The organism is Micromonospora sp. NPDC049102 (assembly GCF_043197485.1).
Classification (GTDB): Bacteria; Actinomycetota; Actinomycetes; order Mycobacteriales; family Micromonosporaceae; genus Micromonospora.
The window spans coordinates 57,216-104,063 of the sequence record NZ_JBICTE010000023.1 but is presented as its reverse complement, the minus strand read 5'-3'; the positions used below and the strand labels follow the sequence as shown (position 1 = coordinate 104,063).

Below are 46,848 nucleotides of genomic sequence, written 5' to 3'. Positions count from 1 at the left end.
CGGAAGTGCCTCAGTATGCGCAGCCATGACCTCACGCCCGGACGGATGATCGGCGTCACCTTCGATCATGGCGAGGACTTCTTCACCGCCCTCGCTGACGCCTGCCGCGCCAACGGCATCCGGCACGGCTACATCCCCGTCTTCATCGCCGGGTTCAGCACGGTCGAGATCGTCGGCACCTGCCAGCGTCTGGACGACCCCCAGGCCCCGGTCTGTTAGGGGTGCTGCGTTCGCAGGCACGGGATGCCACGTACGGTCGTTCCCGGCGGGGCTTATCGCTCGCGAGTCTGGCACCTCCGACCTATTACCTCGTCTCGTCGGTGCGCCGGATGACAGCCTTGGCCACGGGCTTGAGTGGACGCCAGTCCACGCCGCTACCTCGCCAGTAGCGGTCGCAATCGGCTTCAATCTCGGACTTGAGTTCGTCAAGATGGGCATAGAACGCTTGCTCAGCCTGGCTGAGGCCTCTGCCCTTCATCTGCTCCCTCAAGTCATCGAGCCTCTTCTGGATTTGCCGCAGCGCGATGCCGACGGCCGCACTGAACCCGCGCTCGAAATGTGCGTCACCGTGGTCGTTCATCGTCTCTTGAACTGAGTCGCGGACGGCGTCCATGATGAATCGGCCTGCTTTCGGGATCCGCCCTGCGCGCGCCTCCGTACACACGAACCCGATCCGGGTCAGTACGCGTTGCGCCTCCATGGTTGTGAACGTTGTGCGGTCCCATCCAGTCACGTGCCCGAGGACCTGCTTGGGCGGGAACATCTGCCCGTTGACCTCGACCATGTGCTTCTGGATCAGTTCAGGATCCTCACCCATCATGCGGGCCTCCACCTCCTGCTTCGTGAGGTCGAAGTCCCGGCCACCTACCTTCATCCACACTCCTTCGTTCGCTTACAGTAACTTACTGTAAGTAGATAGTAAGTTCTACCCTTCACTTCATCAAGCAGGAGCGTCGGATCGGCTTCTGGTGGCCGCCCACCGTCCGCGTGAGGCAGTCGTGAAGCAGCGGGGGCCAAGCCCGCATAACTCGGCCGTGGGCGGACACCTGGTGGGGCCGTCGCCGTAGGCATCAGGGTGGGGCATCGTCTTCACAGGTCGGACGCCAGCAAGCCCATGAACCAAGCGTCCGCCGACGTGCTCGGCGGGCCTCGCCGTCGGCGTGGGTGAGGTCGAGGGCTGACAGCGCGTCGGTCACCGCCGTCCGGTGCCCGGTGTACGGGCCAGCGGGTCTTGGGCCCGGGGAAGCCCATCATGACCTTCGATGATGTGCGCGGTGTGTGCTCTCCAGCGGATGCCAACCCGGGCGAACCGGTGTCAACGCGGGTCACCCCGGCCGACCGCCGGTCGCAAACCGGGGTTCGTGTGCTCCGCGTGTGGTCCTGGGCTGGAACAACGGCGATCCAGGGAACGTGGGTGAACGTGCGCCACTCCCTGCCACCCCAGGTGAACCCCAGGTCGCTAGACTGTGCCCTCGCGCCCCCGTAGCTCAGGGGATAGAGCATCGGTTTCCTAAACCGTGTGTCGCAGGTTCGAATCCTGCCGGGGGCACCAGTTGTTGATGGCTCGCCCGATCTCGTCGCCGGCTGCGTCGATCGTTTGCGCGAGGACCTCGCAGTGGGCCGAGGCGGCGCTTGAACAGGCAGAACTCGTTGCCTTCGGGGTCGGCGAGGACATGCCAGGAGGCGTCCGCAGGCTGGCCGATGCCGATCGGCCTGGCCCCGGCGGCCAGGAGGCGTTCGAGCTCGGCGACCTGGTCGCGGTCGGTGGGATTGACGTCGATGTGCAGCCGGGCACGCCCGTTCTCCAGCAAGGGATCTGCCGGAACGGCCGCCCGTGGATCTCATAGGCTCCCAGCAGGGCGAACAGGCTCGCGGTCGTATCGGGAGGCGCTTCGACGATCACCAGTGGTAGGCCGCGTTCACGATCAGCGCGGCCAGCACCGTGACGAAGAAGACCGCCCATCCGACGAGCTTGCGTGACCCCGCGCGCAGGTGTGCGATCAGCGCCCCGACGAAGTACAACACCAGTCCCGCTGCCGCGAGTGTCCCCAGCAGCGGTACGGCGAATCCGGCCAGCAGTCCCACCGATCCGGCCGCCAGCAGCGTGCCCAGCACGGGCAGCCAGGAGTGTGGCACCCGCTTCATGTCGGCCTGGGCCTTCGGGTAGTCGTGGCCGATCAGGTAGGTGACTGCGGCGATGGCGGTGAACACCGAGGCGATGATGGTGACTGTCACGTATGTGGCGAACATGGACCCTCCCTGTGGTTGTCACCTCAGGGACGGGGCAGCGCCGCGAAACGTTACGCACGCGGAACACCCAGCCGAAAGGGCCAGTAAAAGGCGGTGCCCTCCGGGTCGTTCCGGAGGGCACCGTGCTGTGGCAGGGGTCAGAGGAACTTGTACATCTCGGCGGAGGCCGCCTCGGTGTCGGCGGCCGGCGGGGCGGTCACGGTGACCTTCTCGCCGAAGCCGCTCATCTTCATGTCGGTGACGAGGTCGCCGACGCTCTTCGTGGCCACCGTGTACGACAGCGCGGTGAGCCGGCCGTCGGCGTCGACGGTCGCCTCGAAGGGGATCGTCTTCGGGTCCTTCGCCAGCTTGGCGGTGGACTCGAGGCCCTCGCGCATGCCGCCGTCGCTGCTGGCGGCCGAGGCGGCCTTGTTCAGGTCGGCGGTGCCGCTGTAGCGGCCGGGGCTCACCTCCTGGGCGGTCACGATGCCGCCGATGATGCCGGTCTGTGCCTTGAGGTCGAACGACTGGCGCAGCGAGCTGGCCGGACGGAGCTTGTTGAGGTCGATCTTCATCCAGGGCTTGTCGCCGTCGAGCTCGTCCGACTTGATGTAGGCGGCGTCGCCGATGAGGCGGGCCTCGATCGGCTCCGGGGCGGTGCCGGTGACGTGGATCGCCTTGGCGGCGGGGTCCACCTTGCCGGTCAGGGTGATCGACTGGGTGCCGGCCTTGACCGAGGCGTCCATGGTGACCGTGCCGGCCAGGCTGCGGTCCATGGCCTGTCGGACGGCGGCGACCGGTTCGAGTTTGGGTGTGGTGGGGGCGGCGGAGGGGCCGGACCCTCCGCTGTCGCCGGACGTGGTGCCGCAGCCGGCCACGAGGGCGGCGGCGAGGGCAATCGAAAGGGCAGGGATCAGTCGGCGCATAGACGCGACCCTAACCAACGAGATCCACTCTCGGGGGGACAGCCATCGCCGGGGGTCAGTCTGTCGGCAGTTGTTCGGCGCGGCTGAGCACCCGGTCGACGAGCCCGTACTCCCTGGCCTGTTCGGCGGTGAACCAGCGGTCCCGGTCCCAGTCGCGCTGGATCTCGTCGAGCGTGCGTCCACTGTGCTGGGCGATCAGCTCCTGCATGGTGCGCTTGACGTGCAGCATGTTCTCGGCCTGGATGGTGATGTCCGCGGCGGTGCCGCCCATCCCGCCCGACGGTTGGTGCATCATGATCCGGGAGTGCGGCAGCGCGTACCGCTTGCCGGCAGCGCCGGCGCAGAGCAGGAACTGCCCCATCGACCCGGCGAACCCGAGCGCGAGCGTGGCCACGTCGTTGCGGACGTAGCGCATCGTGTCGTAGACCGCCATTCCGGCGCTCACCGAGCCGCCCGGCGAGTTGATGTAGAGGTAGATGTCCCGGTCGGCGTCCTCGGCCGCGAGCAGCAGGATCTGCGCGCAGATCTGGTTGGCCGACTCCTCGGTCACCTCGGTGCCGAGGAAGACGATCCGCTCGCGCAGCAACCGCTCGAACACCTGGTCGCCGAAGGTCGGCTGCCCGCCGTCCAGCATCCGTACGCCGTACCCGATCATCTGTCGCCACCCTCCGCCGTGCCGGCGGGCGGCGGGACCGCCCGGTGGACCGGCATCTCCAAGGGTGCGCGCGGCGGCGGTCGCGGCCCAGGGATTCTGCCGGCGGCAGATCCGCCCAGGGCAGAACCCCGGCCGGCCTACACCAGGGTCAGCTGCCGCCGGCCCGCTCGGGCCCGGCGGCAGGCCAGCATCTTCACGGTACGCGGACCGGGGCGCCCGGCCGGCGCGGAGGCGATCAGCCGGACCCGCAGCCCCGCTCCTCCGACGGTCGACCCGACGGGCGAGGCTGGACCGCCGAGGTGCAGGATCGGCCCGCCGAGGTGCAGGATCGGTCCGCCGAGTCGCAGCACCGGCCCGGCCGGCTGCTGAACGGGGGCCGGGGCGGCGGCCACGGGTGGTGTCGCCCCACCCGGCTGGAATCCGATCCGGAACGCCGCGCCGGTCTCGTTGCGCGGCGAGGGCACCCGCTCCAGCCGGGCCAGAGCGGCTCGGGGAGCGGCGGGGATCCGACGCTCGACCCGGCGCAGGTCGTCGCGCGCCGCTTCGAGCAGATCGGAGAGTTGGATGCCGAGCGCCCGGCAGATCGCCGCCAGGATCTCCGACGAGGCCTCCTTGCGCCCGCGCTCGACCTCGGACAGGTAGGGCACGGAGACCCCGGCGGCCTCGGCCACCTCGCGCAGCGTTCTGCCCTGGCTCTGGCGCAGCCGGCGCAGCACCCCGCCGATCACTCGTCGCAGCAACGACATGGGGGGCCTCACTCTCGCGGTCGTCCCGGTCCAACACCCCCATCATGCCCTCTGTCACCCGCGCCGGTCGTCCCGTCCAGGCGCGCCGGCCACCCCGACGTGCGATGTGCGACGTACCCGCTATGTTGTGGGCGTGCAGGCGACGGCGGCGGAGCAGGTTCGACGGTGATCCATTTTCCCGCGCAGCGCCGGGGCCCACTGAGCGCGCTGAGCCTCCGGCTCGCGGCCGCCCTGGGCCTGGTCTTCGCCGTGGTGGCGGCGGTCTACCTGGACCGGGACGGCTACCGCGACGTCAACGAGGACGGCCTCACCCTGCTCGACTGCTTCTACTACGCGGTCGTCTCGCTCTCCACCACCGGCTACGGGGACATCACCCCGGCCGCGCAGTCGGCCCGGCTGGTCAACGTCCTGTTCGTCACGCCGGCTCGGGTGCTCTTCCTGATCATCCTGGTCGGCACCACCCTGGAAGTCCTGACCGAGCAGTACCGGACCGGCCGTCGCCTGTCGCGGTGGAGGAGAGTCGTGAAGGACCACGTCATCATCTGCGGCTACGGCACCAAGGGTCGCAGCGCGGTCAACGCGCTGTTGGAGAACGGTCTGGACCGGTCGCGGATCGTGGTGGTGGAGCGCAGCAGCGTCGCACTGCGGCAGGCCACGTCGGCCGGGTTGGTGGCGATCGAGGGGTCGGCGACCCGGTCGTCGGTGCTCAACGAGGCGCACGTCAAGAACGCCAAGGCAGTGATCATCGCGACCGACAGCGACGACGCGTCGGTACTGGTGGCGCTGACCGTCCGGCAGCTCACCGCCGGGCAGGTCCGGATCATCGCGGCGGCGCGGGAGGCGGAGAACGCTCCGCTGCTCAAGCAGAGCGGCGCGCACCACGTGATCGTCTCCTCGGCGACGGCCGGCCGTCTGCTCGGTCTCTCGACCTCGGCGCCGCCGCTGATCGACGTGGTGGAGGATCTGCTCACGCCGGGGCAGGGCATGGCGTTGGCGATGCGCTCGGCGGAGCGGGACGAGGTGGGTCGCTCACCGCGCGAGCTGGACTCACTGGTGATCGCCCTGGTGCGGCGCGGCAAGGTGGTCACCCTGGCCGACAAGGCCGGTGCGGTGATCGAGACCGGCGACATGCTGGTGCATGTCCGGGACGACCGTCCGCAGTCCACGGCCACGGTCTGACGTACGTACGTCAGCAGGCGCTCGGATCAGGGGCGCTCAGTGCCTCGGTGCAGCTGATCGGTGTCGTGGTGGCGGCCCGCCGTAGCAACTCGTAGAGCGTCTCCCGCTCGGCCGGCTCCAACGCTCCCAACACCTCGTCCTCGGCACCTGCGAGAGCGCATTCTGCCTCTTTGAGGCGTTTTGTGCCGTCTTCGGTCAGTTCAACGACGTGGCGTCGCCGGTCCTGGGGTGACCGCCTGCGCTCGACGAGGTCCTTCGCTTCGAGGTCGTTGAGCAGCCCGACGATGTTGGTGCTGTCCATTTCCAGGGTGCTCGCGAGGGCCTGCTGGCTGATGCCGCCGCCCGCGCGCAGCACCGTGAGCGCGACCAGGTGACGCGGTCGCAGCCCCAGTGGCGCCAGCACCGACTCGGCCCGTAGCCGCATCCGCCGCGCCAGGTGGTCCAGCAGGGCACCTGAGCGGTGCTCCGAGGGATCCAGCGGCAGGGCGGACATGTGACCCAGTCTACCGACGCGTCGGAACATCTGCCTGCTATAAATAGTTGGTGCTACACAGACGATCATTGGAGGAGGAATCATGAACCTGCTGCATATCGATTCGAGTATCCGGGGCGACTGGTCGGTCAGCCGACAGCTCACCGCCCGGGCCGCCGCCACCTGGCGTGCGGCGCACCCCGACGGCACGGTGACCTACCGCGACCTGGGTGCCGAGCCGCTGCCGCACCTGGACTCCGACGGCGGGCTGGCGCGGATGACGCCGCCGGACCAGCACACCCCGGCCCAGCGCGAGTCCTGGCAGCTCAGCGAGCGCCTGGTCGACGAGGTGAAGCGGGCCGACGTGGTCCTGCTCGGTTTGCCGCTCTACAACTTCGGAGCCCCCAGCAGCGTCAAGTCCTGGGTCGACCACCTGATCGTCGTCGGCCTCAGCTACGACCCGACGACCCAGGAGGGCCTGCTCAGCGGTCGTGAGTTCGTGGTGGTGGCCACCCGGGGTGGCGGCTACGGCTCGGGCACCCCGCGGCACGGCTGGGACCACGCGGAGCAGTGGCTCCCGCACGGCCTCTCGATGACCGGCCTGCAGCCGCGCTTCATCAGCGCGGAGCTGACCCTGGCGCCCACGGTGCCGGCGATGGCCGAGCTGATCCCGCTGCACGAGGCCAGCCTCGCGGCCGCGCAGAAGGAGATCGACAACCTGTGGACGCCGGCCTCGGCCCAGCGCTGAGACGACACCGGTACGACGAAAGCGGCCGCCCCGGGTGGGGACGGCCGCTTTCGTTCAGATCGGTCAGGTCAGACGATCGTCCAGGTGTCGCCGCTGCCCAGCAGGCCGGCGAGCTGCTGCTCCGGAGTCTCGGTGACAGTGGCCTTGGCCGTCGCCAACTGCTCCTGCACCACGCTGTCGTAGGACGGCCGGTCCACCGAACGGAACACCCCGATCGGGGTGTTGCGCAGGTCCAGGCCGGGCAGCCGGGACAGCGCGAACGCGTACGCCGGGTCGGCCACCGTCGCGTCGTGCACGACGATCTCCTCGGGGCGTACGGAGCTGGTCTCCCGAACCTCCAGGCCGAACGCGCCCGGCGGGTGCACCACGCAGAACCGCCCGTCCGCGCCACCGGGCTGGCCGTTCGGCTCGCGAGCAGCGCCGAAGGTGATCGGCTGGCCGTGCTCCAGGCGAATCAGGTAGTCGTCCCGGGTCGACGGGTCCTTGAGCTGGTCGAACGCCCCGTCGTTGAAGATGTTGCAGTTCTGGTAGATCTCCACGAACGCGGAGCCCTCGTGCTCGGCGGCGGCCCGCAGCACCGACTGGAGGTGCTTGCGGTCGGAGTCGATGGTCCGGCCGACGAAGCTGGCCTCCGCGCCGAGGGCGAGCGAGAGCGGGTTGAACGGGGCGTCCGCCGAGCCGGCGGGCGTCGACTTGGTGACCTTGCCGACCTCGGACGTGGGCGAGTACTGCCCCTTCGTCAACCCGTAGATCCGGTTGTTGAACAGCAGGATCTTGAGGTTGACGTTGCGCCGCAGCGCGTGGATCAGGTGGTTGCCGCCGATGGAGAGCGCGTCGCCGTCGCCGGTGACCACCCAGACCGACAGGTCCGGCCGGGACACCGAGAGGCCGGTCGCGATCGCCGGGGCCCGACCGTGGATCGAGTGCATGCCGTACGTGTTCATGTAGTACGGGAACCGCGACGAGCAGCCGATCCCGGAGACGAACACGGTCCGCTCGCGGGGGATGTTCAGCTCCGGCATGAACTGCTGGATGGCCGCCAGGATGGCGTAGTCACCGCAGCCGGGGCACCAGCGCACCTCCTGGTCGGACTTGAAGTCCTTGGCGGTGAGCTTGAGGGCGACGGGCTCAGACATTCTTCAGGACCTCTTCCAGCGTCGTCTCCAGCTCGGCGGCCGTGAACGGCAGGCCGCGGACCTGGTTGTAGCTGATCGCGTCGACCAGGTAGCGGGCCCGGATGACGTGGGCGAGCTGGCCCAGGTTCATCTCCGGGATGACCACCCTGTCGTAGGAGCGCAGAACCTCGCCGAGGTTCGCCGGCATCGGGGCCAGGTGCCGCAGGTGCGCCTGGGCGATGGACAGGCCGCGCTGGCGTACCCCGCGGCAGGCCGCGCCGATCGGCCCGTACGTCGAGCCCCAGCCCAGCACCAGCACCCGGGCGTCGCCGTCCGGGTCCTCCACCTCGATGTCCGGAACGGGGATCGTCTCTATGCGGGCGGCCCGGGTGCGGACCATGAAGTCGTGGTTCGCCGGGTCGTACGAGATGTCGCCGGTCTTGTCGGCCTTCTCCAGGCCGCCGATCCGGTGCTCCAGCCCGGCGGTGCCGGGGATGGCCCACGGACGGGCCAGGGTCTCCGGATCACGCAGATAGGGCAGGAAGGTGGTGCCGTCGTCGCCGTTGGGCTCGGTGGCGAAGTCGACCCGCAGGTCGGGAAGCGACTCCACGTCGGGCAGCAGCCACGGCTCGGAACCGTTGGCGACGTAGTTGTCGGACAGCAGGATCACCGGCGTGCGGTAGGTAAGCGCGATCCGGGCCGCCTCCAGCGCCGCGAAGAAGCAGTCCGACGGTGACCGGGGCGCGATCACCGCGACGGGCGCCTCGCCGTGCCGGCCGTACAGCGCCATGTTCAGGTCGGCCTGCTCGGTCTTGGTCGGCATGCCGGTCGACGGGCCGGCCCGCTGCACGTCCACGATCACCAGGGGCAGCTCCAGCGCCACCGCGAGGGAGATCGTCTCGCTCTTGAGCGCCACACCCGGGCCGCTGGTGGTGGTCACGCCGAGCGACCCGCCGTAGGAGGCGCCCAGCGCCGCGCCCACCGCGGCGATCTCGTCCTCGGCCTGCATGGTCAGCACGCCGAACCGCTTGTGCTTGCTCAGCTCGTGCAGGATGTCCGAAGCCGGCGTGATCGGGTACGCGCCGAGGAAGACCGGCAGCCCGGAGCGGACCCCGGCGGCGACCAGCCCCAGCGACAGCGCCGCGTTGCCGGTGATGTTGCGGTAGGTGCCCGGCTGCATCTTGGCCGGCTTGACCTCGTAGCGGACCGAGAAGTCCTCGGTCGTCTCGCCGAAGTTCCAACCCGCCTTGAACGCGGCGACGTTCGCGGCGACCAGCTCCGGTCGCTTCGCGAACTTGCGCTCCAGGAAGCGCAGGGTCGACTCGTACGGCCGGGAGTACATCCACGAGAGCAGGCCGAGGGCGAACATGTTCTTGGACCGCTCGGCGTCCTTCTTGGACACCTGGTGCTCGGCCAACGCGCCGACCGTCATCGAGGTCAGCGCCACCGGGTGCACCACGTAGCCGGCCAGCGAGTCGTCGTCCAGCGGGCTGCTCTGGTAGCCGACCTTCGCCAGGTTGCGCCTGGTGAACTCGTCGGTGTTGACGATGATGTCCGCGCCGCGCGGCAGATCGGCCAGGTTGGCCTTGAGGGCCGCCGGGTTCATCGCCACGAGCACGTTGGGCGCGTCGCCCGGGGTCAGGATGTCGTAGTCGGCGAAGTGCACCTGGAAGCTCGACACACCCGGCAGCGTCCCGGCGGGGGCCCGGATCTCGGCGGGAAAGTTCGGCAGCGTGGAGATGTCGTTGCCGAGCTGCGCCGTCTCGGAGGTGAACCGGTCGCCGGTCAACTGCATGCCGTCGCCGGAGTCACCGGCGAACCGGATGACCACCCGGTCGAGTTGACGGATCTGCTTGGTCACTGTGCCACCTTCGTTCGCGACTGCGGGCTCGCAAGCGCTGTCGTCCCTCACCAAGAGCCTACGTCGAATGGACCCCCGCCCCTCCCCGGAGGTCCGCCGACTGAGACCCGATCAACGCAAGAATTGCGGCGGTATGCGGTGTTTGGTCCCGGCCGCCGTAATCCAGATCACCGTAGGTGAGCCGGCGACGACCCGGCCGGCGGCGGTCAGGATCATCGATCGGTCAGTCGGTAGGCGGGGTCGTGGGCGGGGTCGTGGACCTGGCCGTCGGCCCGGCGAGCCGGCGACGCAACGAGGTGGTCGCCAGCGTGAGAGCCAGCACCACCAGCAGCGCGGAGACCACGACCAGGATGACCGCGGTGCGCTGGACAGAGGTCATGCCGTCGTCGGTGGTGGCACCCGCCGGGAGTACGCCCTGGGAGCCGGTCGGCGCGGGCGGCGAGACGACCGGCGTGGCCAGCGCCGCCGCCGCGGTGATGCGGAAACTCATCTGCATCCGCCGCGTCGCGCCGTTGCGCGGGTCGAGCTGACCGACCACCGCCCCGGACAGGGGTGCCTCCCGCTGGGCCTGTGGTGTCGCCTCCACCGGCAGCCGCAGCTCCCGGGTCTCACCCGCCGACAGCAGACCCGCGTCGCACCGGGTGCGGGACGTGTCGAGGGCGACGCAACCCGGCGGCGGGGTCGCCATGCTCACTCCCGCCGGCAGGACCACCTCCACCAGGCCGGCGGCGTCCACCGTGCCGGTGTTGCCCAGCCGCACCGCGAGGGCGCTCTGCGCGCCACTGATGTCGAACGCGACCTCGTCGGCCGCCAGCGAGATGCCGGGCACCGGCGGGCCGGGCGGGAACAGCACCGCGAAGCCCTGGTCGTCGGCCACCTCGCCGGGCATCCCCGGCACGTCCGCGACGACCCGCACCGAGCCGCTGAGCGGCATCCGCTTCCAGGCGTCACCGGTGACGCGCAGCTGGATCAGGCTGCTGAACCGGGTGCCCGCCTCGGTCGTCCAGGCCCCGCAGCCGTACGCGCCGCCGCCCTCGGCGACGCACCCGTTCGTGCCGGCGTCCATCAGCCCGGCCGGCAGGGTGTACGACAGCCGGACCCGCTGCGCCGAGGTGCCGGTGTTCGCCACGGTGACCCGCAGCGTGGTGGTCGTGCTGGACGCGTTCCAGTACGACCCCGGGAGGGTGACGTCCTCGGTGGTCACCTGCACGCCGAGCGGGCTCGGCGGTGGCGCCTGCGTGCCGCCCTGCGCGGGCGGGGGGATCGGCGGTGCCGGCGGCGCGAGCGTCGGGGGCCGGCTGGAATTGCCGGGGGCGGGGGCGGCGCTGGTGGCCGGTGGCGGCGGCACGGTCGTCGGCGGGGGCGCCGGCGGTGTCGTCTCCGGTGGCGGCGCGGTGGTCGGCGGGGCCGGGTCGGTGGGAGCCGGATCGCCCGGGTCGTCCACGGTCGGGGTGGGCTCCGGCGGCGCGGAGCTCTCCGGGTCCGGGTCGAGGTCGGGTGCCGACTCCGTCACGGCGGCGACCGGATCGGTACGCGGCGCCGCGGCGCCGGCGAGCGCCGGTGCGACGGCGAGAGCCGTGAGCAGACCGAGCACGAGCGACGTCGCCAGCAGGTGCGTGGAACGCCGCCCCGTGGCCCAGCGATCGGGCGAGACCTTCACGCGGGCCATCTGTCCTCCGGTGACATGGGTAGGCGTCCAATTTTGTTAATAGTTGCCCAGGCGCACTAGTCCCACCCGGAAACAAATTTGTAACGTGTTGGGGGCGGTCCCTGTGGGGCTGGCGGTAGGCTCCGGACGTGACCGGTTACCTGGGCTCGTACGCGACGCTCGGGCTCTTGCTGCTCGTCAGTGTCCTGTTCTTTGTGACGGCGTTCTCGGCCAACCGGGTGTTACGTCCGGCCCGTCCGGCCGACCCGTTCGGCAAGCGGACCAGCTACGAGTGCGGGCTCGATCCGGTCGGCGCGGACTGGGCGCAGATGCAGATCCGCTACTACGTCTACGCCTACCTGTACGTGCTGTTCGCGGTCGAGGCGGTGTTCCTCTTCCCCTGGGCGGTGGTCTTCGACCGGCCGGGCTTCGGCCTGGTCACGGTGGTGGAGATGGCGGTGTTCGTCGCGGTGCTCGCCCTCGGCATCCTCTACGCCTGGCGCAGGAACATCCTCCGCTGGACCTGACCTCCCACCCATTTCCCGGGTGGGGTCAGGCCAAGCCTCGTCTGGTGGCCACGGGTGGGCGGTCGCCGCGGATCGAGGCGACCATGTCCAGCACCCGACGGGTCGGCCCGACCTGATGGGCCCGGAACACCCGGGCACCCAGCCAGGCGGAGACCGCCGTGGAGGCGAGCGTGCCCTCCAGCCGTTCGGCCACCGGCAGGTCGAGCGTCTCGCCGATGAAGTCCTTGTTGGAGAGCGCCACCAGCACCGGCCACCCGGTCGCGGTCAGCTCGTCCAGCCGGCGGGTGATCTCCAACGAGTGCCGGGTGTTCTTGCCGAAGTCGTGCGCCGGGTCGATGAGGATTCCGTCGGGGCGTACCCCCGCCGCCACCGCGCGCTCGGCGAGCCCGGTCACCGTCGTGACCACGTCGGCGACCACGTCGTCGAACGCGGCGCGGTGCGGTCGGGTCCGGGGGACGAGCCCGCCGGCGTGTGAGCAGACCAGCCCGGCGCCCGTGCTCGCCGCGACCTGGGCGAGCGTCGGGTCGGCGCCCGACCAGGTGTCGTTGAGCAGGTCGGCGCCGGCCGCCACGGCCTCCGTCGCCACCTCGGCGCGCCAGGTGTCGATCGAGATCACGACCTGCGGGAAGGCTGCCCGTACGGCGGCGATGGTGTCCACCGTGCGGCGGATCTCCTCGGCCACGTCCACCTCGGTGCCCGGCCCGGCCTTGACCCCACCGATGTCGATGATCTCGGCGCCCTCGGCGACCGCCCGCTCGACGGCCCGCAGCGCGCTGTCAGCGGCGAAGGTGGCGCCCCGATCGAAGAACGAGTCCGGTGTGCGGTTGACGATGGCCATCACCACCAACTCACCCGGCGCGAACGTCCGCGAACCAAGCCGAAGTGCCCCGGCCATGACGCCTCCCGCCTCTTGCGCGCCGTTACCGCTGCTCCGGCCGCCACCGACGCTAGCCGGTCCGTCCCGGGCGCGCGCGGGGCGGGCGTGGGCGTCGACGGGTGATCGGGGTGGTGGGGTCGCTACCGGCCGGCTGTCGTGCCACGATCAGTGCATGGGTCAGCTTCTGCTCCTCCTGGTCGTGGCGTTGACCGTCGCGGCGGTCGTCTTCGGCGTGACGGTGCTGGTCGGTGGCCGCGATCCCGGCCTCGCTCCGACGGAAGCGGATTCGCAGGCAGTCCCGCTGCCGGGCACCCGGCCGCTGCGCGAATCCGACGTGGGCGCGGTCCGGTTCGACACCGGGTTGCGCGGCTACCGGATGTCCCAGGTCGACCAGGCGATGCGCCGTGCCGCCTACGACATCGGCTACAAGTCCGAACTGATCGGCGTGTTGGAGGCCGAGGTCATCGCGCTGCGCGAGGGCCGGACCGACGACGCGGAGGTGCTGCGCCGGGCGCGCGAGCAGGCCGCCGTCGCGTCGCCGGACGCCGCCGCCACCGAGCGGGACGCGTCACTCGCCGACGACGAGGCGACGCCGGTCGGCGTGAGCGGCTCCCCGTCAGCCACCTCCTCGGCGGCGGACGCCGACGGTGTGGCACCGGCCGCCGACGAGGCGGGCGTGCGCACCTCCGGCGACGACGAGTCGACCGATGCCGCCGAGGCCGAGGTCGAGCCGGCCGGGGGTGTCGGACCGCACGGCGCGGTGGTCCGGTCGGAGTCGGCGTGACCGGCCCGGAGGGCGTTGATGATCTTCAGGAGGCGGCCCAGCCCGGCGCCGGTGAGGTGACCGCCACGGTCATCGTGAACGCCCCGGCGCCCCTTGTCTTCGCCGCGCTGCTCGCCTGGGAACGGCAGTCGGACTGGATTCCGTTCACCCGGGTCCGGGTCGTCGAGGGCGACGGGCGCGAGGGCAGCCGGATCGAGGCGGTGACCGCGCTCGGCCGGGCGACGCTCCGCGACGAGATGCGGGTGGTCCGGGTGGACGAGCCGTACGAGATCGGCGTGGTGCACCACGGCCAGGTGCTGCGCGGCCCCGGCGTCCTGCGCTGCACCGAGCTCGGCCAGGCCCGCACCCAGGTCGTCTGGCACGAGTGGTTCCACCTGCCGGGCGGTCGGGCCGGTCGACTGGCGTGGCCGGTGCTCTGGCCCGGCTCCAAGTTCGGCCTCACCCAGGCACTGAAGAGGTTCGCGCGGCTGGTCGAGCAGGGCCGCCTGCCCTGACCGCTTGCCGCCGGTGAGTCCGGCTGTCGGTCCGATGGCCTAGCGTGTGCGACGTGAGTGACCTGGTGATCGGCGCCGACGGGCTGGCCCGCTGCGCCTGGGGGACGAGCACCCCGGACTACGCCGTCTACCACGACACGGAGTGGGGGCGGCCGCTGCACGGCGACGACGCGCTCTACGAGCGGATGACCCTGGAGGCATTCCAGTCCGGGCTGTCGTGGCTGACCATCCTGCGCAAGCGACCGGCGTTCCGGCTGGCCTTCGACGAGTTCCACATCCCCACCGTGGCCGGTTACGACGACACCGACGTGGTCCGGCTGCTCGCCGACGCCGGCATCGTCCGCAACCGGGCCAAGATCGAGGCGGCGATCGCCAACGCCCGCGCCGCCCTGGACCTGCCCGACGGACTGTCCGCGCTGCTCTGGTCGTATGCGCCGGAACGGCGGCCGGCCCGTCCCGCCTCGTTCGCCGAGCTGGCGCCGATCACCGCCGAGTCGACGGCGATGGCCAAGGCGCTCAAGAAGCGCGGCTTCCGCTTCGTCGGCCCCACCACGGCGTACGCCCTCATGCAGGCCACCGGGATGGTCGACGATCACATCGTCGGCTGTCACGTCACCCGCTGACGTACGGCGTGATGGGATGACAGGCATGACGACCGAGACCGCGTACCGGGCCGACGGGTCCGGCCACGCAGACGGGCCGGGCACCTGGGCGGTGCTGCTGCCCGCCGAACGTTACGAGGCCGAGCGGCTCGTGCACCACGACTCGCTGAGGCTGACCGGCCTGACCGAGACCGGGCGGCCGGGCCCCGGTGACCGGGTGGCCGTGCTGGCCGACGCACCGCCGCGCCTGGTGGCCCTCGGCCGGGTCAGCGCGCCGACCCAGCGTCACCGCGATGACCCGGACGATCCGCAGTCGCCGGTCGAGCCGGAGACGCTCGTCGTGACGTACACCCGGCGGGCCTTCGACGAGCCGGTGCCGGCCGACCTGCTGACCCTCGACGGGCCGGTCACCGCCCTGGACCCGGCCGCCTTCCGGGCGCTGGCCGACCAGCTCGGCCCGCCCCCGGCCCGGCGTACCTGGCTGGTCAGCCTGGACCTGCCGATCGAGGCCGGCACGCCGGCCGAGGCGGTACGCCTGTTCTGGTCGTACGTGCAGGAGCTGGGGCCGCGTGAGCTGCCCGCCTTCGTCGCGCCGTCCGGCGACGAGCTGGCCATGCAGGCGTTCGTGCTCGGCGCGGAGGCCAACCAGGACCCGGAAGAGGACGATTAGAACAACTTGTCGAGGCGTCCGCGCCAGTCGGCGAGCACCGGGCCCGGATCGGCGCCCAGCACACGTTCCAGCAGCGTGGCGTAGACGTCCCGGAAGTCGGTCGTGAATTTCAGGTCCCCGTCGTCGAGGTCGGTGAGGCTGGGCGCGTCCCCGTGCCAGCCTCCGCGCACTCCCGCGCCGAGCAGCAGCATGTCCGAGGCGGTGCCGTGGTCGGTGCCGTCGGAGGCGTTGGCCCGGACCCGCCGGCCGAACTCGGAGTAGACGGCCACCACCACCTTGCGGCCCGCCTCGGTGCGGCTCATCCGGTCGGCGAACCCGGTCAACGCCCGGTCGAGCTGGCCCAGCAGCACGGCCTGCAACTGCTTCTCGTCGGCGTGGGTGTCGAAGCCGCCCAGGGACACGGAGAAGACCCGGGTCGACACCCCGGCCTCCACGCACTGCGCGACCAGGTCGAGTTGCGCGTCGAGAGGCGTACGCGCCCCGCCCGTGGCGGTGGCCGGGGCCTGCTCGCCGTCCGGGTCCGCCGTGTCCGGGTCGCCGGAGTCGCGGACCTCGCGGATCATCTCGTCCACCGAGCGCATGTCGGCGAAGCAGGCGGCGGCACGGGCGCGGGCCGACGACTCGCCAGCCTCGGCGGCGGAGAACGCCTTCAACGTCTCCACCGACAGCCCCTTGGCGGCCTTGCGGTCGGTGACCGGCACGGCCGCGCCCGCGCTGCGCTCACCGGCCAACAGCGGCGGCAGCGCCGGCTCGAACGAGACCGCGAGCCGAGGGTCCCCGCCCGCCCGGTCCAGCCAGCGACCGAGCCAACCCGTGGTGCCCGGCCGGTCCGGTTGCGCCGTGTGCCAGATGTCCATCGAACGGAAGTGGCTGCGGTCCGGCTTCGGGTAGCCGATCCCGCGCACGATCGCCAGTCCGCCGTTGGACCACCGCTTGTGCAGGCCCTCCATCGCCGGGTTGAGGCCGAAGTCGTCGTCGAGGCGGCGCACCTCGCCGTCGGGGTAGGCCAGCTCGGGGCGGGCCGCCCGGTAGGCCGGGTCGCCGTACGGGATGACGGTGTTCAGGCCGTCGTTTCCGCCGTAGAGCGTGACCAGGACCAGCGTCTGCGACTGCGGATCGCGGTCACCGGCGGTGTCCAGCAGGTCCCGCAGGCTGTACGCGCCAGCACCGGCGGCCAGCGCACCGGCGCCGACCACCCCGCTGGTGAGCAGGAACTTACGTCGGGTCAGGGCGTCCATCTTCGCGACTCCTCCGCTCAGCTGACGGTGTACTCGGGGCTGACCAGGCCGGCGGCCAGCAGCTTGCGGGGTTCGCCGGCCAGTGGTGTGAGGGCGGCCCGGGTGCGGGCGCCCCAGCCATCGACGACCAGCAGCCGGGCGAGGGCGTCCGCCCGGCCGGCGGCGGGCGCGGCGGTCAGCCGGCCCAGCACCGCCGGGGCGGCTGCGGCGGCGAGCATCCCGGCCAGCCGCAGTCGACCCTGCAACGACGAGGTGGTCAGCCAGGCCGCGCCGGCCGGCCAGCCGCCGACGCTCGGCGGTCGCAGCGGCACCTGGTCCAGCGCGTTCAGGCCGCTCAGCAGTTGCTTGCGCTGCTGCTCGGGCAACTCCTTGGGGCGGATGCCGAACTGCCGCAGCGCGCCGACCATCCACTCCACGGGCTGTTTGACCAGGGTGCCGCGGGTCTGGGCGAAGGCCGGCGACGAGAACACCGCCCGCAGCGTGGCGACGGTGTCCGCGCCGGCCAGGCCGTCCGGCGTCGGGACGTCGGTGCCGGCGTACCGGAACCAGAGCCGTCGGGCCACGAACGTCGCCGCCGCCGGCTGGGCGGTCAGTAGTTTGGCGTACGCCTCGGCGTCGAAGCGGCCGGTCTGTCCGAGGATCGTCTTCTCCCCGGGGTCGTGTCGTTTGGCCTCGAAGCTGGCGGCTCCGGTACGGCGGTCGACCGTCCAGCCGGTCAGCGCCCGCGCGCCGGCCTTCACGTCGGCCTCGGTGTAACCGCCGATGCCGAGGGTGAACAGCTCCATCAGTTCGCGCGCCAGGTTCTCGTTCGGCGCCTTACGGGTGTTCTTCTGCCCGTCCAGCCAGATGATCAGTGCCGGGTCGCGCACCATCGCGGCGACCAAAGGCGCCAACGGCCCGCGTCCGTGCCGGCGCAGCGTCTCCAACTGGCCCAGCATCATCCGCGCCGACTTGACCTTCTGGGCGCTCGTCGCCCAGTGCCCGTGCCAGAAGAAGAGCAACTTCTCGGTGAGCCCGTCCTCGGCGGCGACCATCCGGTCAAGCCACCACAGGGTCACCTGCTGAAGCTGCTCCTTGCGCTGGGCGTTGGCCTTCTGCCGCTGCTCGCGGGTGGACTCCTTGGTCAGCGCGGCGTACGGGTCGGCGGGCAGGGCCGGCGGTGGCGTGGCCGCCGCGCCCCGGTCGGCTCGCCCGGGGGCGAGTAGGGTGTCCAGGGTCGCCGCCGCACCGGCCCGCTCGGCCGCGTCCACCTCGTCGGCGGTCGGCCCGAAGGTGGCCCGACGCAGCAGGTGCGCCACCGCTTCACGATCGCTCATGGACGTCGACGCTAGGCGGCCCGCGTACGAGGACGGTAAGGACGGGGTGCGAATCGCGTTCAGTGTCCCTCGAAGACCGGTTTCTGCTTGGCGACGAACGCGAGGGTGGCGGCCTTGTGGTCGGCGGTGGCGCCGCAGATGGCCTGGGCCTGGGCCTCGGCCGAGAGCGCGTCGGCGAGCGTGCCGGCGTCGGCGATCGAGAGCTGCCGCTTGATCGCCCCGTACGCGACGGTGGGGCCGGCGGCGAGCCGAGCGGCCAGTTCCTGTGCGGCCGGCAGCACCTGCTCGTCGTCGTCCTCCAGTCGGGTGAGCAGCCCCAGCCGACAGGCCTCCTCGGCGCGGACCGGTTCGGCCAGCATCAGCAGCTCCACCGCCTTGGCGTGGCCGACCAGCCGGGGCAGGGTCCAGGAGGCGCCGGTGTCGGCGGCCAGGCCGACCTTGGCGAAAGCCATCAGGAAGCTGGTGCTCGGCCCGCCGATGCGGATGTCGGCCAGGAAGGCCAGCGACGCGCCCGCCCCGGCGGCCATGCCGCGTACCGCGGCCACGACCGGCTTGGGCAGGTTGGCCAGCCGGGCGGCGATCGGGTTGTAGTGCACCCGGACGGTGCCCAGCGGGTCGTTCGAGCCGTTCTCGAGCGTCGAGACGTGCTCGCGCAGGTCCTGGCCGGCGCTGAACGACCCGCCCGCCCCGGCCAGCACGACCGCCCGGCACGACCGGTCCGTCTCCAGCTCCGCCAGGGTGTCCCGCAGCGCCTCCTTCAACGCGACGTCGAGCGCGTTCATCGCCTGCGGCCGGTTCAGCGTGAGGGTGACGACGGCGTCGGTCCGGTCGACGAGCAACGGCTCGGTCACGTGTCTAACGCCCCTTCTGTCGAACGATGCGGTTGCCGGCGTCGAGGCACTGTTCGACGTACCGGTCGGCGGCCGGACGCAGGCGGGCCGCGTGCCGGTCGAAGAAGCTGGCCGCGGCGGTGCCGGGCCAGCGCTCGGGCAGCAGCGCCGGGGGCAGCTGCGGGTCCCGGAACAGGAAGGTACGCCACGCGTGCACGAGCCGGAACCGGACCGCGTACGCCTCCTCGTCGCTGCTGCGCACGGTGACCGCGCTCAGGAGCGAGCGCTGGTCGGCGACGAACCGCTCGTACGCCCGGCCGATCTCGGCCAGGTCCCACGCGCGGCGGACGACGCCCATCGCGCCGGGGGTGCCGGAGAAGTGTGCGGCCGTGAACCGCTCGAACCGGATGCCGGCCTCGGCCAGCAGCAGGTCGACGTCCTCGCCGGGCCGGGTCGCCACCCACGTCTGTTCGTCGAGGGTGCCGTACCCGAGGAAGCTGAGGGTGGCGGCGAGTCGCTGCCGGTCCCGCCGGGAGCCCGGCGCGTCGAGTACGAGCAGATCGAACCGGCCGTCCCAGGTGACCCGGCCGGTTCGGTAGATCCGGGCCGCCGCCTCGTCGAGTCGTCGAGCGGCTTTTGGTGTGATCGAATATCCCGGTCCGGAGGCCAGCCGGAGCGGGTCGAGCCAGCCTTGACGCACCATCCGGGACACGGCGGTGCGAACGGCGGGCGGCGCGATTCCCAACGGCGCCAGTAGCTTGACCAGGGCGGCGACCGGTGCGCGGCCACCCCTCGGCCGGAGGTGGTCGCCGTACAGGTCGAAGAGTGCCGACCGTGCCTGCATGACCGCACATTGTGACAGGCCTTCTCAAGATAAGCTAGATGCTGTTACATCAATGCTGCTCCGGTTTGGGTCCGGCGGTGTTCATCAGGGAAAATCGTCTGTCGACACCCCCGCGAGCGTTGCGGGTGGTCGTGACGAAGTGGCTGTGGGGCAACCCACCGACCCTGGTGTAGGTCTGAGGGGAGACAACATGGCGGCGATGAAGCCGCGGACGGGCGACGGTCCGCTGGAGGTCACCAAGGAGGGTCGGGGCATCGTCATGCGGGTCCCGCTGGAGGGCGGTGGCCGGCTCGTCGTCGAGATGACTCCCGACGAGGCCAACGCGCTCGGTGACGCGTTGAAGGCAGCCGCCGGCTGAGTGAGGGACGACCCGGACGGCGTACGCCGGTCGGAGCGTTTCTTGGACCCTGAGCCACCGGGATCGCCGGTGGCTCAGGGTCTTCATATCTGTGCACGGGCAGTGGCCCGATCCACTCTGTGGAAATTCCTGGAGGTGCGGTTCCGCGTGCTCGCCATCCGTCCGCTCGCCGAGCCCGAACGGCTCGACGTCCTCGTCCTGCCCGTGCGTCCCATCGACCCGGCGGCGGGAGGTGACGCTTCGGCGGAGCTGGTGCCCGCTGCCGTGACGCCGCCGGACGGCACCACCGAGGAGGCGGCCGCGCTGGTGCCGGCCGCACGACTGAGCGGGCGGGCCGGCGAGATCACCACCCAGCTGCGTCCCGGTCTCAGCCCTGGTCGGCTGGTGCTGCTCGGTGTCGGCGACGGCGGAGAATCCTCCTGGCGGGCCGCTGGCGCCGTCCTGGCCCGCTCTGCGGTAGATGAGACGCACATCACTATCGCGCTGCCGGCTGAGGTGCCCCCGGCCGTGATTCGCGGGCTGACCGAGGGGTTGCTGCTCGCCTCGTACCGGTTCCGGCTGACCGACGCCGACGGGCCGCCCGCGCTCGGTAGCGTCGATCTGCTGGTCGCCGACCCCGCGGCCCACGAGGACACCATCGCCACCGCGCGGACCACCGCGGCGATGACCCGCTTCGCGCGCGACCTGACCAACACCCCCTCCTCGGTGAAGACCCCACAGTGGTTCGCCGACCAGGTGACCACTGCCGCCGCCGACCTGCCGGGCCTGCGCCTGACGGTCCGTGGCCCGGCCGAGCTGGCCGCCGAGGGCTTCGGCGGGATCCTCGCCGTGGGCGGTGGCTCGGCCAGCGGTCCACGTCTGCTGGAGATGGAGTGGCATCCCGCGGACGCGCGTACCCACGTGGTGCTGATCGGCAAGGGGATCACCTTCGACACCGGCGGCATCTCGATCAAGCCGGTGCCCGCGATGAAGCTGATGCGCAAGGACATGGCCGGTGCCGCGGCGGTCGTCGCCGCCACCCTCGGCGCGGCGGCGCTGCGCCTGCCGGTGCGCGTCACCACCCTGACCCCGCTCGCCGAGAACATGGTCAGCGGCTCGGCGTTCCGTCCGGGCGACGTCATCCGGCACTACGGCGGTACGACCAGCGAGACGACCAACTCCGACGCCGAGGGCCGTCTCGTCCTCGCCGACGCGCTGACCTACGCGGTACGGCAGCTCAGGCCCGACCTGATCGTCGACCTCGCCACCCTCACCGGCGCCAACGCCGTTGCGCTGGGCAAGCGGACCGCCGCCCTCTACAGCGAGAACGACGACCTCGCGGCCGACGTGCTGGCGGCGGTCGAGGCGGCCGGCGAGGCGGCCTGGCGGATGCCGTTGCACAGCGACTACGTCGAGTACCTGGGCAGCGAGATCGCCGACCTCTACAGTGCGCCGACCCAGGGTGCCGGCTCGGTGACGGCCGCGCTCTACCTGCGGGAGTTCACCGGCGACCTCCGGGACCGCTGGCTGCACCTGGACATGTCCGCCCCGTCCTGGGCGGACGGCGACCAGGCGGAGTTGAGCCGCGGCGCGACGGGCTGGGGCGTCCGCTCGCTGCTGCGCTGGCTGGCCGCCGTCGACTGACCGTCAGCGACGTATGGCGGCGGGCACCCGTCAGCACTTCACGGCGGCGAGGACCCCGTGCCCGACCGGGAGCAGCGCGGGAATCCAGTGCTCCGACTCCCGCAGTGCCTTGAGCGTTTCGCGGACCGTCACCGTCTCCGCGTCCCGGGCGGCCGGGTCGGCGATCCGGCCGCCGGCCAGCATCCCGTTGAGCGCGAGCACGCCACCCGGACGCAGCAACCGCAGCGCCGCTTCCACGAAGGCGTGGAACCCGGTCGCCTCGGCATCGACGAAGACGAGGTCGTACGCCCCGTCGGCGAGCCGGGGCAGCACGTCCAGCGCTCGGCCGGTGATGATGCGCGTACGGCCGGCGGGGAAGCCCGCCTCGGTGAAGATCCGGCGGGCGATCCGCTGGTGCTCCACCTCCAGGTCGATAGTGGTGAGCACGCCGTCGACACGCATGCCGCGCAGCAGCCAGACACCGCTCACGCCCGTGCCGGTGCCGATCTCCACGACCGCGCGGGCGTTGCCGGCAGCGGCCAGCAGCCGCAGCGCCGCCCCCGCTCCGGGGGTGACCGCGTCGAGGCCCACCTCGTGGGCCAGGCTGCGGGCGGTGCGGAGCACGAGATCCTCGGTCACGTACGACTCGGCGAACTGCTGAGCCTGCGTCGTCGAACTGCCGGAACCGGCGACCGTGGCGATGGGGCACCTCCGGGCGGCGCGTGGTGCGGGGGGCGGGTTGGCACTGTGAGCGTAGAGGCGACCGGCGCGGGGCGCAGCCGCGCCTCCGTCCCTCCACGATCACCAGAGGCAACCGCTGACTCCACCGCGCGCATCCGTGCAATCCTGGAAGCGGTATTCCGTCAGCCTCGACCGCGCCGAACCGTGGCCGGGCGACGCCGTACGGAATCCGGGGGACGGACTGGGAGGCACCGACGTGACCGACGGCTGGGAATGGCGCCGGGACGGTGAGACTCCGGCTCCGGCGCGCCCGCCGGAGGCAGGAGCCCCGTCGGCGGGTCCGCCGGCCGCGCCGGGGAGCGGCACCGCGCCGGTGCCCTCGGCGGGCGACACCGTGGCCGGGCCGTCGCCCGCGCCCACCGGGCCGTACGCTGGCGCGCCCCGGCCGACCGCGATTGGGTCCGCCGCAGCCGACGCGTCGCCGTGGTGGTCCGACGCGCTCGGCGATCCGTGGCGTGACCCGGCGGCTCCCGCTGCGGTGGTGGTGCCACAGGTGGTGGCCGCCGGCACCGAGCCCGAGCCGGTCACCGACCCGGACGCGCCGGGCCGGCCGACGTTGCGGCACCTCCTGCTCATTCCGGTGATCACCGCCCTGCTGGCGGGCACCCTCGGCGGCGCGTTGGGCTACGCGTTCGCGGTGCGGGGCGGCGCGGCCGGCACGGTGCTCGGGGCGCAGGCCGCCGAGCCGCCGGCGCTGGCCCAGCGCAGGCCCGAGTCGCTGGCCGGGGTCGCCGAACGCGTCCTGCCCAGCGTGGTCACCATCCGCGTCAGCAGCCTCGGCGGGATCAGCGAGGGCTCGGGGTTCATCGCCAGCGCGGACGGGCACGTCATCACCAACGACCACGTGGTGGCCAACAGCAGCGGCAAGGCATCGGTGGTCTTCAACGACGGCAGCTCCGCTCCGGCGACAGTCGTGGGCCAGGATCCGGAGTCCGACATCGCGGTGATCAAGGTGAACCGGACGGGGTTGCGCCCGGTGGAGTTCGGCGATTCCGACGCGCTGGCCGTCGGTGACCCGGTCCTCGCGGTGGGCTCACCGCTGTCCTTGGCCAACACGGTCACCGCCGGCATCGTGAGCGCACTGGACCGGACGATGCAGGCCGGTGAGCCGGGCGGTCCGGTGCGCTACTACGCGGCGATCCAGACCGACGCCGCCGTCAACCACGGCAACTCGGGCGGCCCGCTCGTCGACGGCGCCGGGCGGGTCGTCGGCGTCAACTCCACGATCAAGTCGTTGGTGGCCGAGGGGCAGGAGGCCGGCAACATCGGGCTCGCCTTCGCCATCCCGATCAACCAGGCCAAGCGGGTGACCCAGGAGATCATCGGCACCGGCAAGGCCCGGCGTACGGTCATCGGCGCCCAGGTCGGTGGCCCGGGCGCGGGTGCCGGCGGCGGCGTACGACTGGCTGCCGTGGAGCCGTCCGGCCCGGCGGCCGGAGCCGGGCTCAAGGTCGGGGACGTGATCCTGAAGCTCGACGGTCGACCGACGACCGAACCGACCGACCTGATCGCGCTGGTCCGCAAGTTCGCCCCGGGGTCGGTGGTGACCGTCGAGTTCCGGCGGGGCAGCGCGCGCCGGAACACGTCGGTGACGCTCGCGGCGGATGCGAAGTGAACAGCGGGTCACCCCCTGCCGGAAAGCCGCCCGACGTGCGTAGTCTTGCTGCTGACGCCGAGAGGAGGCCCGCGGGATGCTCGACAACCTGAACTGGTGGGAAATCGGGGCGCTGCTGCTCCTGGCGCTGTTGATCTTCGGTGACCGGCTGCCTGCCGTGATCAACGACGGCCTGCGGCTGGTGCGCAACCTGCGCAACATGGCCCGCAACGCCACCGGCGACCTCAGTCGCGAGCTGGGCACCGACATCCAGCTCGAAGATCTGCATCCGAAGGCCTTCATCCGCAAGCACCTCCTCAGCGAGGAGGACGAGGCGGCGATCCGCAAGCCGTTGCAGGGCGTCTACGACAACCTGCGCGCGGACGTCAACGGCGTGCACAACGACCTGAAGGACGTGGCCAACGCCGCTGACCTGCGGTCGAACGGGACGCGATCCAGCACGGCCACCGGCACGCCCTCGACGCCGGCGCCTCGGGTCAGCTACGACGACGCCACCTGACCGACCCGCCTCCGGGGCCCGCGCTTTCCTTGATCAACTCGGTTTCGGAAAGTCGGCCCGTCAACGGCGCGGGATGCCCCGATTTCCAGAAACCCGAGTTGACCATGGCGGCCGACGGGCTGACATGTTCCGGGTGGTCAGCGACCGGCGGGCTTGAGACCGAGCGGCTTGCCGAGCAGTGATTCGCGGCGCAGGGCGAGCCGGTCGGCGACCGTGCCGAGCGCCTGAGCGGCCGGGGAATCCGGCTCGGCCAGCACGATCGGGTTGCCGGCGTCGCCGGCCTCGCGGACCCGGGTGTCCAGTGGGATCTGACCGAGCAGCGGCACCTGCGCGCCGATGGTCCGGCTCAGCGACTCGGCCACCGCCTCACCACCGCCAGCGCCGAAGATCTCCATCCGGGAGCCGTCCGGCAGCTCCAGCCAGGACATGTTCTCGATGACGCCGACCACCCGCTGGTGGGTCTGCAGGGCGATCGCCCCGGCCCGTTCCGCGACCTCGGCGGCGGCGGTCTGCGGGGTGGTGACGATCAGGATCTCCGAGTTGGGCAGCAACTGGGCCAGCGAGATGGCCACGTCACCGGTGCCCGGCGGCAGGTCGAGCAGGAGCACGTCCAGGTCGCCCCAGTAGACGTCGGCCAGGAACTGCTGCAATGCCCGGTGCAACATCGGGCCGCGCCACACGACTGCGGCGTTGCCGGACGTGAACATGCCAATGGAGATCACCTTCACGCCGTGCGACTGCGGCGGCATGATCATGTCTTCGACCCGGGTGGGCCGCGCCTCCGTGCCGAGCATCCGGGGCACCGAGTGGCCGTAGATGTCGGCGTCGACGACCCCGACGGAGAGCCCACGGGCGGCGAGCGCCGCCGCCAGGTTGACGGTGACGCTGGACTTGCCGACGCCACCCTTGCCGCTGGCCACCGCGTACACGCGGGTGCGCGAGCCGGGCTGGGCGAACGGGATGACGGGCTCCTCGGTGGCGCCGCCGCCGCGCAGCTGCGACTGCAACGACTGCCGCTGCTCGGGGGTCATCACCCCGAAGTCGATCTCAACGCCGGTGACTCCGGGTACCGAGGCGACGGCGGCGGTGATGTCCGTACGCAGCTTGTCCTTCAGCGGGCAGCCGGCGACGGTGAGCAGCAGCTCGACGCGGACCACACCGCTGGCACCGATCGTGGCGGAGCGGACCATGCCCAGCTCGGTGATGGGCCGGCGGATCTCCGGGTCGTTGACGGTGGCCAGGGCGGCCTGGATCGCGTCCTCGACGGTGCTCACGGGTGCTGACATGCCCGCAATGCTACGTCGCGGGGCATCCGTTGCCGCCGCTGCCTGGGGCGGTGTGAGCCAATCGATGACCCGTCGGTCAGCCCTCCGACCGGCGCGGGCCGGTGCCGTCCGGACGGGCGTTGCGGGTGAAGTCGCCGTCCAGGTCGTCGCGGGGTTCGTCCAGGCCGACGCCGTCGGTCGGCCGCTGGCCACGTCGCTCCTGCCGGTTGTCCTTCTCCTGCTGCCGGCGCTCCAGGCGTTGCCGGCGCTGCCCCGCCTCGTCCAGCTCCTCGGCCAGGCGGGTCAGCTCGGAGCGGAGGAAGTCACGCGTGGCCAACTCGCCGAGCGCGATCCGCAGCGCGGCGATCTCCCGTGCCAGGTACTCGGTGTCCGCCTTCTGGGCCGTGGCGCGCCGCCGGTCCTCCTCCAACGCCAACCGATCCCGGTCGGCCTGCCGGTTCTGGGCCAGCAGGATCAGCGGCGCAGCGTAGCTGGCCTGCAACGACAGCACCAGCGTGAGGAACGTGAAGGTGTACGGGTCGAAGCGCAGGTTGGCCGGTGCGAGGGTGTTCCAGCCGAACCAGATCGCGATCACCACCGTCATGACGACGATGAAGTTCGCGGTGCCCATGCCCCGGGCGATGCCCTCCGACCAGCGGCCGAACGCCTCCGCGTCGAACCGGGGGAGTGTGATGCCCCGGGGCTCGCGGGGCTGGTCGAGTCGTTCCGTCCGCCGCTGCTCAGCCACCGTCGCCGTCCATCACCGAGTCGGAGGCGCCCGGCGCGCCCACGGCGTCGCGGTCGCGCCAGTCCCGCGGCAGCGAGTGGTCCAGGACGTCGTCGACCGTGACGGCGCCGACCAGCCGGCTGTTGCGGTCGATCACCGGCATGGCGACCAGGTCGTAGGTGGCCATACGGCGGGTGATCTCCGGCAGTGGTGTGGTGGGACGCAGCGGGTCGATGTCGTTGACCACCACCTTGCCGAGCAGGTCGGCAGGCGGTTCGCGCAGCAACGCCTGGAAGTGCACCATGCCCAGGTAGCGGCCGGTCGGGGTGTTCTGCGGCGCCCGGGTCACGAAGACCTGCGCGGCGACGGCGGGTGACAGTTGCGGCTCCCGGATGCGCGCCAGCGCCTCGGCGACGGTGGCGTCCGGCGGCAGGATGACCGGCTCCGAGGTCATCACGCTGCCCGCCGTTCCCGGCGTGTACTTGAGCAGTTGGCGTACCGGGTCCGCCTCGTCGGGCTCCATCAGGTCCAGCAGGACGTCCTGCTCCGGCGGGGGCAGCTCGTTGAGCAGGTCCGCGGCGTCGTCCGGGTCCATCTCCTCCAGTACGTCGGCGGCCCGTTCGCGGTCCAGTGCGGCGAGGATCTCGACCTGGTCGTGCTCCGGCAGCTCGCTGAGCACGTCGGCCAGCCGCTCGTCGTTCAACGCCGCCGCGACCTCGTTTCGCCGCGCGTCGGGCAGGTCCTGTAGAGCGTTGGCCAGGTCGGCCGGGCGCATGTCCTCCAGGACGGCGAGCAGGTTCGCCGTACCCCGGTTGTCGGCGATGCCGCTGAGCCCGCGCACCCGGTCCCACTCCACCTGGTGCAGGTGGCCGCGGCGGGTGAGCCGGCTGGTCTGCTCGCGGACCGCGACCCGGCTCAGCGACCACTCGCCGCCGCGGGCGCATTCCATGGCGACATCCACCACCGAGCCGGGTTGGCCGCCCGGGTCGAGCTGTACGCGCCGGTCCAGCAGCTCCTGGAGCACCAACAGCTCGTTCGGGCGCTTCTCGAAGCGCCGCAGGTTGAGCGTCCCGGAGCCGAGCACCACCGCGTCCGCGTCGATGGACGTGATGCGGTTGATGGACAGGAAGATCCGCCGACGCATCGGCATCTCGGCGACCAGACCCACCACCTCGGGCGGACGTGCGGTGGCCCGCAGCCGTGCCACGGCGTCACGGACCCGTCCCACCTGGTCACCGTTCGGATCGAAGACGGCGACTCCGGCGAGGCGGGCGATGTAGACCCGGGTCGGCGTACTCACGGGCACCAGCCTAAGCGCCTAGTGTTTATCAACATGTCGACCTTGGCCTACGAGATCGTGGACGTCTTCACCGACCGCCCGTTCGCCGGCAACCCGCTGGCCGTGGTGTTCGGCGCGGAGGCGCTGGCCACCGAGCAGATGCAGGCGCTCGCGCTGGAGTTCAACCTCTCCGAGACGGTGTTCGTGCTGCCACCGACGCAGGTCGGCGCCACTTACCGGGCCCGCATCTTCACGCCGGTCGAGGAGCTTCCGTTCGCCGGGCACCCGAGCGTCGGCGCGGCGGTCACCGCGAGTCGGCGCGGGATGTTCGGTGTGGGGCAGGTCACCCAGGAGTGCGGGGCGGGCGTACTCCCGATCGAGGTGACGGCCTCCGGGGCGACGCTCACCGGAGGCCTTCCCACCCTCGGCCCCGAGTTGGACCCGGAGCTGCTGCTGGAGATCGCCGGGCTGGGCGCGGAGGACCTCGACCGTGACGGGCCGGCGCCCCGGGTGGCCGGCTGCGGGCTGGAGTTTCCGTACCTGCTGGTCCACCCGGACGCGGTGGCCCGGGCACGGGTGAACCCGGCGGCAGCGGAACGGTTGGGGGTGGCGCACGTCAGCGTCTTCTCCTGGGACGCCGCCACGCAAACCGCGCATGCCCGGGTCTTCGTGCCGGGGATCGGCGTCCCGGAGGATCCGGCGACCGGTTCGGCGGCGCTCGGGCTGGGCGTCTGGCTGGTGGCCAGCGGGCTGCTGCCGGCGGAGGGGATGTCGCGCTATTCGGTGCGCCAGGGCGCGGAGATGGGCCGGCCATCCGCGCTGGCCTGCACGGTGACCGCGGCGAACGGAGTGGCGGTCGGCGCGACAGTCGCCGGTCAGGTGATGCCGGTGGCCCGGGGCGAGATCGCCGTGCCGCCGTTCGTGGGCTGAACGACGCCGCCGATGCGGGAGGATGCGGGTGTGACGGACGAGGATGCCACCGGTGGCACGCCGCTGGTCGACGAGGCGATGAAGAAGGCCGCCGTGGCCTGGGTCAGCGTGTCCGGTGGGCCGGCGCTCGCGCTCTGGTGCGCGCCGTTGGAGGGGGCGCTCCTCGTGGTGAGCGGGCCAGGTGAGCAGGCGGCGCCGGGCCTCGCCGACGCCACCGAGGCGCAGGTCTCCCTGCGCGGCGACCACGGCGGTCGGATCGTCACCTGGCCGGCCCGGGTGACCCGGCTGGCACCGGGCACCGAGGCGTGGGACACCGCCGCGCCGCTGGTGGCGGGCAAGCGCCTGAACGCCCCCGGCCCGAGCGCCGACCTGGTGGCCCGCTGGGCCGCCGAGGGTTGCGCCCTGAACCGCCTCGCCCCGGCCGGCGCGGCCCTGACCGGCTCCGACCTACCGTCCGATGCGCAGGCCGAGACGCCGCGGGAGACCCCGGCGGTGCGCGCCACCCGCAAGCCGTTCCGTCTGCACCGGGTCCGCCGCCGCTGATCGGCGCGTCACCCCGCCCGGCCGCCGACCCTCACTACCTCGGTGTCGACCAGGTCGAGCACCTCACGCAGGGTGCCGAGCGTGGTGCCGCGCCACTGGCGGTCGGCGTTGAAGACCATGTGTTCGGCCAGATCGGGCGCGGCCAGCCGAACCGCGGTCATGCCGGCCTGTTCGGCACCGGTCAACTCCTGGCTGCCGCCGTCACCGACGTACAGGCAGGCGTCGGGCGCGAGCCCGAGCCGACGGCACGCGGTCAGGTAGAGCGCCGCGTCCGGCTTGCAACGCCCGACCTGTACGGAGAAGACCCGCACGTCGAGCAGCGGCGCGACGGGGAGCTGCGGCAGGAAGGCCGGCAGTTCGTGCGTACAGTCGCTGATCACGCCGGTGCGGACGCCGCGCTCGCGCAGGGCCGCGAGCACGGGCACCGCGTCGGCGCGCAACCGGGTGTCCGCGCGGATCGCGCGGTGCCGGGACACCACCGCCGCCTGCAGGGCACGGTCTGTCGGGTGTACGCCCGCCTGTGCGCACACCCACCGCATCGTCGTCGCCGCGTCGCCGCGTCGGCCGGAGGCGCGCTCGTAGTAGGTGCGGTTCAGCACCTCGCTCAGGGTCTCGCTGGGGCAGCCGAGCAGTTCGGCGGTGTCGAGGTGCGCGGCGCCACGCTGCACCGAACTGGTCAGCGTGCCGAAGAAGTCGAACAGCACCGCCCGGTAGTTGGGCATGGGGGAACGCCTCCGGGCGGTCGTGGTCACCGGCATGACCGCGTGATGGTAACGGAGTGCTGACCCTCCGTGTCGTCCGTCATGCGTGTGAGGATTAGTCCTCGTGTCTCCACCCTCCGACCGTCCGTCCCTGGACCCGCTGACCACCGGCGCGGTCGGCCTGGCCGTCGTCGCCGTGTCGTCGTCCGGGCCGTTGATCGCGTACGCCGCCGCTCCCGCGCTGGCCATCGCGTTCTGGCGCAACCTGCTCGCGGTCGCCCTCCTGAGCCCCTTCTCCCTGGCGCGACGCCGGGCCGAGTTCCGTCGGCTGACCGTCGGCGTCGGCCGGCGCGAAGGCCTGTTCTGCGTCCTGTCCGGGGTTGCGCTGGCCGCGCACTTCGCCACCTGGGTGCCGAGTGCGCAGCTCACCTCGGTCGCCGCGGCCACCGCCCTGGGAGCCACCCAGCCCATCTGGCAGGGGCTGATCGCCCGCGCCCAGGGACGACGGCTGCCCCTGGTCGTCTGGATCGGCGTCGCGGTGGCGGCCGGTGGCGCGGTGATCGCCACCGGAGCGGACGTGGGCGTGTCCGGCAGGGCCGTCGCCGGCGACCTGTTGGCGGTGACCGGCGGCATCTTCGCGGCCGTCTACACCGCCTTCGGTGAGCGGGCCCGCGCGAGCATCAGCACCACCACCTACACGACCATCTGCTACGGCATCTGCGCAGCGATCCTGCTGGTGGTCTGCCTCCTCGGTGGCGTACGACTCGTCGGCTTCGACCCGCGCACCTGGCTGGCGATCCTGGCCCTGGTGGCGGGCGCCCAACTGCTCGGGCACTCGATGTTCAACTACGCCCTGCACAAGATCTCGGCGACCACGGTGAGCGTGCTCATCCTGCTGGAGGTGCCTGGCGCGGCGCTGCTCGGTTGGGCCTGGCTGCACCAGGTGCCCCGCCAGTACGCGCTGGTGGGGATGGCCTTGTTGCTCGTCGGAGTGGCGGTGGTGGTGCTGGGCGGCGCTCGCGCGGGCCGCCGCGCCACGCCGCCTACCCCGCTGCCCGCCGACGCCGCTCCACTGGAGAGCTGATGATCGCTTCAGACGTCGTGCGCCTCGATGACGCGGGTGGTCGGGGCGGCGTCGCCGAGTTCGGCGCGCAGCGCGGCCCGCTCCGGGTCGACGAGGAACGACTCGTAGCCGCTGCGGGCCGCGAACGTGATCACGTGTACCTCGCTGCGCCCGTCGGTGCCGCGCAGCCGCCGTTCCAGCCGGCCGCCGTGCCGGTCGAGCAGGGCCAGCACGGCGTCCTCGTAACCTTGTCCGACGGCCTCGGCCCGGGCGGCGTACTCGACGATCGCGACAAGCGTCAGCATGGCGGCCACGCTATCCGTCGATGCCGACGGCGGTGGCGCTGGCGTCCCAGAGCCGGGCCGCGAGCCGTGGGTCCGCCGCCTTGCGGTACGGCCGACGCGGCCGGCGGTTGTAGTAGTAGCCACCGTCGACGAGCCGGGCCGGGTCCTGGTTCGCCAGCCAGACGAGTGTCTCGGCGCCCTTCGCGGGGCTGCGGAACGGCATGAACCGCATGCCGAAGGCGACCAGTCGGCTGTCGTTGGCGAACCGGGTCCGCACCACTCCCGGGTGGAAGCTGTACGCCCGGACGCCCGGCCAGCGCCGGGTCGCCTCGGCCGCGAACAGGATGTTGGCCTGCTTGCTGGTGCCGTACGCGCCCATCGGACGGTAAGCGCGCAGCGGCCTGTTGAGGTCGTCGGGATCGAGCACGCCGAAGCGGTGCGCCCCCGAGGCGGTCACCACCGTCCGGCCTACCCGGTCGGCGAGCAGGTTGGTGAGCAGGAACGGGGCCAGGTGGTTGGCCTGGATCGACAGCTCGAAACCGTCGACGGTGGTCAGCGGTTGGAACGCGATGGCCCCGGCGTTGTTGGCCAGCACGTCGATCCGGTCGTACGCGTCACGCAGCCGCCCGGCCAGTCCGCGTACGTCGTCGAGCACCGCGAAGTCGGCCCGGAACAGCTCCGGACGTTCGCCGGAGATGTCCCGTACGCGGTCCGCCGCGGCCTGCAGGCGGGCCGGGTCGCGCCCGACGAGCACCACCTGGTCACCACGACAGGCGAAGGCCACCGCGGCGGCCAACCCGATGCCGGAGCTGGCACCTGTCACCACCACCAGTCGACGCCCAGTGAGATCTTCCACAGGTCCATTCACCGCGGTCATGGCGCGAGGTTACCGTGACGTCACCACGCCCTTTGGGATCGTTAAGTTTTCTCGGAGTCAGGTGGCTCGGCGTGTCCGCCGGTCGCTGGAAGGAGCGCATCCATGGCCGCAGTCGGTCGTCCCCGCCGGTCGTGCCTGGCCGTGCCGGGTTCCAGTGTCAAGATGCTCGGCAAGGCGCAGGGGCTCCCCGCCGACCAGGTCTTCCTCGACCTGGAGGACGCCGTCGCGCCGCTGGCCAAGCCGGACGCGCGCAAGAACATCGTGGCCGCCCTCAACGACGGTGACTGGGTCGGCAAGACCCGGGTCGTACGCGTCAACGACCTGACCACCCCGTGGACGTACCGGGACGTCATCGAGGTGGTCGAGGGCGCCGGCGCGAACCTGGACTGCATCATGTTGCCGAAGGTGCAGAACGCCGCCCAGGTGCAGTGGCTGGACCTGACGCTCACCCAGATCGAGAAGACGATCGGCCTGGAGGTCGGTCGGATCGGCATCGAGGCGCAGATCGAGAACGCGGCCGGTCTGGTCGACGTGGACGCCATCGCGGCCGCCTCGCCCCGGGTCGAGACCATCATCTTCGGTCCGGCCGACTTCATGGCGTCGATCAACATGAGGTCGCTGGTGGTCGGCGGGCTGATCCCGGACTATCCCGGCGACCCGTACCACTACATCCTCATGCGGATCCTGATGGCCGCCCGGATGCACGACAAGCAGGCCATCGACGGCCCGTTCCTACAGATCCGCGACGTCGACGCGTTCCGCGAGGTGGCGAAGCGTTCGGCGGCGCTGGGCTTCGACGGCAAGTGGGTGCTGCACCCGGGCCAGATCGACGCCGCAAACGAGGTCTACCAGCCGGCGCAGGCCGACTACGACCACGCCGAGTTGATCCTCGACGCGTACGAGCACTACACCTCGGAGGCCGGCGGCAAGCTGGGCGCGGTGATGCTCGGCGACGAGATGATCGACGAGGCGTCCCGCAAGATGGCGTTGGTGATCGCTGCCAAGGGCCGCGCCGCGGGCATGAGCCGTACCTCGTCGTTCACCCCACCGGCGGAGTGAGTGGCCGGGCCGGGGCGACCGCCGCCGGCTGTCGACCCGGTCCCGCATCCGGCGGTACGACCACCAACTCGCCGTCTCAGTAGTTGCTGCTGCCGCCGCTCTCGCCCGTCGTTACCGCGAAGATGATCACAGCGGCGTACGCGGCGATCGCCAGCACCATCAGCGCGGTGACGATCCAACCGACGATGATGCCGGCCTTCGCCATCCCCTCGCCGTCCTCGCCGCTGGCCCGGATCTGCTTCTGCGCGACGTGACCGAGGATCGCCCCGATCGGCGCGGTGATGCCGCAGGACGTGAGACCGACCAGGGCCAGCACCAGCGACGCGATGGCCAGGCCGTTGGTCTTGCGCGGGGCCGGGTAGCCGTAACCGGGGTACTGCGGCGGGTAACCCGCCGGGGCGTAACCGGGCGCGGGGTAACCGGGCGGGGCGTAACCGGGCGTCGGCTGACCGGGTGCGAACGTCGCACCCGCGTACGGGTCCACCGGCGCGTACGGGTCCACGGGGCCGGGCTGGGCCGGTACCGCCTGACCGGCCACCAGGGTCGGGTCCGGGGGTGTGCTCGACGGCGGAGCCGACCAGGTGGGGTCGTTCCAGTCGCCGGGGGGCGGGGGATTGGTCATGCGTGATCTCCGTCGGCTCGGGTGCGCCGCCAGAGTAGCCAGGAGTGACCAAACCCGACGCCCCCGCTCCCGGGTGCCGCATTGCCCGGGCCGGTCGTAACGGGCAGGATCGCTGGCATGGCAACTGACGCGCGTGCCGGGGACCGTTCCGGCAGCCGACCGCGACGGGACGTGAGCCGCCCGGGTGTCGCCCGACGCGGTCGGGTGGCCCCGTCGACCGGTGCGACCGGCACCGACGAGCCGGTCGCGCTCGCGGACCCGGTGACCATGCGGCTCGACGGTCGGGTCGCCCTGGTGACGGGGGCGGGCAGCGTGGACGGCATCGGGTACGCGACCGCCCGTCGGCTCGCCGACCTGGGCGCGCGGGTGGCCATCGTGTCGACCACCCGGCGCATCCACGAGCGGGCCGGTGAGCTGGGCGTGACCGGGTTCGTCGCGGACCTGACGGACGAGTCCGAGGTCGGTGCGCTTGCCGACGCGGTGGCCGAGCAGTTGGGCGACGTCGAGGTGCTGGTCAACAACGCCGGTCTGGCGAGTCGGGCGAGTCAGGGGGTCCTGCGCCCGGTCGCGCAGTTGAGCTACGACGAGTGGCGCGGCGAGATCGACCGCAACCTGTCCACCGCGTTCCTGTGCAGCCGCGCGTTCATCGGCGGGATGGCCGAGCGGGGCTGGGGGCGGATCGTCAACCTGGCGGCCACCGCCGGACCGGTCAACGCCCTGCCCACCGAGGCCGCGTACGCCGCGGCGAAGGCCGGTGTCGTCGGGCTGACCCGCGCGCTGGCCATGGAGATGATCGCCGACGGCGTGACCGTGAACGCGGTCGCGCCGGGCACCATCTACACGGCGGCGTCCACGATGGCCGAGATCAAGCAGGGCCTGGGTACGCCGGTCGGTCGACCGGGCACCCCGGACGAGGTCGCCGCCGCCATCAGCTTCCTCTGCTCTCCGGCGGCGTCGTACATCACCGGTCAGATGCTCGTGGTGGACGGCGGCAACAGCGTCCGTGAGGCCCGGTTCCGCTGATCAGTAGCCGCGACTGTCGCTGTTGCCGAGGACGACGAGCGCCAGCCAGCCGCAGCAGGCCAGCAGGGTCAGCGCGGTGAACACGTAACCGAGGATCAGGCCCCAGGTGGCGAGCTGGTCACCGTCCTCGCCGCTGGTGCGGATCTGCCGCTTGGCCAGGTGGCCGAGGACGGCGCCGGCCGGGGGGAACACGAAGGCGAACACCAGCGAGAGGATCGCCAGGATGTTGGTGGGCCGGCCGGGCCCGCGCTGCGGCGGGCCGTACTGACCGTAGGGGCCCTGCGGAGGGTACGGCGGCTGTTGGCTCCAGTGCGCGGGCTGGTGCGGTCCCTGCTGCTCGTAGGGTGACGGGTCGTCGGCGGGCGGTCCGTACGGCGAGCGTTCCGGCGGTCCGAAGGACGACTGGTCCGGCGGCGGCGCGTACGGTGACTGGCCGGCCGGCGGCGGCGCGTACGGCGACTGGTCCCGGGGCGGCTCGTACGGCGACGGCGGCGATTCGTCCCCCGGCGGGCCCGACGGCGGCGGGTGGCTCACGACTGTCCTCCTCCTGCCGTGCCGGAAAAGTCCCTCTTGCCGGACGCTACCCGCAGCGGTGAACCTTTTCACAGCGGTTGTGTGGACTGGTCACCTTGGCCTGGTCGGCCGGGCGGCCGATACTGACCGAGCGTTCAGTTACCTATGAGTAGTGCGCTGATCCCCGGAGGCTGAGATGGCCCGACTCGCCCAGACGCCCGGCCTCACCGATGTGCAGCGGTCGATCCTGGAGACCGTCCGGGAGTTCGCCGACAAGGAGATCATCCCGCACGCCCAGCGGCTCGAGCACGCCGACGAGTACCCCACCGACATCCTCGACGGCATGCGCGAGATGGGGCTGTTCGGTCTCACCATCGACGAGGAGTACGGCGGCCTCGGCGAATCGCTGCTCACCTACGCCCTCGTGGTGGAGCAGTTGTCCCGAGGCTGGATGTCGGTCTCCGGGATCGTCAACACCCACTTCATCGTGGCGTACCTGATCTCCCAGCACGGCTCCGCCGAGCAGAAGGCCCGCCTGCTGCCGAAGATGGCCACCGGCGAGGTGCGCGGCGCGTTCTCGATGTCAGAACCGGAGACCGGCTCCGACGTCTCGGCGATCAAGTCCAGGGCGGTCCGGGAGGGCGACACCTATGTCCTCAACGGGCAGAAGATGTGGCTGACCAACGGGGCGTACTCATCGGTGGTCGCCACCCTGGTCAAGACCGACACCGGCGCCGAGTCCGTCTACGGCAACATGAGCACGTTCCTGCTGGAGAAGGAGCCGGGCTTCGGCGAGACCGCCCCGGGCCTCACCATCCCCAGCCGGATCGAGAAGATGGGCTACAAGGGCGTCGAGACCACCGAGATGGTGCTCGACGGCGTGGCCGTGCCCGACACCGCGATCCTCGGCGGCGCCGACCAGGTCGGCCGCGGCTTCTACCAGATGATGGACGGCATCGAGGTCGGCCGGGTCAACGTGGCCGCCCGCGCCTGCGGCATCTCCCTGCGCGCCTTCGAACTGGCGGTCAGCTACGCCCAGCAGCGCAAGACCTTCGGCCAGCCGCTCGCCAAGCACCAGGCGATCGCCTTCAAGCTCGCCGAGATGGGCACGAAGATCGAGGCCGCGCACGCCCTCATGGTCAACGCCGCCCGACTCAAGGACGCCGGCCAGCGCAACGACGTCGAGGCCGGAATGGCCAAGCTGCTCGCCTCGGAATACTGTGCCGAGGTCGTCCAGGAGGCGTTCCGCATCCACGGCGGCTACGGCTACTCCAAGGAGTACGAGATCGAGCGGCTGATGCGCGAGGCCCCGTTCCTGCTCATCGGCGAAGGCACCTCGGAGATCCAAAAAACCATCATCAGCCGAGGCCTCCTCAAGGAGTACAAGCTCTGACCCCAGCCGAATCCCCGCGATCTTGCAGTTGCTGTGGCGACACAGTGTGCATAGCGGGGCAGAACGTCGACCGAAAGTGCAAGATCGCGGGGGAGAGTGGGTCAGGGGAGGCGGGTCAGGTCTCCGGCGGCGCGTTCGACGATGAGGCAGCGGTCCTCGACGTACTCCATGCCGGCCTCCTCGGCGATCCGCCGCGCCTCGGCCGAGACGATGCCCAGTTGCAGCCAGACCGCCGGCGCTCCGATCGCCGCCGCGTCCCGGACCACCTGCACGGCGTCAGCGGCCGGCCGGAACACGTCCACCAGGTCGACCGGGTGCGGGATGTCCGCCAGCGTCGCGTACGCCCGCTCGCCGAAGAGTTCGTCGACGGTCGGGTTGACCGGGATGATGCGCCAGCCGTACCGCTGCATCTGCAACGGAACGCGGTGTGCGGCCTTCAACGGGTCGCGGGACGCGCCAACGACGGCGATCACGGCGGAGTCGGCGAGGATCTGCTGAGCGGTACGCACCCGCCGACTGTAGCGCCGCCCCGCCCGCCGCCGGCAGGCGAGGATCACCCGCGCCGAAGGGCCCGACTGGCCGCCCCCAGCAGCCAGTCGGGCCCGGCCCGCGCTTCGCGCGGAGCGAAGCAGACCGGTTACGCCGTGGGTTGCCGTTCCCCGGAACCCAGGGAGCGGCAACCCACGGCGGTCAGTCGGTCGTCGGGCTGGGGACCTGCCCGGGTCCAGCGGGAAGGGTGAACGGCGAGTCGCCCTTGGTGGACTTGCTCCCGGCCTTCTCGTAGCCGGCGGGCGGCGTCAGACCGAAGTGGCTCAGGTTCTGCTCCGAGCGGGGCAGCCACTCGAAGGTGCTGACCTCTGACCTGTCGGTCACCTTGCCGCTCTTGTCGGCGACCGTCTTGTAGGGCAGGAACGAGGTCGAGTCCACCCACAGGTCCGCGGTGTAGGCCGCTTTTCCCGCCTTCAACCGCAGGTGCACGGTGTCGTGCCCGTCCACCTTCTCCTGGCCCACGATCTCCAAGCTCCCCCGGGCGAGCCAGGCCCGGATGCTCCCCGGGTCGTTCGGAACGAAGACCGTGCTGGTTGCCATGTCCGCCGAGTCGACGAACTGGGAGTACGTCCGTTCGAGGTGATTGATCTGGGTGCCACGGAATTTCCCGTCGGCGACGACCGTCACCAGCGTCGAGTCCGGGCTGCCGTCGCCCTGGAAGATGTCGACCCGGCGGCGTCTGGTCTGCTTGTCCTCCCAGGAGTCGATCGAGCCGCCCTTGTAGGCGTCGTGCACCTTCACGACGTAGTCCTCCGCCGCACCCAGCGCGGCCTGGGTCTGCATGCTGACGTAGGCGACGTCGCGTAACTGCGACGGGCGCGAGGCGTCGGTCGAGCTGGCGGAGGCCCCGCCCGTCTGCCCGGTCCGCTGGTCGGCCGTGCCGAGCGCGACACCGCCCGCGGCAAGACCGGCCAGGGCGAAGGCGGTCGCGGTCGCGATCGAGAACGCGACCAGGAACGTCTCGGCAACCAGATCCTCGGCGAGCTGCCGCCCGACCCGGCGGGCGCTGAAGTTGTACAGCCACCCGCCGTACCGCTCGAACAGCTCTCCGAACAGTTCAGGCGCTCCCGTTACCAACAGCGCGTCGGAGCGCTCGGTCACAGTCATGTCCCGATGGCCCCCTGGTTCGACGGTGCGTTCATGCCCTGTTCTTGTCCGACGCCGCCGCCAGGTTCCCGCCTTTTCGGCCCAGCACCGTCGCAAGCACTGCGCGTGATGCCAGCGGCTGTCCGTCACCGTCGCATGGGTGCGGAAAGAGGTGGGGCTGTTGAACGTTCGGGCAGGTCAGGGGCTTGCCTGTCGGCACGGAGACTAGAGCAGGGTCAGCTGCTCGGCGGTCGCGGTAGGCGACGGCTCGGGTAGGCGGCGATTGTCGCCCACCTCGCCCCGGAGCAGTCCGTGGCGGCGGGCGGCGATCCGCACTCGCGCGGTCAACTCCCGCTGGTAGGCCTGCGGGGCGTACGCGCCGGAGCGGTACAGCTCGCGGTAGCGGGGGACGAGGTGCGGGTGCTCCCGGGCGAGCCACTGGGCGTACCACTCGCGGGCGCCCGGTCGCAGGTGCAGCGCCAGCGGGGTCACGCTCGTCGCACCGGCGGCGGCGATCGCCGAGACCGTGGCGTCGATCGACTCCTCGCCGTCGCTGAGGCCGGGCAGGATCGGTGCCATCAGCACCCCGACGGAGAAGCCGGCGTCGGTGAGCCGGCGGACCGCGTCGAGCCGGCGGCTCGGGTGCGGTGTGCCCGGTTCGACGCCACGCCAGAGCCCGTCGTCGACGAAGCCCACCGAGAAGGAGATGCCAACCGTGGTCACGTCGGCGGCCTGACGCAGCAGGGGCAGGTCGCGCAGGATCAGCGTGCCCTTGGTGAGGATGGAGAACGGGTTGGCGAAGTCCCGCAGGGCCGCGATGATCTGCGGCATCAGCCGGTAGCGACCCTCGGCCCGCTGGTAGCAGTCGACGTTGGTGCCCATCGCGACGTGCGCGCCCCGCCACTTCGGCGCGGCCAGCTCGCGTCGCACCAGCTCACCGGCGTTGACCTTGACGATCACCTGCCGGTCGAAGTCCGCACCAGCGTCGAGATCGAGGTAGGTGTGGGTATTTCGGGCGAAGCAGTTGTGACTCACCACACCGTCGGCGATGAAGTCGCCGGTGCCGGTGGTGATGTCCCACAGCGGCAACTCCAGCCCGAGAGCCTGAACGTCGACGACCCTGAGGTCCGCCTTGCACTTCAGCGCGGCGCCCTCGATCGAGCGCTTCCTGGTGATGGCCGGGTCCGTGAGGTGGAAGAACCGGAGCCGAGCGGGAAGACCTCCGGTCAATCTGATCTGCCGCACCCGGTTGGGTCTGCCGGGGTCCTCAAGCACGCAGGCGAAGCCGAACCGGCGCAGCGCCGCCGTCGTCTGGTCGAGGATCGTGTCGTCGCTGTTGCTGATGCGCAGGGCGCCTTTACTGCAGCTGCCCTCGGCGTCGAAGATGCCGGCCAGGAAGCCGAGGCGCCACTCGTCGGTGGGGGCAGCCGGCCACTGGATCAGCTCGGTGATCGTTTCGATGTCCCGCTGTTTCGAGGTGCGGATGGCCGACAGGGCTTGCCGGGTGGCGCTGGCCGGTGCGAACGAGAAGCGTTGTGTCTCGATGCCCTCCTGGGCGAGGTAGCGCTCGCTCCGACTCAACGCCTCGTCGTCGATCAGCGCCAGACGGAACCGATGCACGACCCCCTGCGGGTACGAGTAGGTGGCGAGGTTGGCGTCGCCCCGGACCATCCCGCAGAGGTAGCCCCGGCGGTAGTCAGGTGACTCCTTCGGCCCGGATGCGAAACGGCCGGTGCCGATGAGGCGATTGTTGGTGGTCAGGTAGGGGCGCTGGCCGGTGCCCTGCATAGCCCCGGTGACGTACTTCCAGCCACGATCGGAGAGGAACCGGTGGTCTCCGCTGGCGATGAGGGTGGTGCCGTCAGTCAGGGTGACCCGGTATGCGGGTTTCACGGTGGACCACTTGTCAAGAACGGTGGTGACGATGTATCGGCGGTAAGCACCGCGTCGCTCCGTCCCGTAGATGCGGTCGCCGGGCTCGAGCTCACTGATCGGTTTCGTGCGACCGTCCGCCATCAGGATCGGAGTGTCACCGGCCATGCAGTAGACACAAGCATGAGTGCATCCCCGGTACGGGTTGATGGTCCACTCGAAGGGGACGCGGGACTCGCCGGGCACCCGGTTGAGGATCGATTTGGCCTGCACCTCGTGGAAGGTCATCCCGGCGAACTCGGGAGTGTCGAAGGTGCGGACGACGGTGCCGGGCAGCGCCAGCGGCAGGGGTGGCGTCGCTGGCGCTGCCCGCTCGGGGTCTCCCTCGACCGGGGGAGCGGTGAGGTTGTCCCAGCGCATGGCCACTATTCGAACACGTGTACGAGGCTTGCGCAAGTGACGCGCCGGACACGCGTGAGTGATCGGCGTTGCGACGGGGGAGGATGGGCGCCATGGAGACGTCGACCTTCGTCTACGACGGTGACTGCGCGTTCTGCACGACCTGTGCGGAGTTCATCGAACGCCGGATCCCCACCAGCGCACGGGTGGTGCCCTGGCAGTTCGCCGACCTGGACGCGCTCGGCCTCAGCGTGGCCGAGTGCGAGGAGGCCGTGCAGTGGGTCGGCGCGGACGCCACCCGCGCAGCCGGCCCGGACGCCATCGCGAAGCTGCTCGCCGCCAGTGGCCCGCTCTGGCGGGTCGCCGGGGCTGGCCTGAGGTTTCCACCGGTGCGCCTCGTGGCCTGGCCGGTGTACCGCTGGGTGGCCCGAAACAGGCACCGCCTCCCGGGTGGTACGGCGGCGTGTTCCCTGCCGCAGGAGGCCAGGGAGCGGCTCTACGGCCCGACCGGGCGTCCGACCGCCGGAGCCTGATCGCCGAGCCGGGCCCGATCATCGGGCGGAGCCTGATCGGGCGGCGTCGACGTCGTGTCGACGTCCACCGGGCCGCGGCCGGCGAGCCGGCCTGCCCACACCAGTGGGCGTACCCGTTCCAGGGGCAGGAAGCTGGTCATCGCGGCCAGGTGTGGTGCGAACGAGATCGTGATGGTCGCGATGGTCACCGCGTGGAACGAGTAGAAGAAGCCGACCATCGCCAGTCGCCAGCGGGCCGGCAGCAGGAACACCACGGGGCTGAGCAGTTCGAAGGCCACGATGCCGAACTGGGCGACGATCAGCAGGTACGGCACCTGGGCGACGAGATCGGCCAGGTCGGTGCCGCGTCGGATGATTGCCCGGGCCAGCACCGAGCCGGTCAGCCAGTCCAGGCCGCCGAAGCGCAGCTTGGCGAAGGCTGCCAGGAAGTACGTGCAGATCACCGCGATCTGGGTGACCCGCAAGGCCCAGCCGCCGGCCTCGGTGCGGGTGGTGTCGCCGTGGCGGGCCCGGCCGGCGGTGGGCAGCACGGCCAGCGCGACGAGCAGGCCGATCCGGTCGTGGTCGACCTTCCCGTAGCTCATCGCGAGGATCATCCACTCGAGGTACAGGGCGCAGACCGTCCAGCCGAGCAGCCGGGGCGCCCGGCCGGTCGCGGCGAGCAGGGCGGCGAGCAGGAGCACCCAGAAGATCACCGCCACCACTGTCGGCGTCGGCGTCGGCAGGGGGAGCAGTCGGCCGATCAGCAGGGGCTGGTACAGCTCGCCGGGCACGCTGGCTCTGGTGCGTACCCACGGGGTGAAGACCACCAGGTCGGCGGCGACGAAGAGGTAGATCGCGGTCCGGAACCCGGCAATCCGACCGCGTGGCACCGCCTCGGTCAGCCAGCCGGTCATCCGGAGACCTGCCAGCGGACCACGGTCTCGTCGGTGTGCTGCCCGGTGGGCCGGCCCGCGCGGATGCCGTGCCACCGGATGACGATGCGCACCTCGACCAGCGCGGCGGCGTCCGGGTGGCGTTCGGCGTACGCCTCGGCGACCCCGGCGAGGAGCGCCGGGTCGGCGGTGTAGCGGTCCTGCTGGCCCTCGATCTCGGCGCGGCGGATGCCTGTCGCGTCCTGGTCGAGGTCGACCACGGCTCCGGTGCTGCTCACCCCTTCCACCCGGGTGTCCGGGGCGGGGGCGTTCGGCGGGTTCGAGGTGGCGTACATCCGGAACGGGCCGAACGGGAAGTCGTCGTCGCTGCCCCAGAAGGTGCCGAGCAGCAGCAGGACGAGACCGAGGGCGGTCGCGCCCAGCCGGGTCACGCGCCCGCGGGTGGTCAGGGTCTCCATCGGGTCGTGACGATACGGGATGTACCGACCGTCTCGCGTCCCACCGACGGTCAGTTCCGCCTGGCCAGGTCGGTGATCATGGGCCAGTGCCCGGGCATGACGGAAGGCCGGACCCGAACCGGGCCGGCCTTCGCGTGCCGCCGCGCGGACGGCTCAGTGCTTGTGCTCGGCCAGCTGCTTGCGGACGTCGTCCATGTCCAGCGCCTCGACCTGCTCGATCAGGTTCTCGAGGGCGGACTCGGGGAGCGCGCCCGGCTGGGCGAAGACGATGACGCCGTCGCGGATCGCCATGATCGTCGGGATCGACCGGATGTCGAACTTCGCGCCGAGCTCCTGCTGGGCCTCGGTGTCGACCTTGCCGAAGACGATGTTCTGGTGCTTCTCCGAGGAGCGCTCGTAGACCGGGGCGAACCGCTTGCACGGACCACACCAGTCGGCCCAGAAGTCGACCAGGACGATGCCGTCGTCGCCGGTCACCTCGTCGAAGTTCGTCGAGGTCAGCTCAACGGTTGCCATTGCACTCTCCGATCACCTGCGGGTTGTCTGCGTCCCGTAGAACCAGGGCTGACCGTATCGAATTCCCGGGCGGCCGCGCACGAAACGTGGCCGGGGCTGGTCGGGTGCCGAGCAGACCATCGAGCGGTGTCAGTTCATCTCGTCCTGCGGAACGCAAGTGCACGACGCACTTGCGTGACCTGCGGTGATGGGAGCGTTTCCAGGGAGATCCACCCGGTCGAGCGCTACGAATCGGTAACTTGAGCCCTGACGAGGGGGTATCCGGCCTCCGGAGATCGCTGATCAACCCTGCGTTCATCACGGAGAGTATTGTTACAAAAAGATAAATGTGACCGCGATCTCTGTTGAAGCTACGGCACCGTAGGGCAGAATTCCTCACATCAGAGCGTGGGCGGCGGGTGCCGGGGAGGGCCCCGCCGCTCATTGCGTCTCCCCCTGGTGAGTGACCGGTGTGACATTTCCGCCGAGGTCCCGCCCGGACCGTCGCCTTAACCATCGGTAAGGCATGCTGTGCCGAACTCCATCGCCGCCCGTCGAAGGGGACCAGGATGCAGTTCGGCCGCTACTACGAGGAGTTCGAGGTCGGCGCGGTCTACCGGCACTGGCCGGGCAAGACCGTCACCGAGTACGACGACCACCTCTTCTGCCTGCTCACGATGAACCACCACCCGCTGCACATGGACGCGCACTACGCCGCGACGTCCAGCCAGTTCAAGCGCAATGTGGTGGTCGGCAACTACATCTACTCCCTGCTGCTCGGCATGTCGGTGCCCGACGTCAGCGGCAAGGCCATCGCCAACCTGGAGGTCGAGTCGCTGCGGCACGTGGCGCCCACCTTTCACGGCGACACCATCTACGGCGAGACGACGGTGCTGGACAAGCGCGAGTCCGGCTCCAAGCCCGACCGGGGCGTGGTCTCGGTGGAGACCCGGGGTTACAACCAGGACGGGACCATGGTCTGCGTCTTCCGCCGCCGGGTCATGGTCCCCAAGAAGGAGTACGCGGCCAGCGCGGTGCCCGACGGGGTGGACCCGGAGCGGCCCAGCTTCCCCACGCCGCGCTGAACGCGCCCGCCGGAGCGGGGCTCCATCGGGCCGCAGGTTCCCCGGTGGCGGCCCCGGTCCCGTTTTCGGGGCTTATGCTGACGCCGGAGGTTCCGATGAGCCACTCCGTCGCTGGAGAGCCGCCCTCTGCCGGCCGCCGCGCCGCACCCTTGACCACCGCCGTCTACTCCGCCGCCGAGTGGGACCTGCTCACCAGCCTGCCCGCTCGGGTGCTCGTGGCCGCTGCCGCGCCCGGTGCCGGCCGCCCCGAGCGCGGGGTGATGGCTGGTCTGGCCGGCCTGGCCGCGGTGGCCGCCGGCCGCGGCTTCGACAGTGACCTGGTCCGGGCCGTGGTCGCCGCGATCTACGCCCGCCACGACGGCGCGCCCACTCCGACCGCGCGCCTCACCGACCTGGTGGACCTGCTGGCCGCCTGTCGGGCGGCGGCCCGGGTGCTGCGTCGGCGCGCCGATCCGGCCGACTCGGCCGCGTACCGCCAGTGGGTGCAGTCGGTTGCGGCCCGCGTCTGCCGGGCGGTGCCCGGCCTCGACGGAGGTCCGGTCGGCCCTGCGGACCGGCGCTTCCTGGACCGACTCGGTGACGCGCTCGGCCTGGGCTGAGATCGCCGGGCGTCCGGGTGCCCGTACTCTCTGATGACCGTGACCGACGACCAGCTTGAGGTGGGTGTGGGCCCCTGGCCGGGGGACCTGCCCGAGGACCCGCGCTACGACCCGCAGCTGCTGGCCGAGGGCGACCGACGCAATGTCGTCGACCGCTACCGCTACTGGCGGCACGAGGCGATCGTCGCCGACCTGGACCGGCATCGGCACGGCTTCCACGTCGCCATCGAGAACTGGCAGCACGACTTCAACATCGGCACGGTGGTCCGCAACGCCAACGCGTTCAACGCCGCCGAGGTGCACATCGTCGGTCGGCGTCGGTGGAACCGACGCGGCGCGATGGTGACCGACCGCTACCAGCACGTCCGGCACCACGGGACGATCGAGGAGTTCGTCGACTGGGCGGCCGGGCGGCGGCTGCCCGTGCTCGGCATCGACAACCTGCCGGGCTCCCGGCCGATCGAGACCGCCGTCCTGCCGCGCGAGTGCGTGCTGCTGTTCGGTCAGGAGGGGCCGGGCCTGTCCGCCCCCGCTCGTGCGGCCTGCACCCGCCTCCACTCCATCGCCCAGTACGGCTCCACCAGGTCCATCAACGCGGGTGTGGCCAGCGGCATCGCCATGCACGCGTGGATTCGTACGCACGCCGGTCCACCCCCGGACTGACCATCGCCCCCGGCGCGATCGGCGTTCCGGCTTGACGTGCCGGCGATGCGGGGTGACGGTGGGGATGTGAGTGTCGCGGTGAGTTGTCCGAGATGCGGGGGCCCGGTACGGGCGCCGGATCTGATGCACACCGAGTCGAGGTGCCTGCGCTGCGGACCCGTGCCGCCGCTGCACGTGCCCGAACACATCGGTGCGGAGATCGTCGCGAGCGTGGTGGAGCGGATCGCCGCGGCTTCCGGTCCACCCGGGACGCCACTGTGGTGCCCGTGGCCGCTCCCGCCCGGCTGGACCCTCACCGGCGTGGCGTACGCCGGGGACGACCGCACCGGAGTGCGGGCGACGGCGGTGGCCTGCGCCGGGCCGGCGCCGCTCGACGACGGCCCGGCGGACCTGGTCTTCGTCGCCGAGGAACCGGGTGTCGGCCTGGGCAGGCGACTCGCCGGCCTGACCGGCCCCGATCCCGGGCCGGAACTCGTCGACGCGCTGACCGACCCCGGCCCGGGGCATCCCGAGCACGTGGGGCAGGCCAGGATCAAGGTCGGCGGGCATCCGACTCCACTGTGGTTGGTGAATTCTTCGACGGATCGAAGCGCGTACGCCGGTGAGGCTCGGGGAATGTGGCTACATGCGATAGCCTGGCCGGCGAGTGCGGGTCACCTCCTCGCGGAAGACGTCGTCTTGCACGACCTGACCGAGTGGACTCCGCCCGAACTCGTGTACGGCGCACCGTCCCCGTACCTGTCCGGGAGAGTTTGACTTCTCTTTCGGGTTGACGGAGAACGGACGCAGATATTCACTGTATGACACCACACTGATACTCTGGGTGCCGCTGCGGTAATGGGACCCGGCGCCGCGCGAGAGGATGGCCCGCCATGGTCAAGAAGGTCCTCACCTGGGCCGGAATCGCATTCTTGATCTTTTTCGTCGCCTATCGGCCAAACTCTGCGGCTGATGTGTTCAAGTCGTTGGGCGGCGGGATCATGGACATTGCCCAGGGATTCGGCGACTTCTTCACAAGCCTCGTCGCCTAGCCGTCGATGGGAAGCCCCTCCGGTCCACCCTTCGACCCGGACGACCCCGACCGGGAGCGTCGCGAGCGCGACACCGAGCCGATCCCGCGGATCGGGCCCGATGACGGCCCGGGCTACGGAGCCGGCGCCGGTCTGTCCGACGGGCCATCCCTTTCGGACGACGTCGGCTATGGCGACGGGCCCGGCTATGCCGGCGAAGGGCGGTCCGGGCGAGCCTGGCTCCGTGATCCCGACGCGGCCAACCAGCCGCCCCAGATCTCCGAGGAAGAGTTGGCGGGGCTGCGCGCCGACGCCATGGGGTCGACACCCCGACGGGTTCTTCCGTTGGAGGACGAGCCCAGCTCGCTG

53 protein-coding genes, 1 tRNA gene and 2 pseudogenes (1 of these 56 cut by a window edge) are annotated in these 46,848 nt (G+C 71.3%); 26 read left to right on the top strand and 30 right to left on the bottom strand.

The genetic code is table 11. The annotated features are described in order from the left end of the window. Positions 1-15: 15 nt before the first annotated feature. Positions 16-213, top strand: a pseudogene (locus ACGFH9_RS21490) (DUF296 domain-containing protein); the annotation flags it as partial. 91 nt (positions 214-304) lie between these two features. Here ACGFH9_RS21490 and ACGFH9_RS21485 read toward each other — a convergent pair. After that, positions 305-874, bottom strand: a complete 570-nt coding sequence (locus tag ACGFH9_RS21485) for a hypothetical protein (RefSeq protein WP_393221983.1) — start codon at positions 872-874, stop codon at positions 305-307. 602 nt (positions 875-1,476) lie between these two features. Between ACGFH9_RS21485 and ACGFH9_RS21480 the strand changes: the two genes are divergently transcribed. Continuing rightward, positions 1,477-1,552: transfer RNA gene (locus ACGFH9_RS21480), tRNA-Arg, on the top strand. A gap of 142 nt (positions 1,553-1,694) precedes the next feature. Here ACGFH9_RS21480 and ACGFH9_RS21475 read toward each other — a convergent pair. The 5 genes and pseudogenes from ACGFH9_RS21475 to ACGFH9_RS21455 all read right to left on the bottom strand — a co-directional run. Continuing rightward, positions 1,695-1,811, bottom strand: a pseudogene (locus ACGFH9_RS21475) (VOC family protein); the annotation flags it as partial. Between the two features lie 88 nt (positions 1,812-1,899). Further along, a complete protein-coding gene (locus ACGFH9_RS21470; protein ID WP_393221981.1) occupies positions 1,900-2,250 on the bottom strand; it encodes a DoxX family protein in 351 nt (116 codons plus the stop codon). Positions 2,251-2,387: 137 nt separating this feature from the next. Continuing rightward, positions 2,388-3,155, bottom strand: a complete 768-nt coding sequence (locus ACGFH9_RS21465) for a hypothetical protein (RefSeq protein ID WP_393221978.1) — start codon at positions 3,153-3,155, stop codon at positions 2,388-2,390. A 55-nt stretch (positions 3,156-3,210) separates the two neighbouring features. Next, entirely contained in the window at positions 3,211-3,810 is a 600-nt protein-coding gene (locus ACGFH9_RS21460; RefSeq protein WP_393221975.1) for a ClpP family protease, read from the bottom strand. A gap of 137 nt (positions 3,811-3,947) precedes the next feature. After that, entirely contained in the window at positions 3,948-4,556 is a 609-nt protein-coding gene (locus tag ACGFH9_RS21455; RefSeq protein ID WP_393221972.1) for a helix-turn-helix domain-containing protein, read from the bottom strand. Between the two features lie 165 nt (positions 4,557-4,721). Between ACGFH9_RS21455 and ACGFH9_RS21450 the strand changes: the two genes are divergently transcribed. Next, the gene (locus tag ACGFH9_RS21450; protein WP_355244369.1) at positions 4,722-5,735 is read left to right on the top strand and encodes a potassium channel family protein; all 1,014 of its coding nucleotides are present in this window, start codon (positions 4,722-4,724) and stop codon (positions 5,733-5,735) included. 10 nt (positions 5,736-5,745) lie between these two features. Here the strand turns inward: ACGFH9_RS21450 and ACGFH9_RS21445 are convergent, their stop codons facing one another. Beyond that, positions 5,746-6,228 carry a MarR family winged helix-turn-helix transcriptional regulator gene (locus ACGFH9_RS21445; protein ID WP_393221969.1) on the bottom strand — a complete coding sequence of 161 codons (483 nt, stop codon included), beginning with the start codon at positions 6,226-6,228 and terminating at the stop codon, positions 5,746-5,748. A gap of 82 nt (positions 6,229-6,310) precedes the next feature. Here ACGFH9_RS21445 and ACGFH9_RS21440 point away from each other — a divergent pair, with 82 nt between their 5' ends. After that, a complete protein-coding gene (locus tag ACGFH9_RS21440) occupies positions 6,311-6,955 on the top strand; it encodes an FMN-dependent NADH-azoreductase (RefSeq protein ID WP_393221966.1) in 645 nt (214 codons plus the stop codon). Positions 6,956-7,023: 68 nt separating this feature from the next. On the opposite strand, the gene ACGFH9_RS21435 is transcribed toward ACGFH9_RS21440, so the two are convergent. The 3 genes from ACGFH9_RS21435 to ACGFH9_RS21425 form a co-directional block, all read right to left on the bottom strand. Beyond that, the gene (locus ACGFH9_RS21435; protein ID WP_393221963.1) at positions 7,024-8,091 is read right to left on the bottom strand and encodes a 2-oxoacid:ferredoxin oxidoreductase subunit beta; all 1,068 of its coding nucleotides are present in this window, start codon (positions 8,089-8,091) and stop codon (positions 7,024-7,026) included. Next, complete coding sequence (locus tag ACGFH9_RS21430; RefSeq protein WP_393221961.1) at positions 8,084-9,931, bottom strand: 2-oxoacid:acceptor oxidoreductase subunit alpha; 1,848 nt, start codon at positions 9,929-9,931, stop codon at positions 8,084-8,086. Before ACGFH9_RS21430 ends, ACGFH9_RS21435 begins: the two co-directional genes overlap by 8 nt. Before the next feature lie 223 nt (positions 9,932-10,154). Beyond that, positions 10,155-11,600: a hypothetical protein gene (locus ACGFH9_RS21425; RefSeq protein WP_393221958.1), complete on the bottom strand. Its 1,446-nt coding sequence runs from the start codon at positions 11,598-11,600 to the stop codon at positions 10,155-10,157. 128 nt (positions 11,601-11,728) lie between these two features. Here ACGFH9_RS21425 and ndhC point away from each other — a divergent pair, with 128 nt between their 5' ends. Then, positions 11,729-12,106: an NADH-quinone oxidoreductase subunit A gene (gene ndhC, locus ACGFH9_RS21420; RefSeq protein ID WP_007455225.1), complete on the top strand. Its 378-nt coding sequence runs from the start codon at positions 11,729-11,731 to the stop codon at positions 12,104-12,106. 25 nt (positions 12,107-12,131) lie between these two features. Here ndhC and folP read toward each other — a convergent pair whose 3' ends face one another. Beyond that, the gene (folP, locus tag ACGFH9_RS21415) at positions 12,132-13,001 is read right to left on the bottom strand and encodes a dihydropteroate synthase (protein ID WP_393221955.1); all 870 of its coding nucleotides are present in this window, start codon (positions 12,999-13,001) and stop codon (positions 12,132-12,134) included. 154 nt (positions 13,002-13,155) lie between these two features. Between folP and ACGFH9_RS21410 the strand changes: the two genes are divergently transcribed. From ACGFH9_RS21410 to ACGFH9_RS21395, 4 genes are read left to right on the top strand one after another with little or no spacing between them, the layout of a single operon-like run. Then, on the top strand, positions 13,156-13,767 hold the full coding sequence (locus ACGFH9_RS21410) for a DivIVA domain-containing protein (RefSeq protein ID WP_393221952.1): 612 nt from the start codon (positions 13,156-13,158) through the stop codon (positions 13,765-13,767). Continuing rightward, positions 13,764-14,261, top strand: coding sequence for an SRPBCC family protein (locus ACGFH9_RS21405; RefSeq protein WP_393221949.1), 498 nt, complete (start codon positions 13,764-13,766; stop codon positions 14,259-14,261). The genes ACGFH9_RS21410 and ACGFH9_RS21405 overlap by 4 nt, the downstream gene beginning before the upstream one ends. Before the next feature lie 53 nt (positions 14,262-14,314). Continuing rightward, a complete protein-coding gene (locus tag ACGFH9_RS21400) occupies positions 14,315-14,884 on the top strand; it encodes a DNA-3-methyladenine glycosylase I (RefSeq protein WP_393221947.1) in 570 nt (189 codons plus the stop codon). Positions 14,885-14,909: 25 nt separating this feature from the next. Then, on the top strand, positions 14,910-15,533 hold the full coding sequence (locus tag ACGFH9_RS21395; RefSeq protein ID WP_393221944.1) for a hypothetical protein: 624 nt from the start codon (positions 14,910-14,912) through the stop codon (positions 15,531-15,533). On the opposite strand, the gene ACGFH9_RS21390 is transcribed toward ACGFH9_RS21395, so the two are convergent. From ACGFH9_RS21390 to ACGFH9_RS21375, 4 genes are read right to left on the bottom strand one after another with little or no spacing between them, the layout of a single operon-like run. Beyond that, positions 15,530-16,771 carry a DUF1501 domain-containing protein gene (locus ACGFH9_RS21390; protein ID WP_355619327.1) on the bottom strand — a complete coding sequence of 414 codons (1,242 nt, stop codon included), beginning with the start codon at positions 16,769-16,771 and terminating at the stop codon, positions 15,530-15,532. The two genes, ACGFH9_RS21395 and ACGFH9_RS21390, sit on opposite strands and share 4 nt — an antisense overlap. A 17-nt stretch (positions 16,772-16,788) precedes the next feature. Then, positions 16,789-18,087, bottom strand: coding sequence for a DUF1800 family protein (locus tag ACGFH9_RS21385; RefSeq protein WP_393221941.1), 1,299 nt, complete (start codon positions 18,085-18,087; stop codon positions 16,789-16,791). Between the two features lie 59 nt (positions 18,088-18,146). Beyond that, positions 18,147-18,938 (bottom strand): enoyl-CoA hydratase/isomerase family protein, encoded by a 792-nt coding sequence (locus ACGFH9_RS21380; RefSeq protein ID WP_393221938.1) that lies wholly within the window; start codon positions 18,936-18,938, stop codon positions 18,147-18,149. A 4-nt stretch (positions 18,939-18,942) separates the two neighbouring features. Next, complete coding sequence (locus ACGFH9_RS21375) at positions 18,943-19,761, bottom strand: PaaX family transcriptional regulator C-terminal domain-containing protein (RefSeq protein WP_393221936.1); 819 nt, start codon at positions 19,759-19,761, stop codon at positions 18,943-18,945. Between the two features lie 190 nt (positions 19,762-19,951). Here ACGFH9_RS21375 and ACGFH9_RS21370 point away from each other — a divergent pair, with 190 nt between their 5' ends. Further along, complete coding sequence (locus tag ACGFH9_RS21370; protein ID WP_007455245.1) at positions 19,952-20,119, top strand: DUF3117 domain-containing protein; 168 nt, start codon at positions 19,952-19,954, stop codon at positions 20,117-20,119. Positions 20,120-20,266: 147 nt separating this feature from the next. Then, on the top strand, positions 20,267-21,742 hold the full coding sequence (locus tag ACGFH9_RS21365) for a leucyl aminopeptidase family protein (protein ID WP_393222005.1): 1,476 nt from the start codon (positions 20,267-20,269) through the stop codon (positions 21,740-21,742). Positions 21,743-21,772: 30 nt separating this feature from the next. On the opposite strand, the gene ACGFH9_RS21360 is transcribed toward ACGFH9_RS21365, so the two are convergent. After that, the gene (locus ACGFH9_RS21360; protein WP_393221931.1) at positions 21,773-22,360 is read right to left on the bottom strand and encodes an O-methyltransferase; all 588 of its coding nucleotides are present in this window, start codon (positions 22,358-22,360) and stop codon (positions 21,773-21,775) included. Between the two features lie 298 nt (positions 22,361-22,658). Here ACGFH9_RS21360 and ACGFH9_RS21355 point away from each other — a divergent pair, with 298 nt between their 5' ends. Next, positions 22,659-24,077 carry a S1C family serine protease gene (locus ACGFH9_RS21355; RefSeq protein WP_393221928.1) on the top strand — a complete coding sequence of 473 codons (1,419 nt, stop codon included), beginning with the start codon at positions 22,659-22,661 and terminating at the stop codon, positions 24,075-24,077. Between the two features lie 76 nt (positions 24,078-24,153). Further along, positions 24,154-24,576 (top strand): preprotein translocase subunit TatB, encoded by a 423-nt coding sequence (locus ACGFH9_RS21350; RefSeq protein ID WP_393221925.1) that lies wholly within the window; start codon positions 24,154-24,156, stop codon positions 24,574-24,576. A 137-nt stretch (positions 24,577-24,713) separates the two neighbouring features. Here ACGFH9_RS21350 and ACGFH9_RS21345 read toward each other — a convergent pair whose 3' ends face one another. The 3 genes from ACGFH9_RS21345 to ACGFH9_RS21335 form a co-directional block, all read right to left on the bottom strand. Then, a complete protein-coding gene (locus tag ACGFH9_RS21345; protein WP_393221923.1) occupies positions 24,714-25,862 on the bottom strand; it encodes an Mrp/NBP35 family ATP-binding protein in 1,149 nt (382 codons plus the stop codon). 76 nt (positions 25,863-25,938) lie between these two features. Next, positions 25,939-26,589, bottom strand: a complete 651-nt coding sequence (locus ACGFH9_RS21340; protein ID WP_393221920.1) for a DUF1003 domain-containing protein — start codon at positions 26,587-26,589, stop codon at positions 25,939-25,941. Beyond that, the gene (locus ACGFH9_RS21335; protein ID WP_393221917.1) at positions 26,582-27,868 is read right to left on the bottom strand and encodes a magnesium transporter MgtE N-terminal domain-containing protein; all 1,287 of its coding nucleotides are present in this window, start codon (positions 27,866-27,868) and stop codon (positions 26,582-26,584) included. The genes ACGFH9_RS21340 and ACGFH9_RS21335 overlap by 8 nt, the downstream gene beginning before the upstream one ends. A 33-nt stretch (positions 27,869-27,901) precedes the next feature. Here ACGFH9_RS21335 and ACGFH9_RS21330 point away from each other — a divergent pair, with 33 nt between their 5' ends. Together ACGFH9_RS21330 and ACGFH9_RS21325 are read left to right on the top strand one after the other, a co-directional pair. After that, the gene (locus ACGFH9_RS21330; protein ID WP_393221914.1) at positions 27,902-28,777 is read left to right on the top strand and encodes a PhzF family phenazine biosynthesis protein; all 876 of its coding nucleotides are present in this window, start codon (positions 27,902-27,904) and stop codon (positions 28,775-28,777) included. Between the two features lie 12 nt (positions 28,778-28,789). After that, positions 28,790-29,320, top strand: coding sequence for a hypothetical protein (locus ACGFH9_RS21325; protein WP_355244434.1), 531 nt, complete (start codon positions 28,790-28,792; stop codon positions 29,318-29,320). An 8-nt stretch (positions 29,321-29,328) separates the two neighbouring features. Here the strand turns inward: ACGFH9_RS21325 and ACGFH9_RS21320 are convergent, their stop codons facing one another. Then, the gene (locus ACGFH9_RS21320; protein WP_393222002.1) at positions 29,329-30,042 is read right to left on the bottom strand and encodes an HAD family hydrolase; all 714 of its coding nucleotides are present in this window, start codon (positions 30,040-30,042) and stop codon (positions 29,329-29,331) included. Between the two features lie 103 nt (positions 30,043-30,145). Here ACGFH9_RS21320 and ACGFH9_RS21315 point away from each other — a divergent pair, with 103 nt between their 5' ends. After that, positions 30,146-31,105: a DMT family transporter gene (locus tag ACGFH9_RS21315; RefSeq protein ID WP_393221911.1), complete on the top strand. Its 960-nt coding sequence runs from the start codon at positions 30,146-30,148 to the stop codon at positions 31,103-31,105. Positions 31,106-31,113: 8 nt separating this feature from the next. Here the strand turns inward: ACGFH9_RS21315 and ACGFH9_RS21310 are convergent, their stop codons facing one another. Together ACGFH9_RS21310 and ACGFH9_RS21305 are read right to left on the bottom strand one after the other, a co-directional pair. After that, on the bottom strand, positions 31,114-31,389 hold the full coding sequence (locus ACGFH9_RS21310; protein WP_393221908.1) for a hypothetical protein: 276 nt from the start codon (positions 31,387-31,389) through the stop codon (positions 31,114-31,116). A 10-nt stretch (positions 31,390-31,399) separates the two neighbouring features. Next, a complete protein-coding gene (locus tag ACGFH9_RS21305; RefSeq protein ID WP_393222000.1) occupies positions 31,400-32,224 on the bottom strand; it encodes an SDR family NAD(P)-dependent oxidoreductase in 825 nt (274 codons plus the stop codon). Between the two features lie 123 nt (positions 32,225-32,347). Here ACGFH9_RS21305 and ACGFH9_RS21300 point away from each other — a divergent pair, with 123 nt between their 5' ends. Continuing rightward, the gene (locus ACGFH9_RS21300) at positions 32,348-33,304 is read left to right on the top strand and encodes an HpcH/HpaI aldolase/citrate lyase family protein (RefSeq protein WP_393221906.1); all 957 of its coding nucleotides are present in this window, start codon (positions 32,348-32,350) and stop codon (positions 33,302-33,304) included. 76 nt (positions 33,305-33,380) lie between these two features. Here ACGFH9_RS21300 and ACGFH9_RS21295 read toward each other — a convergent pair whose 3' ends face one another. Continuing rightward, positions 33,381-33,926: a DUF4190 domain-containing protein gene (locus ACGFH9_RS21295; protein ID WP_393221903.1), complete on the bottom strand. Its 546-nt coding sequence runs from the start codon at positions 33,924-33,926 to the stop codon at positions 33,381-33,383. Positions 33,927-34,043: 117 nt separating this feature from the next. Between ACGFH9_RS21295 and ACGFH9_RS21290 the strand changes: the two genes are divergently transcribed. Further along, on the top strand, positions 34,044-34,949 hold the full coding sequence (locus ACGFH9_RS21290; RefSeq protein ID WP_393221900.1) for an SDR family NAD(P)-dependent oxidoreductase: 906 nt from the start codon (positions 34,044-34,046) through the stop codon (positions 34,947-34,949). On the opposite strand, the gene ACGFH9_RS21285 is transcribed toward ACGFH9_RS21290, so the two are convergent. Continuing rightward, on the bottom strand, positions 34,950-35,483 hold the full coding sequence (locus ACGFH9_RS21285) for a DUF4190 domain-containing protein (RefSeq protein WP_393221897.1): 534 nt from the start codon (positions 35,481-35,483) through the stop codon (positions 34,950-34,952). Positions 35,484-35,658: 175 nt separating this feature from the next. Between ACGFH9_RS21285 and ACGFH9_RS21280 the strand changes: the two genes are divergently transcribed. Then, positions 35,659-36,855 carry an acyl-CoA dehydrogenase family protein gene (locus ACGFH9_RS21280; RefSeq protein ID WP_393221894.1) on the top strand — a complete coding sequence of 399 codons (1,197 nt, stop codon included), beginning with the start codon at positions 35,659-35,661 and terminating at the stop codon, positions 36,853-36,855. 101 nt (positions 36,856-36,956) lie between these two features. On the opposite strand, the gene ACGFH9_RS21275 is transcribed toward ACGFH9_RS21280, so the two are convergent. The 3 genes from ACGFH9_RS21275 to ACGFH9_RS21265 all read right to left on the bottom strand — a co-directional run bounded on the left by ACGFH9_RS21275 (position 36,957) and on the right by ACGFH9_RS21265 (position 40,782). Then, entirely contained in the window at positions 36,957-37,364 is a 408-nt protein-coding gene (locus ACGFH9_RS21275; protein WP_393221891.1) for a CoA-binding protein, read from the bottom strand. 181 nt (positions 37,365-37,545) lie between these two features. Next, entirely contained in the window at positions 37,546-38,511 is a 966-nt protein-coding gene (locus ACGFH9_RS21270) for a DUF2092 domain-containing protein (protein WP_393221888.1), read from the bottom strand. 204 nt (positions 38,512-38,715) lie between these two features. Then, positions 38,716-40,782 carry an intein-containing Rv2578c family radical SAM protein gene (locus ACGFH9_RS21265; protein ID WP_393221885.1) on the bottom strand — a complete coding sequence of 689 codons (2,067 nt, stop codon included), beginning with the start codon at positions 40,780-40,782 and terminating at the stop codon, positions 38,716-38,718. A gap of 92 nt (positions 40,783-40,874) precedes the next feature. On the opposite strand from ACGFH9_RS21265, the gene ACGFH9_RS21260 reads away from it, so the two are divergent. Next, positions 40,875-41,294: a DUF393 domain-containing protein gene (locus ACGFH9_RS21260; protein WP_355244472.1), complete on the top strand. Its 420-nt coding sequence runs from the start codon at positions 40,875-40,877 to the stop codon at positions 41,292-41,294. Here the strand turns inward: ACGFH9_RS21260 and ACGFH9_RS21255 are convergent. From ACGFH9_RS21255 to trxA, 3 genes are all read right to left on the bottom strand, one after another. After that, entirely contained in the window at positions 41,258-42,190 is a 933-nt protein-coding gene (locus ACGFH9_RS21255; protein WP_393221881.1) for an HTTM domain-containing protein, read from the bottom strand. The genes ACGFH9_RS21260 and ACGFH9_RS21255 overlap by 37 nt on opposite strands. After that, positions 42,187-42,627: a hypothetical protein gene (locus ACGFH9_RS21250; RefSeq protein ID WP_393221878.1), complete on the bottom strand. Its 441-nt coding sequence runs from the start codon at positions 42,625-42,627 to the stop codon at positions 42,187-42,189. Before ACGFH9_RS21250 ends, ACGFH9_RS21255 begins: the two co-directional genes overlap by 4 nt. A 153-nt stretch (positions 42,628-42,780) precedes the next feature. Next, positions 42,781-43,143 carry a thioredoxin gene (trxA, locus tag ACGFH9_RS21245; RefSeq protein WP_393221876.1) on the bottom strand — a complete coding sequence of 121 codons (363 nt, stop codon included), beginning with the start codon at positions 43,141-43,143 and terminating at the stop codon, positions 42,781-42,783. Positions 43,144-43,691: 548 nt separating this feature from the next. Between trxA and ACGFH9_RS21240 the strand changes: the two genes are divergently transcribed. From ACGFH9_RS21240 to ACGFH9_RS21215, 6 genes are all read left to right on the top strand, one after another. Continuing rightward, complete coding sequence (locus tag ACGFH9_RS21240; protein ID WP_355244479.1) at positions 43,692-44,207, top strand: MaoC family dehydratase; 516 nt, start codon at positions 43,692-43,694, stop codon at positions 44,205-44,207. Between the two features lie 74 nt (positions 44,208-44,281). Next, entirely contained in the window at positions 44,282-44,806 is a 525-nt protein-coding gene (locus tag ACGFH9_RS21235; protein ID WP_393221873.1) for a hypothetical protein, read from the top strand. Between the two features lie 39 nt (positions 44,807-44,845). Beyond that, positions 44,846-45,469, top strand: coding sequence for a TrmH family RNA methyltransferase (locus tag ACGFH9_RS21230; RefSeq protein ID WP_393221997.1), 624 nt, complete (start codon positions 44,846-44,848; stop codon positions 45,467-45,469). 45 nt (positions 45,470-45,514) lie between these two features. Beyond that, a complete protein-coding gene (locus ACGFH9_RS21225) occupies positions 45,515-46,225 on the top strand; it encodes a DUF6758 family protein (RefSeq protein ID WP_393221871.1) in 711 nt (236 codons plus the stop codon). 116 nt (positions 46,226-46,341) lie between these two features. Beyond that, positions 46,342-46,500, top strand: coding sequence for a hypothetical protein (locus ACGFH9_RS21220; RefSeq protein ID WP_007455302.1), 159 nt, complete (start codon positions 46,342-46,344; stop codon positions 46,498-46,500). A 6-nt stretch (positions 46,501-46,506) separates the two neighbouring features. Continuing rightward, a protein-coding gene (locus ACGFH9_RS21215; RefSeq protein WP_355244487.1) for a PH domain-containing protein crosses the window boundary here: on the top strand, positions 46,507-46,848 show its start. It continues 534 nt past the right edge of the window; only the first 342 of its 876 coding nucleotides appear in the window; the start codon lies at positions 46,507-46,509; its stop codon lies beyond the right edge, outside the window.

Coding starts and splice junctions, on each gene's coding strand:
- ACGFH9_RS21485 (WP_393221983.1), bottom strand. CDS start 874: ATGAAGGTAGGTGGCCGGGACTTCGACCTCACGAAGCAGGAGGTGGAG.
- ACGFH9_RS21470 (WP_393221981.1), bottom strand. CDS start 2,250: ATGTTCGCCACATACGTGACAGTCACCATCATCGCCTCGGTGTTCACC.
- ACGFH9_RS21465 (WP_393221978.1), bottom strand. CDS start 3,155: ATGCGCCGACTGATCCCTGCCCTTTCGATTGCCCTCGCCGCCGCCCTC.
- ACGFH9_RS21460 (WP_393221975.1), bottom strand. CDS start 3,810: ATGATCGGGTACGGCGTACGGATGCTGGACGGCGGGCAGCCGACCTTC.
- ACGFH9_RS21455 (WP_393221972.1), bottom strand. CDS start 4,556: ATGTCGTTGCTGCGACGAGTGATCGGCGGGGTGCTGCGCCGGCTGCGC.
- ACGFH9_RS21445 (WP_393221969.1), bottom strand. CDS start 6,228: ATGTCCGCCCTGCCGCTGGATCCCTCGGAGCACCGCTCAGGTGCCCTG.
- ACGFH9_RS21440 (WP_393221966.1), top strand. CDS start 6,311: ATGAACCTGCTGCATATCGATTCGAGTATCCGGGGCGACTGGTCGGTC.
- ACGFH9_RS21435 (WP_393221963.1), bottom strand. CDS start 8,091: ATGTCTGAGCCCGTCGCCCTCAAGCTCACCGCCAAGGACTTCAAGTCC.
- ACGFH9_RS21425 (WP_393221958.1), bottom strand. CDS start 11,600: ATGGCCCGCGTGAAGGTCTCGCCCGATCGCTGGGCCACGGGGCGGCGT.
- folP (WP_393221955.1), bottom strand. CDS start 13,001: ATGGCCGGGGCACTTCGGCTTGGTTCGCGGACGTTCGCGCCGGGTGAG.
- ACGFH9_RS21410 (WP_393221952.1), top strand. CDS start 13,156: ATGGGTCAGCTTCTGCTCCTCCTGGTCGTGGCGTTGACCGTCGCGGCG.
- ACGFH9_RS21395 (WP_393221944.1), top strand. CDS start 14,910: ATGACGACCGAGACCGCGTACCGGGCCGACGGGTCCGGCCACGCAGAC.
- ACGFH9_RS21390 (WP_355619327.1), bottom strand. CDS start 16,771: ATGGACGCCCTGACCCGACGTAAGTTCCTGCTCACCAGCGGGGTGGTC.
- ACGFH9_RS21385 (WP_393221941.1), bottom strand. CDS start 18,087: ATGAGCGATCGTGAAGCGGTGGCGCACCTGCTGCGTCGGGCCACCTTC.
- ACGFH9_RS21375 (WP_393221936.1), bottom strand. CDS start 19,761: ATGCAGGCACGGTCGGCACTCTTCGACCTGTACGGCGACCACCTCCGG.
- ACGFH9_RS21370 (WP_007455245.1), top strand. CDS start 19,952: ATGGCGGCGATGAAGCCGCGGACGGGCGACGGTCCGCTGGAGGTCACC.
- ACGFH9_RS21350 (WP_393221925.1), top strand. CDS start 24,154: ATGCTCGACAACCTGAACTGGTGGGAAATCGGGGCGCTGCTGCTCCTG.
- ACGFH9_RS21345 (WP_393221923.1), bottom strand. CDS start 25,862: ATGTCAGCACCCGTGAGCACCGTCGAGGACGCGATCCAGGCCGCCCTG.
- ACGFH9_RS21330 (WP_393221914.1), top strand. CDS start 27,902: ATGTCGACCTTGGCCTACGAGATCGTGGACGTCTTCACCGACCGCCCG.
- ACGFH9_RS21325 (WP_355244434.1), top strand. CDS start 28,790: ATGCGGGAGGATGCGGGTGTGACGGACGAGGATGCCACCGGTGGCACG.
- ACGFH9_RS21320 (WP_393222002.1), bottom strand. CDS start 30,042: ATGCCCAACTACCGGGCGGTGCTGTTCGACTTCTTCGGCACGCTGACC.
- ACGFH9_RS21310 (WP_393221908.1), bottom strand. CDS start 31,389: ATGCTGACGCTTGTCGCGATCGTCGAGTACGCCGCCCGGGCCGAGGCC.
- ACGFH9_RS21300 (WP_393221906.1), top strand. CDS start 32,348: ATGGCCGCAGTCGGTCGTCCCCGCCGGTCGTGCCTGGCCGTGCCGGGT.
- ACGFH9_RS21295 (WP_393221903.1), bottom strand. CDS start 33,926: ATGACCAATCCCCCGCCCCCCGGCGACTGGAACGACCCCACCTGGTCG.
- ACGFH9_RS21290 (WP_393221900.1), top strand. CDS start 34,044: ATGGCAACTGACGCGCGTGCCGGGGACCGTTCCGGCAGCCGACCGCGA.
- ACGFH9_RS21280 (WP_393221894.1), top strand. CDS start 35,659: ATGGCCCGACTCGCCCAGACGCCCGGCCTCACCGATGTGCAGCGGTCG.
- ACGFH9_RS21270 (WP_393221888.1), bottom strand. CDS start 38,511: ATGACTGTGACCGAGCGCTCCGACGCGCTGTTGGTAACGGGAGCGCCT.
- ACGFH9_RS21265 (WP_393221885.1), bottom strand. CDS start 40,782: ATGCGCTGGGACAACCTCACCGCTCCCCCGGTCGAGGGAGACCCCGAG.
- ACGFH9_RS21260 (WP_355244472.1), top strand. CDS start 40,875: ATGGAGACGTCGACCTTCGTCTACGACGGTGACTGCGCGTTCTGCACG.
- ACGFH9_RS21255 (WP_393221881.1), bottom strand. CDS start 42,190: ATGACCGGCTGGCTGACCGAGGCGGTGCCACGCGGTCGGATTGCCGGG.
- ACGFH9_RS21250 (WP_393221878.1), bottom strand. CDS start 42,627: ATGGAGACCCTGACCACCCGCGGGCGCGTGACCCGGCTGGGCGCGACC.
- trxA (WP_393221876.1), bottom strand. CDS start 43,143: ATGGCAACCGTTGAGCTGACCTCGACGAACTTCGACGAGGTGACCGGC.
- ACGFH9_RS21240 (WP_355244479.1), top strand. CDS start 43,692: ATGCAGTTCGGCCGCTACTACGAGGAGTTCGAGGTCGGCGCGGTCTAC.
- ACGFH9_RS21235 (WP_393221873.1), top strand. CDS start 44,282: ATGCTGACGCCGGAGGTTCCGATGAGCCACTCCGTCGCTGGAGAGCCG.
- ACGFH9_RS21225 (WP_393221871.1), top strand. CDS start 45,515: ATGCGGGGTGACGGTGGGGATGTGAGTGTCGCGGTGAGTTGTCCGAGA.
- ACGFH9_RS21220 (WP_007455302.1), top strand. CDS start 46,342: ATGGTCAAGAAGGTCCTCACCTGGGCCGGAATCGCATTCTTGATCTTT.